This window comes from Azospirillum mesophilum (assembly GCF_053470405.2).
The window spans coordinates 1-44969 of the sequence record NZ_JBPXMQ020000046.1; the positions used below are offsets into that span (position 1 = coordinate 1).

Consider the following 44969-nt stretch of genomic DNA (forward strand, 5'->3'; position numbering starts at 1 on the left):
TCCGGGCCATTGCCACACGCTACGACAAGCTTGCCAGCACCTTTCTGGCCGCCGTTTACCTCGTCTCGGCTGTCATCTGGCTCAACTGACGACACGCTCTAACACTGGACGGGTCTGAGCCCCGAACAGGTCTGAGAAGGACACGGAGTCTTGCCGCAGCGCGGAAGGGCAACCACCTCCCTTGGCGTATCCGCGAAGGAGGGAGCATGCCGGACGGCAGCGACTCGATCACCGTCAAGGTCCTGACCGGCGTCGGGCAGGCGGACCCGCAGCAGTGGGACGCCTGCGCCGGGCTGGACAGCCCGTTCCTCAGCCACGCCTTTCTGCTGGCGCTGGAGGAGTCGGGCTCGGCCACCCGGCGCAGCGGCTGGCAGCCCACGCACCTTGCCGCGCTCGACGCGACGGGGCGGATGGTGGGCGCCGTGCCCATGTACCTGAAAAGCCATTCCTACGGCGAATACGTCTTCGACCACAGCTGGGCGCACGCCTATGAGCGGGCGGGCGGCCGCTATTACCCGAAGCTTCAGGTCGCGGTGCCCTTCACCCCGGTGCCGGGGCCGCGTCTGCTGGTCCGTCCAGATGTTTTAGGGCCGGACGGGGGAGATGTCGTCTACGCCGCCCTGATCCAGGCGATGGAGGAGGTGGCCCGGCGCTACGGCGTGTCCTCCGTCCATGTGACCTTCCCGACCGAGGCGGACTGGACACGGCTGGGCGAGGCCGGCTGGCTGTTGCGCGAAGGGGTGCAGTATCATTGGGAGAACCGCGGCTACGCCAGCTTCGACGACTTCCTGGGCACGCTCAATTCCCGCAAGCGCAAGGCCATCCGCAAGGAACGGCGCGAGGTGGCGGAAAGCGGTGTGCGCCTGCACGCGCTGACCGGCGCCGACCTGAAGACGGAGCATTGGGACGCCTTTCACCGCTTCTACATGGACACCGCCGACCGCAAGTGGGGCGGGGGCTACCTGAACCGGGCCTTCTTCCGGCTGCTGGGCGAGACCATGGCGGACCGGGTGATGCTGGTGATGTGCGAGGACGGCGGCGATTGGGTGGCGGGCGCCCTGAACCTGATCGGGACGGAGGCGCTGTACGGCCGCAATTGGGGCTCCGACGGGCGCTACCGCTTCCTGCACTTTGAAGCCTGCTATTACCGGGCGCTGGACTTCGCCATCGAACGGGGCCTGAAACGGGTTGAGGCCGGCGCGCAGGGGGAGCACAAGATCCAGCGCGGCTATCTGCCGGTGCCGACCTACAGCGCCCACTGGGTCGCCGACGCCGGCTTCCGCCGCGCGCTGGACGATTTCCTGACGCGCGAACGGGCCGCCATGGCGGCGGAACGGGAGGCGCTGATGGATCTGTCCCCGTACCGGCGCGAGGGGGAGGGGTAGACACTCCCCCTCAGTACGGAATGCGGTCCGGCTTGGCGGCCCATTCCTCGAACACCGCGCGGGCCTCCTCGGCCAGCAGACGCTGCATGGGAATGGAGCGTTGCTCCAGAGCCAGCGCGACCTCGGCGTAGAGGAAGGCATCGTCGAAGCCGATGGACGCCGCGTCGTCGCGGCCGTTGGCGTAGACGATGCGCTCCACCCGCGCCCAATAGGCCGCCGACAGACACATGGGGCAGGGCTCGCAGCTCGTGTAGAGCGTCGCCCCGGACAGGCTGAAGCTCCCCAGGTCCCGGCAGGCGTTGCGGATGGCGACGACCTCGGCGTGGGCGGTGGGGTCGTTGGTTGAGGTGACCTGATTCCACCCCTCGCCCAGAATGCGGCCGTCCCTGGCGACGACCGCGCCGAAGGGGCCGCCCGCCCCCGCCTGCATGTGGGCGCGGCTGAGCGCGATGGCGCGGCGCAGACAGTCGGTGTCGAAGTCGGTCACAGCGTCCCTCCCACAGTCTCTCCTATTGGGGCTCAGGTCCAGGCGGCCAGCACGTCCGCGACGGACGCTTCGCGGAACGGCGTGCGCTCGGGCGGGGTTCCACCGTCCACGCGCAGGCCGAGCAGAGTCTCCAGCAGAGGCTCAGGCCCCGGCACGCGCCGCACCTGCCCGCGCGCGGCAACCTGCGGGTGGTCGGCGACCTCGTCCAGCGTGGGCAGCGCTTCGAAGCAGCAGTCCACCGGGTCGAGCAGCGCCTTCCAGGCGGCGAGGTCGCGGCCGGCGAACAGGGCCTCCAACTCCGCGATCAGGGCGGCTTGGGGCAAGGGCTCGGATTGGCGGGGGATCCAGTCGGGGCGTCCGACCGCCTCGCAGAAGCCGTGCCAGAATTTGGGCTCCAGCGCCGACAGGGTGACGAAGCGTCCGTCTGCCGTGCGGTAGATGCGATAGCAGGCGGTCCCGCCGGACAGCAGCGCCGTGCCGCGCGCCGGCGTTTCCCCGCGCGCCGCGGCGGTCAGGTTGAAGCCCTGCCAGCCCAGCACCGACTCCATGATGGAAAGGTCGAGGAAGCATCCGGTTCCCGTGCGCTGCCGGCCGAGCAGCGCCGCGACCACGGCGAGCGCCGTCTGCTGGGCTGAGGCGAAGTCGGCGACCGGCGGGTGGCTGATCATCGGCCGCTCCGGCAGGCCGGAGGAATCGAGGCCGCCGCCGATGGCCATGTAGTTCAGGTCGTGCCCGGCGCGCTGGGCATAGGGACCGGTGCTGCCCCAGCCGGACAGGCTGGCGTGCACCAGCCGGGGGTTCAGCTCCCGCAGCCGGTCGCGGCCGATCCGCAGCTTGTCCAGCACGCCCGGCCGATAGCTTTCCACCAGCGCGTCGGCCCTGGCGACCAGCGCCTCGAAGGCGGCGCGGTCGTCGTCCTTCTTCAGGTTCAGCCGGACGACCGTCTTGCCCGCGTTCAGCAGCTTGTAGGCGGCGGTCGTGCCGTCGGTGTCGGGCGTGGTCAGCCGGCGCAGCGGGTCGCCTTCCGGCGGTTCCACCTTCACCACCTCGGCGCCGAGGTCGGCGAGCATCTGGGCGGCGTAGGGACCCGGCAGATACTGGCCGAGGTCGATGACGCGGAGTCCAGTCAGGAAGGGCAGGGGCATGCGGTGCGTCTCCCGGTCATGATTCTTGGTTCGTCATGGTCTTTTCTTCCGTTTTACCGCCGGTCCGGCCCCCCGCCCAGCCGCAATCTCCGGCCCCCGACCCGAAGCCCCGGCCGCCTGCGTTGCAAAGTGACGCAATGGCGGCGTTTGACGCCGCCGGATTATCCCCTTACGGTTTCCCATAGCCACTGTGGGTTGTTTCGCTGGTGGCGAATACATGCGTAGTCCGTGATAAGCGAGGGGGCGGCTATGGGGACCATTCGGATTCTGGCGGTCGATGGGGGCGGGGTGCGCGGGATTCTCCCGGCGAAGGTGCTGACGTGGCTGGAAGCGAAAACCGGCAAGCGCTGTTCGGAGATGTTCCATTTCATGGCCGGCACCTCGACCGGGTCGGTCCTGGCGACCGGGCTGTCGAAGCCGGACCCGTACTCCGCGAAGGAGATGCTGGACATCTATCTGAAGGATTCCGGCCCGATCTTTTCCCGCTCGCTGCTGCGCACGATTTTCACCCTGGACGGTCTGATCGCTCCGAAATACAGCCCGGCGGTCTACGAACGGGTCCTGAAGGACACGTTCGGCACCCACACGCTGCTGTCGGAAGTGCGCGATGTGGAACTGCTGCTGACCACCTACGACCTGTACGGATCGCGCCCCTACTTCTTCAAGAGCTGGCGAGCCCGCGGCGACATGAGCGCCCGCGCCCGCGCCGAAGCGCATCTGAGCGGTGACACGGTCGAGGACAACCGGCTCCGCGACTACCCGCTGTGGGAAGCCGTGCGGGCCAGCTCCGCGGCTCCCACCTACTGGGCGCCGTCCCTGCCGCGCAGCCGGGCGGGCACCACCTTCCCGGCGGCCGACGGCGGCGTCTACGCCAACGACCCGGCGATGTGCGCCTTTGCGTCGGTCCTGCGCATGTACCGGAAAGAGATCACGTCCGGCACGCTGGGCGTGCAGATCGTGTCGCTGGGCACCGGTGGCCTGAACTACAAGTACACGTACCGGGAGTCGCGGCGCTGGGGCAAGCTCGGCTGGATGCTCCCCAGCCTGAACGTGATGTTCGACGGCACCAACAAGACCGTCGATTACCAGCTGCGGGAAATCTTCGGCGGGTCCGCCTGTGGCGGTGACCAACTGCTGGCCGCCCTGCCGGGGCTGCAAAACAGCGAGACCAGCTATTACCGCATCCAGTCGGACATGGGGTTGGAGAAGGACAACCCGGCGAATGCCAGCTCGTCCCTGGATGATGCCTCGCCCGAGAACCTCGCCAAGCTGATGGTCGCGGCCGACGCGATGATCGAGAATAACCTTCCGTGTCTGGAACAGCTGGCGGCAAGCCTCAAGAGCGACCGCGTGGTCCTGCCGGCGGACACGACCACGCCCGAACCGGCGGAACCCGCGCTGGCCTGACGGAAGCCGGGGCAAAAAAGAAGGGGGCCGAAAGGCCCCCTTTTCGTTTCCGCGCGATCCGGCGTTACTCCGCCAGCTCGTGCATGATGTCCTCTTCGTCCTCGTCGCCGGGACGACGCTTGCGCGCGCCCTCGGCATATTCGAAGGACGGCTTGTCGTCCTTGATGGAGACCTTGACCACGCCGCCCTTGCTGAGCTTGCCGAACAGCAGCTCCTCGGCGAGCGGCTTCTTCAGGTGCTCCTGGATCACGCGGCCGAGCGGACGGGCGCCGTAGAGCGGGTCGTAGCCCTTCTTGCCCAGCCACTCGCGAGCCTGTTCGTCCAGCTCGATCGTGACCCCGCGGTCCTCCAGCTGCGCCTCCATCTGCATGATGAACTTGTCCACCACGCGGTTGATGACCTCCCGGGTCAGCGGCGAGAAGGGGATGATCGCGTCCAGGCGGTTGCGGAACTCCGGCGTGAACAGCTTTTCCACCGCCTCCATATCCTCGCCGACCCGACGCTCGCGCTCGAAGCCGATGGCCGGCTTGGCCATGTCGGCCGCGCCCGCGTTCGAGGTCATGATGAGGATCACGTTGCGGAAGTCGACCGTCTTGCCGTTGTGGTCCGTCAGCTTGCCGTGGTCCATGATCTGCAACAGGATGTTGAACAGATCCGGATGGGCCTTCTCGATCTCATCGAGCAGCAGCACGCAGTGCGGATGCTGGTCGATGGCGTCGGTGAGCAGGCCGCCCTGGTCGAAACCGACATAGCCCGGAGGCGCGCCGATCAGACGGGAGACGGTGTGCCGCTCCATATACTCCGACATGTCGAAGCGGGTCAGCTCGATGCCCAGCGTGTGGGCGAGCTGGCGGGCCACCTCGGTCTTGCCGACACCGGTCGGGCCGGTGAACAGGTAGTTGCCGATGGGCTTTTCCGGTTCGCGCAGGCCGGCGCGGGCCAGCTTGATGGCGGAGACCAGCGCGTCGATGGCCTTGTTCTGGCCGAAGACCATGGTCTTCAGGTCGCGCTCCAGGTTGAGGAGCGTCTCCTTGTCGTCGCGGCTGACCGACTTCGGCGGGATGCGGGCGATCTTGGCGACCACCGCCTCCACGTCCTTGACGGAGATCTTCTTCTTCCGCTTGTTCTCCGGCAGCAGCATCTGCGCGGCCCCGACCTCGTCGATGATGTCGATGGCCTTGTCCGGCAGCTTGCGGTCGCCGATGTACTTCGCGGACAGCTCCACCGCCGAACGGATCGCGTCGTTGGTGTAGCTCACCCGGTGGTGCTTCTCGTAGTAAGGCTTGATCCCCTGGAGGATCTTGATTGCGTCCTCGATCGACGGTTCGTTGACGTCGATCTTCTGGAAGCGCCGGACGAGCGCCCGGTCCTTCTCGAAATAGTTCCGGTATTCCTTGTAGGTCGTCGAACCGATGCAGCGCAGCGAGCCGGAGGCGAGGGCCGGCTTCAGCAGGTTCGACGCGTCCATCGCACCGCCCGAGGTCGCACCGGCACCGATCACCGTGTGGATCTCGTCGATGAAGAGGACCGCACCTTCCGTGGCCTCCAGTTCGGAGACGACGGCCTTGAGGCGCTCTTCGAAGTCGCCGCGGTACCGCGTACCGGCGAGCAGGGAGCCCATGTCGAGCGCGAAGATGGTGGCGCCCTTCAGCACCTCCGGAACCTCGCCATGGACGATGCGGCGGGCCAGGCCCTCGGCGATGGCGGTCTTGCCGACACCGGGGTCACCGACGTAGAGCGGGTTGTTCTTCGACCGCCGGCACAGGATCTGGATGGTCCGTTCGACCTCCTGCTCCCGGCCGATCAACGGGTCGATCTTCCCGCTCGCCGCTTTCTTGTTCAGGTTGACGCAATAAGCCTCAAGGGCTTCGCTGCCTTTCTTCACGACCTTCTCCGCCGCCGCGTCCTCGTCAGCACCCGTAACGCGCTTCGCTTCCGAGCGGCCCGGGGCCTTCGCGATTCCGTGAGAGATGTAGTTCACTGCGTCGAAACGGGTCATCTCCTGCTCCTGCAGGAAGTAGACCGCGTGGCTTTCGCGTTCAGAGAACAGGGCGACGAGCACGTTTGCTCCCGTCACCTCTTCACGGCCCGACGACTGGACGTGGATGGCTGCCCGCTGCAGCACCCGCTGGAAACCAGCCGTCGGCTTCGCATCATCGGGCCTGTTCGTGATTAGGTTCGCAAGCTCGTTGTCGAGGTAATCCGACAGTTCAGCACGCAGGCGGTCCAGGTCGACCCCGCACGCGCGCAAGACGGCCATAGCATCGGCGTCCTCGGTCAATGCGAGCAACAAGTGTTCGAGCGTCGCGTATTCGTGCCTGCGCTCGTTCGCATGGGCCAGGGCTCGGTGCAGCGTCTGTTCCAGGTTACGCGACAGCATATGTGGCTTTAATCCTTTTCTAGCGTACATTGCAGCGGATGCTGGTGCTGGCGCGCAAAATCCATCACCTGCGTGACTTTCGTCTCCGCCACTTCGTAGGTGAACACACCACACAAGCCCACACCCCGCCGGTGCACGTGCAGCATGATCCGTGTCGCCTCTTCGCGCGACTTGGAGAAGAAGCGCTCCAAGACATGAACGACGAATTCCATAGGTGTGTAGTCGTCGTTCAACATCAAGACCTTATACATCGAGGGCTTTTTAGTCTTAGGCTTGGCTTTTATGACCACGCCCGTAGTGGTCCCCTCGTCGCCGTGCTTGTCGTTCTCGGCCATGGTCTCAACAGGTCAGCATCGCGATGTACGTCGCATCAATGATATGAGAACTCCGGGCGCGGTGGGAAGAGGCCGTTTTGGGTTTCTCCCCATTTGGGAGAGGCCCTTTCGGAACGAAACAGGCCTGCATACCCCGAAATAGATCGAGAAGCCGGTTTTGGACCCCGCACCGCGCCTTTCGGACGGCCATTCGCCCAAAAAGACGAAGCCCGGCGGCAGGAGCCGCCGGGCTTTCCCGGAGCATCACATTGTCGTGACGCGGCGAAATTGGAAGGGCCGCCGCCTCACGGAGGCCGGCGTTCCGGACGATCGCGTCCCGGAACGTCCGGACTCGGGAGCCTTGCGTCCCCGGGGCGTCATGGCCGATCAGGCGGCCGCCGGCTTCGACAGCGTCTCGACCGTCAGGTTGACGCGCTCGTTGATCGGGCTCAGCGCCTCGTTGGCGATCTTCACCGACAGCTCCTGGAGCTTGGCGCTCTCGGCCACGAAAGCCTCGAAGCTGGCCTTGGCGAAGGAGGTCTGCAGCTCGATCAGCTCCTGGATGGTCTTGACGGCCAGCAGCGACTTGCCGTTGGCGACGCTCTTCTCCAGCGACGACTGGGTGTAGGCGGCGACCTGCTTGCCGGCTTCCTCGGCGCCCTTGGCGACGATCGTGCCCGACTTCACCACGGCGTCGACGTTGCCCTTGGTCAGCTTGGACAGCTCGTCAAAGGTCTTCATGATCTGGGCGGACGCCTTCTCGAACTGCTCCTGCTGGGCCTTGGTCAGGCCCTCGACGTTCTGCTTGGCGGCGGCGATGGCGTCTTCGATGGTCTTGGAGGCGGCGGCGAACTTGTCGGACATGGAAAGGCTCCTCGCGATTCGATAGGGTTGGACCGCGCTGGACCCAACCGATTGGCGACCGCGCGGGCGGATCAGTCTCGACCCCGGACAAGGGCGTCGGATCCTTTGCTGCAATGCAGCATGGCTAAAAGTAAGGCAGACTCCCCGCCCTGTCAAAGGGTTTTTGTGCGGTGCACAAAATTGCAATGGAACCTATGCGGGGCGGTGCTTCCGGTGAGAGGCCCAAACGCAACACGGCCCGGCCGTCCGGAGACGGTCGGGCCGCGGCTTGCCGTAAACCTGCCAGGGCGTTACGCGGCGAGCGGCTTCGACAGGGTCTTGACGGTGACGTCGACGCGCGCGTTCAGCGGCGCCAGCGTGGCGTCGGTCAGGCGGCTCGTCAGGTCCTGCAGGCGCGATGCTTCCGCGACGAAGGCGTCAAAGCTGCTCTTCACGAAGTCGGTCTGGAGATCGACGACCTCCTTCAGCGACTTGGCGGTCAGCAGCGCCTTGCCGGTGGTGATCGACTTGTCGAAGGACGCCTGGGCGTAGGCGGTGAGTTCGCGGCTCAGATCCTCGGCGCCCTGGGTGGCGATGGTCGTGCTCTGCAGCACCGCCTCGGCGTTGCCCTTGCTGAGCGCCTGGAGGTCCGCGTAGGCCTTCAGCAGCTGGGCCGACAGCTTGTCAACCTGCTCCTTGGTGGCGGCGGCGGTCTGCTCGAAGGTCTTGGCGACCTGTTCCTGGCCGGCCTTCACGAAACCTTCGTACTGCTCCTTCGCCTGGGCGGCGGCGTTTTCGAACGGCTGGGTGGTCATCGGCTTCACCTTGGTCGCGGTCGTCATCCTTTGCGTTCCTTCCTTATTGTGTCCCTGCGCGTTGCCTTTCGTCCCGTCCGGCATCGGCGCAGTTCGATCGGCGGTTCCGCATCTCCCGCCCGTCGCCCGGCCGGAAAATGCTGCAATGCAGCAATGATGAAAATATGGGCGATCATCCGTGGTGTCAACGGAAATTTTGTGCGATGCACAATGATTGCAAAGGTATGAGCGGCTTCGCCCGTGCCGGCGGCAGAGGCGGGCGGTCCAGCCGCAAGGCGCGAAGGGCCGAGCATTTCGCGCGGGCGGCTCAACTCCTTTACGAAAGCTTTACCGCCATCAGTGCCCTATCGTAGCGCAGCCGCCGAAGAGACGCCCTTCGGCCAAAAGTCAGCCAAACTGCGGCGGAATGTCGCACCTTAAGCCCGGGAACGCTTTTCATGACCTACTGCCTTGGCATCAAGACCCGCGACGGCCTGATCGGTCTTTCCGACGGGCGCATCACCAGCGGATCGCAGCTTTCCTCGGCGCGCAAGGTGACGATGGTCGGCAGCGGCGGCGACCGCTTCTTCATCATGAACTCCGGCCTGCGCAGCGTGCGCGACAAGACGCTGGCCTACCTGCGCCGCGACATGGGCAAGCGCCGGAACGAGAGCTACGCGACCATGCTGGACGCGGTGTCGGCCTTCACCGCCTGCCTGCGCCAGGTCGCGCAGGAGGACAAGGAGTCGCTGGAGACATCCAAGCTGCACTTCAACCTGCACGCCATCATCGGCGGTCAGCTCGCCGAGGACCGCGAGCCTTACATGTTCCTGGTCTATCCGGAGGGCAACTGGATCGAGGTGGACGAGCGCACGCCCTACCTCTCCATCGGCGCGACCGCCTACGGCAAGCCGATCCTGGACCGCGCGCTGACCTACAACACCGACATGCAGACGGCGCTGAAGCTGGCCTACCTGTCCTTCGACAGCACGCGCTTCTCCACCAACGACGTGGGCTTCCCGATCGATATGGTGTCCTTCCACGCCGCCGAGCGGACGTGGCGCCAGTCGAACTTCGACTATGACGATCTGGTCGAGCAGCGGCTGTGGTGGAACCGGAACATCACCGAACTGGCCCGCCGCATGCCCGACGGCCCCTGGGTCGACACGCTGGTTCCGGACGAGCTGCGCACGACGCCGCTGGTCGAGACCGCGTAAGGAACATTTTTCAGGAGCAAGCCCTTCTCCCGTCCTGGGGGAAGGGCGTTTTCAATGGTCCCGCCTTCAATGCTCCCGCCACGGTGGGCCGTCGAAGCGGACGTCGGCGAAGCGGTCGGTCGGGTAGGGGTAGGCGTTGAAGAACCAGTTGCCGCGCCGGCAGCCGTTGATCAGCCAGTAGACGCCGCTCGAAGGGATGCGCATGCCGCTGCTCGGCGCCGGGGAAAAGGCGCCGGTCTCGTAGAGCCGCAAAATGAACAGCGCGAACTGGCGCGGGGTCAGGTGCAGCTTTTCCACCGGGCCGCGCGACACCGCCGTGGGGTCGTTCAGGTCGATGCGGGCGAGGTCGGTGGCCTCCAGCACCCGCGCCTCCACCAAGGCGCCGCCGTTGGAGCCGTCGCTGACCACGTCGTAGGTCCGGACGTGCTTGTTGTAATCCGCGTTGAAGACCAGCCGGTATCGGTCGGTGCCGCCCTTGGAGCAGGCGGCGCGCAGGTCGTCGCCGTTGAGGTAGCTGATCCAGGTCAGGTTGCTGGCCACTCCGGCGTCGGTCGGCCCGAAGGTGGAGCAACCCGCCAGAACTCCCCCGATCGCTCCCAGCCCCCCGATCGCTCTCAGCCCCCCGATCGCTCTCAGCCCCCCGATCGCTCTCAGCATGGTCCCCAGCAAAGCCGTTCGTCGCGCGCGTCCGTTGCCTTGCGTCGGGATTCGCATGGGGTGCCTCGCGTCCGGTGGAGGGGCCGGGGAAAACAGGCGTGCGGGTGCTGTCGGTTGAACGCCGTCCGCCCGCCCCGGGTCCCATATTACCCCGTTTTCGCCATCGGCGCGGCAAAGGAATCCAAGTCGCGAAATTAACGAATTGTCCCTAGACACTGATTCGGCAGGAATTTACCATTGCGCCAAACAACAAGTATTAGCCTTTGGCGGAGGCATCATGAGCGTTAAGGGCAGCGCCGTTCGAAGCCGGCTTTTTTCGTTCGCCTGGGGCGGGCGGAAAGCGGACGGGGAGCGGAATGCCGCGCGTTCGGTGGGGGAGCATTCGGTCCCGGGACGACTGACGCGCGGCCTGTTCGTCGCGCTGGCGTTGTCGGGCGCGATGCTCGCCTCGGTCCCGGCGCTCGCCGCGAAATACGCGGCCATCGTCGTGGATGCGCGAACGGGTGAAGTTCTGCACGAAGAAAACGCCGACGTCATCACTCATCCGGCGTCGCTCACCAAGATGATGACGCTGTACCTCACCTTCGACGCGCTGGACGAAGGGCGGTTGACGCTGGACCAGGCGCTGCCCGTCTCCTCCTGGGCGGAGGCTCAGTCGCCGACCAAGCTGGGCCTGCGCGCCGGCCAGACGCTGCGGGTGGAGCAGGCGATCCTGGGGCTGGTGACCAAGTCGGCCAACGACGCCGCCGTCGTGCTGGCGGAGGCGCTGGGCGGCAGCGAGGCGCGCTTTGCCGAGATGATGACGCGCAAGGCCCGCGAGCTTGGCATGCGCAACACCGTGTTCCGCAACGCCAACGGCCTGCCGAACATGGAGCAGGTGACCACCGCGCGCGACTTCTCGGTCCTGTCGCGGGCGCTGCTGGCCGACCATTCGAAATATTACCCGTACTTCAGCCGCCGCAACTTCGTCTATGGCGGCCGGTCCTTGCACAACCACAACCGCCTGATGTCCCGCTACGAGGGGATGGACGGCATCAAGACCGGCTACACGGTGGCCAGCGGCTTCAACCTCGCGGCCTCGGCGGTGCGCGACGGGCGGCGGCTGGTGGCGGTCGTGATGGGCGGCAAGTCGGCGGCCTCGCGCGACGTCCGCATGGCGGCGCTGCTCGACAAGGCCTTCGGCAAGCCCAGCCCCGACGCGACGGTCATGGCCCGCGCCGACCGGGCCGCCCCGCAGGTCGCCAGCAACGACGACGATGACGACGAGGAAGAGGACGACGCCCCGCCGGCCAAGCCGGCCGCCGCCAAGACCGCGCCCAAGCCGGCCGCCGCGAAGGTGCAGCTCGCCTCCGCCACCTCCGCCGCGGCGGCGGCCCGGCCGCGCGCCAGCGCCTCCGCCAATGGGGCCGATGACGACGATGACGAGGATTGGGGCGTGCAGGTCGGTGCCTTCTCCAGCCGTGACGCCGGCAACAAGGCGCTGGTCCAGGCGAGCAAGCAGGCGCCCTTCCTGCTGCGCAACGCCAAGAAGAACGTGGTCGAGGTGAAGAACGGCCAGGCCAAGGTCTACCGCGCCCGCATGCTCGGCCTGGACGAGAAGACGGCCCGCAAGGTCTGCTCCGAACTGACGCGCCACGGCCAGCGCTGCGTGGCGGTGTCGCCCAGCGAAAAACTATAGGGCGAGACACGCTCCAAAGAAAAAGGCGCAGCCTCGGCTGCGCCTTTTTCTTTTGCGAAAGTGTCGGAGGTCAGGCGCCCGGCTCATTGGCGTTCGGGAAGAACAGCGACTGGCCTTCGATGGTGCAATTGGCGATGGCCTGCTGGCCTTCCGCCGAGACCAGCCAGTCCACGAAGGCCTGCCCGTCGGCCGCCTTGATGTGGGCGAACTTGGCCGGGTTCACCAGCATCACGCCATACTGGTTGAACAGGCGCTTGTCGCCCTGCACCAGGACGTCCAGGTCGCCGCGGTTCTTGAAGCTGAGCCACGTCCCGCGATCGGCCAGCGCGTAGCCGCCGACGGCCGAGGCGGTGTTCAGCGTCGCGCCCATGCCCTGGCCGATGGAGCGGTACCAGCCGCCGCCGGCCGCCGGGTCGATGCCGGCGGTCTTCCACAGGGCCTGCTCCGCCTTGTGGGTGCCGCTGTCGTCGCCGCGCGAGACGAAGGGGGCCTTGCTGTCGGCGATGCTCTTCAGCGCGGCGGCCACGTCCTTGCTGCCCTTGACGTGGGCCGGGTCGGCCTTCGGTCCGATGATGACGAAGTCGTTGTACATCACCGGCTTGCGTTCGGTGCTGAAGCCTTCGGCGACGAACTTCTCCTCCGACGGCTTGTGGTGGACGAACAGCACGTCGGCATCGCCGCGCTTGGCGAGGTCGATAGCCTGCCCGGTGCCCTTGGCGACCACGCGCACCTCGATGCCGGTCTTCTGCGTAAATTTCGGCAGGATGACCTTGAACAGGCCGGAATCCTCGGTCGAGGTGGTGGAGGCCACGGTGATGAACCGCTCGTCCGCCGCCCGCGACGGCTGACCAAAACCCAGCACCAGAGCCGCCGCGGCGGCGCATCCCAACACGAACGAACGACGCAACATCGGAACAGTCCCCTCCGGATTTTCCGCCCGCGTTGGCCGCAGGCTCGCGCCAACTATGCGGAATTTCCGGAAGTCCTGCAAATTTTACGGCATCGCACTTTCGGGGGAGATCACGCCGGCGCGGCCTCCCGCGCCAGGGCGGCGGCGAGGTTCACGGCCAGCGACAGCCCCATCAGAATGACGCCGAGCCCGAGCGCCAGCGGCAGGTCACCCTTGCTGGTTTCCAGCGCGATGGCGGTGGTCATGACGCGGGTAACATGCTCGATGTTGCCGCCGACGATCATGACCGCTCCGACCTCGGCCGACGCGCGGCCGAAGCCGGCCAGGATGATCGTCAGCAGGCTGCGCCGCCCCTCCGACAGCAGGGTCGTCAGCCGGCGCAGCCAGCCGGCGCCCATGACGCGCAGCAGGTCGTCGTACTCGACCAGCAGATCCTCGACCGTCTGGCGGGTGAGGGCGGCGACGATGGGGACGATCAGCACCGTCTGCGCCGCGACCATGGCGGTCGGGGTGAAGAGCAGCCCCAGCACCCCCAGCGGGCCGGAACGCGACAGGATCAGGTAGACGATCAGCCCGACCACCACCGGCGGCAGCCCCATCGCGGTGTTCAGCAGCAGCGCCACCGCGCGCCGGCCGGGAAAGCGGAAGGCCGCCACCGCCGCCCCCAGCGGCAGGCCGATCAGCGCCGACAGGACGACGGCGGTCAGGCTGACGCGCAGCGACAGCCCGACGATCTGCACCAGATCGGGGTCGAGCGCGGCGATCAGCCGGAAGGCGGTGGCGAAGGCCTCGCCGAACTCATGCATCGTTTCCACCTTGCGGAAGAGAGACATCCCGCGCTTGCGGCGCCGGCCGATCCTCCCCACTCTTTCGAACATGGATCTTTCGGAATTCACCATAAAGCCGGACCCGGCAAATCCCAAGCTGACCGAACGCGTCTCCGGCCTGGACCAGGACGGGCGCCCGGTCGAAGCCTCGGTCACCGTCGAGCGGCCGCTGACGCTGTACCTGAACGGGCAGGAGATCGTCACCATGATGACGATCGGCGACTATCCCGAGTATCTGGCTGTGGGATACCTGCTGAACCAGAACATGCTGAAGCGGGACGACCGCATCACGGGCATCGACCACGACGAGGAGATCGACACCGTCGTCGTCCGCACCGAGCGCGCCACGAATTACGAAGAAAAGCTCAAGAAGAAGACGCTGACCTCCGGCTGCGCCCAGGGCACCGCCTTCGGCGACGTGATGGAGACCTTCGAGTCGGTCCGGCTGAACCCCGACGCGCGGCTGAAGACCTCCTGGATCTACGCGCTGTCGAAGAAGATCAACCTGACCCCCAGCCTCTATCTGGAGGCCGGCGCGATCCACGGCTGCGTGCTGTGCCAGGAAGACCGGCCGCTGATCTACATGGAGGACGTCGGCCGCCACAACGCCGTGGACAAGGTCGCCGGCTACATGCACCTGCACGGCGTGTCGCCGGAGGACAAAATCTTCTACACGACCGGACGCCTGACCTCCGAAATGGTCATCAAGACCGTGCAGATGGGCATTCCGATCCTGCTCTCCCGCTCCGGCTTTACCGCTTGGGGGGTGGAACTGGGGCGGCAGGCGAACCTGACCATGGTGGGCCGGGCGAAGGGCAAGCGCTTCCTGGCGCTGGCGGGAACCGACCGTTTGGTGTTCGATGCGGATCCCGCCTCCGTCGGCGACGAGGGCGGACGCCACCAACGCAAGGGAAGCCGGGACGATGACTAGCGCGATCGCGGGGGTGCTGCTGGCCGGTGGGCTGTCGCGCCGCATGGGCGGTGGGGACAAGAGCCTGCGGGCGCTCGGCGGGCGCACGATCCTGGAGCGCATCGTCGCCACCGCCCGCCCGCAGGTCGGGCCGCTGGTGCTGAACGCCAACGGCGACCCGGCGCGCTTCGCCGCCTTTGGGCTGCCGGTCGCGGCGGACGTGGTGGAGGGCTACGCCGGGCCGCTGGCGGGCGTGCTGACCGGGCTGGAGTGGGCCAGGACCAACGCGCCGGACTGCCCGTGGGTGGCGAGCTTCGCGACCGACGCGCCCTTCATCCCCGGCGACCTCGTGGCCCGGCTGGTCGCGGCGGTGGAGCGCGAGGGCGCCGACCTCGCCTGCGCGCGGTCGGACGGGCAGGAGCATCCGGTGTTCGGCCTGTGGCCGGTCCGGCTCGCCGACGACCTCCGCCGCGCCATGGTGGAGGAGGACATCCGCAAGGTGGACGTCTGGACCGGGCGCTACCGCCTGGCGATCGCCGACTTCGCGACGGACCCGGTCGACCCCTTCTTCAACACCAACCGGCCCGAGGATCTGGAGGAGGCGGAGCGGCTGCTGGCTGCTGGTCTGGTTGCCTGACCGGCCCGGCTTGTGGTTCAACCTCGTTTCCAGGGAGGATGGGCCGATGAGCGACACGCTGAACCGAACCGAGACGATGCCGGTGGGCATCGTGCTGGAGCGCCGCAAGAGCGCCAGCCCATGGGTGGACTGGGTCTGGAATCCCGTCTCCGTCATTCCCGGCGCGCCGCCGGTCGAGGGCGACTGGCGCCTGCTGCGGGAAGGGGAGGGCTGGGCGCAGTTCCACGCCGCGACGCTGCCGCTGGAACTCTTCCGAACCGACACCGAAGGCTACAAGCTGAACCTGTCGCAGGAGCCGCCGCGCCTGTGGGTCGTGCTGCGCCCCGATGAAGGCGGGGAGGCGGGGGCCGTCGTACCCTTCCACGTCACCGCCTCCGCCCACGAAAGCGAGGCCTATCAGGTCAGCGGTGTCGAGGTCGTCGAAACCGTGCCGATGCCGCCGGAGGTGGTCGCGCTCGTCCGCGACTTCACGGAGCAGCACCATGTGGACGTCCCCTTCGTGAAGCGCGAGCGGAAAAGGCATTTTTGAACGGCTTTTGCCCCCTCCCTAACCCTCCCCCGCCTGCGGCGGGAGAGGGGACTGCCGCCGCTTCGCCGTAAACTCCCTCTCCTGCGAAGCGGGGGAGGGAAGGGGCCCGCGGCGCAGCCGTGGGAAGGGTGGGGGCAACCGCGACCGGACTTGAGCACACCATGACCGACGAAACCTTCCTCTCCCGCTGGTCGCGCCTGAAGCGGAAACTGGCGCAGCCTGCCCCGGAGTCTGTAGCGGAGGAACCACCCCCGCAGCCCCCAGGCCCGTTGCCGGAAGAAGCCCCATCCCCCGAGTCGGCCGAAGCGGACGATCCGCTGAAAGATCTGCCGCCGGTGGAGGAGTTGACGCGCGAGTCCGACTTCACCCCGTTTCTGCGCGCGGAGGTTCCGGAGGACCTGCACCGGCAGGCCCTGCGCAAGCTTTGGACCTCCGATCCCGTTTTCGCCAACGACGACGGGCTGAAAGACTACGCCGATGACTACACGGGGATGTTCAACCTGCCCGAGCCGGTCAAGACTCTTTACCGTGTTGGAAAGGGCTTCATAAACCTGACCGAAGAGCCGCTGGTGGCCAGCGAAGACAACAACTCCGACGTGCAAGATGAGCCGGGCGACTTGGCCGGTCGTCCGGGTGGCGATGTGACAAACAAAGCATAACGCCATACAATATAAGCCTTTTCTCACGGAAAAGTCCCGTCAACGTTTGTTGACAAATTCCGCAATTCCGCCCTTTAATAGCTCAAGCCTTGCAAGTAAGTCCCTGTTTCCATGGGGCTTTTCGCAGGTGCAATATAAGGTTGATGGTTGGGGGCGTCTTGGGCGCCAGCCCAGGACGTCGTGACGCATCAACGGGCGAGCCGGAAGGCTGCCTGAAGAAAGATCGTGCGCGACGTTCGGGGCTTGGCGTGTCCCCGCATGTCGTTTGGGAGGGATGAGCGCCGTGTCCATGGCCGGTGATCACGATCCGTCGGCACTGCCGGCGGAGGAATTGCAGCGGGCGCAGGTCTACGCTCTGCTGGCGCGCCTGCTGGCGCGGCCGCCGGGCGCGGAGTTCCTGGCCGCGCTGGCCGAACTGGACGGCGACGGCAGTCCCTTCGGGCAGGCCTGGGGCCGGCTGGGACAGGCCGCGCGCAGCACCGACGCCGCCGCGGTGGAAGAGGAGTTCAACACCCTCTTCATCGGCGTCGGCGGCGGCATCCTGTCCCCTTACGCCTCCTACTACCTGACCGGCTTCCTGCACGAAAAGCCGCTGGCCGAGCTGCGCGACGACATGGCGCGCCTGGGCATCGCGCGCGCCGACGACGTGAAGGAGCCCGAGGACCACATGGCCGCGCTGGCGGAGATGATGGCGGGGCTGATCACCGGAGCCTTCGGTGAACCGGCCGCCCTCGCCGAGCAGCGGCGCTTTTTCGACCGTCACATCGGGTCCTGGGCCGGGCGCTTCTTCGCCGACCTGGAGACCACGCCATCCGCTGCCTTCTACGGCGCGGTCGGCACGCTGGGCCGCCGCTTCCTGGAGGTCGAGGCGCAAGCCTTCGACATGGCGGCGTGAGGAACAATGAACATCGGGAAACGCGGGTGCGTCGGGCTGAAGGGGTGAGGAACATGTGGGACAAAAAGGATAAGGGCACTCTCGCGCGGCGCGACCTGTTCCGCGCGGCTGGCCTGGGCGTCGGCGCGCTGGGCGCGGTCGCCGCTGGGGTCACTGTCGGCACCGAACCGGCCGAGGCCGCCGATGCGGCGAACGCCGCCAGCCAGGGCTACCGCGAGACCGACCATGTGCGGACGGTCTACGAGCTGAGCCGCTTCTAAGAGGAACCGCCCCATGCTGACGAAGAAAAAGGCGGCCGCGGCCGGTGGCCGGCAGCTCGCGAAGATGGTCTCCGGCTTGACCGGTAACACCGTCGACCGTCGTTCGTTCCTCCGTGCCTCCGGCATCGCCGCCGGTGGCGCCGCCGTCGCCGCCACCCTGCCGCTGGGCATGGTGAAGAAGGCCGAGGCGACCACCCCCGCAGCCCCCGCCGGCGCGCCGGTGAAGCTGGTCAAAAACATCTGCACCCACTGCTCGGTCGGCTGCACCGTCACCGCCGAGGTGCAGAACGGCGTGTGGATCGGCCAGGAGCCGAGCCTCGACAGCCCGATCAACCTGGGCGCCCACTGCGCCAAGGGTGCCGCGGTGCGCGAGCACGCCCACGGCGACCGCCGCCTGCGCTATCCGATGAAGATGGTGGACGGCAAGTGGACCCGGATTTCCTGGGATCAGGCGATCCAGGAGGTCGGCGACAAGCTGCTGTCCATCCGCGAGAAGTCCGGCCCGGATTCCGTCTTCTGGCTCGGCTCCGCCAAGCACAGCAACGAGCAAGCTTATCTGTTCCGCAAGTTCGCCGCCTTCTGGGGCACGAACAACGTCGACCATCAGGCGCGCATCTGCCATTCCACCACCGTCGCCGGCGTGGCGAACGTGTGGGGCTACGGCGCCATGACGAACAGCTACAACGACATCCAGAAGTCGCGCGCGCTGTTCTTCATCGGCTCCAACGCGGCCGAGGCGCACCCCGTCGCCATGCTCCACATCCTGAAGGCGAAGGAGCAGAACAACGCCCCGCTGATCGTCGCCGATCCGCGCTTCACCCGCACCGCCGCCAAGGCGAACGAGTACATCCGCTTCCGCCCCGGCACCGACGTGGCCCTGATCTGGGGCATCCTCTGGCACGTTCTGGAGAACGGCTGGGAGGACAAGGACTACATCGCCAAGCGCGTCTACGGCTTCGACGACATCCGCGCCGAGGTCGCCAAGTGGACGCCGGAGGAGGTGGAGCGGGTCACCGGCGTTCCGGGCGCGCAGCTTAAGCGCGTCGCCCGCACGCTGGCGACCAACCGTCCGGGCACGCTGGTCTGGTGCATGGGCGGCACGCAGCACCACATCGGCAACAACAACACCCGCGCCTACTGCGTGCTCCAGCTGGCGCTGGGCAACGTCGGCGTGTCGGGCGGCGGCACCAACATCTTCCGCGGCCACGACAACGTGCAGGGTGCCACGGACTTCGGCGTCACGTCGGACTCGCTGCCGGGCTATTACGGGCTGGCGGAGGGCGCGTGGCGCCATTGGGCGCGCGTCTGGGACGTGTCCTATGACGAGGTTCTCGCCCGCTTCAAGGACAAGAAGCTGATGGAGGCCACCGGCATCCCGGTGTCCCGCTGGTTCGACGGCGTCCTGGAAGCCAAGGAGAACATGGACCAGCCCGAGGCGATCAAGGGCATGGTCTTCTGGGGTCACGCCCCAAACAGCCAGACCCGCCTTCCCGACCTGAAGAAGGCGATGGAGAAGCTGGAACTGCTGGTCGTCGTCGACCCGTTCCCGACCATGACCGCCGTCCTGTCGGACCGGAAGGACAATTTCTACCTGCTGCCCGCCGCCACGCAGTTCGAAACCACCGGGTCGCGCACCGCGTCCAACCGGTCGGTGCAGTGGTGCGACAAGATCATGGAGCCGCTCTTCGAAGCGAAGACGGACCATGAGATCATGTACCTGTTCGCGAAGAAGTTCGGCTTCGCCGAGCCGATGTTCAAGCACATCAAGGTCAACGGCACCGAGCCGGTGATCGAGGACATCACGCGGGAATGGAACCGTGGCATGTGGTCGGTCGGCTACACCGGCCAGTCGCCGGAGCGTCTGAAGCTGCACATGCAGCATCAGGGGACCTTCGACAAGACCACGCTGCGCGCCGTGGGCGGCCCGTGCGACGGCGACTATTACGGCCTGCCGTGGCCCTGCTGGGGCACGCCGGAGATGAAGCATCCGGGCACGGCCAACCTGTACGACACCTCCCTGCCGGTGGCCGAGGGCGGCGGCGCCTTCCGCGCCCGCTTCGGCGTCGAGTACAAGGGCGCCAACCTGCTGGCCGAGAACTCCTACCCCGTGGGGTCGGAGGTGAAGGACGGCTATCCGGAAGTCACCTTCGCCATGCTGGAGAAGCTGGGCTGGGCCGGCGACTTCACCGAGGCGGAGATGGCCGTCATCAGGAAGATCGGCGGCGAAAAGATCGGTGCCGTCTCCTGGACGACCGATCTGTCCGGCGGCATCCAGCGCGTGGCGATCAAGCATGGCCTGAACCCGGCCGGCAACGCCAAGGCGCGCTGCGTCGCCTGGAACTTCCCGGACCCGGTGCCCGTGCACCGCGAACCGCTCTACACTCCGCGCCGCGACCTCGTGGCGAGCTACCCGACCTACAAGGACACCAAGTCCTGGCGCCTGCCGACGCTCTACAAGTCGATCCAGGACCGCGACGTGTCGAAGGAATACCCGATCATCCTGACCTCCGGCCGTCTGGTCGAATACGAGGGCGGCGGCGACGAGACCCGGTCGAACCCGTGGCTGGCCGAGCTGCAGCAGGACATGTTCGTGGAGATCAACCCCTTCGACGCCAACAACGCCGGCATCAAGGACGGCGCCATGGTCTGGGTCGAGGGCGCGGAGAAGGGCCGGGTGCGGGTCAAGGCGATGGTGACGGAGCGCGTCGGGCGCGGCGTGGCCTTCATGCCCTTCCACTTCGGCGGCCATTTCCAGGGCCAGGACCTGCGGTCCAAGTACCCGCAGGGCGCCGACCCGGTCGTGCTGGGCGAGGCGGCGAACACCGCCACGACCTACGGCTATGACTCGGTCACGCAGATGCAGGAAACCAAGACCACCCTCTGCCGGATCACGGCGGCCTGATACGGACGGAGACGATCACCATGGCCCGCATGAAATTCCTCTGCGACACGGACCGCTGCATCGAATGCAACGCCTGCGTCACCGCCTGCAAGAACGAGCACGAGGTGCCCTGGGGCATCAACCGCCGGCGCGTCGTCACCATCAACGACGGCAAGCCGGGTGAGCGGTCGATCTCCGTCGCCTGCATGCATTGCTCCGACGCGCCGTGCAAGGCCGTCTGCCCGGTCGACTGCTTCTATCAGACCGAGCAGGGCGTGGTCCTGCACAACAAGGACCTGTGCATCGGCTGTGGCTATTGCTTCTACGCCTGCCCGTTCGGCGCGCCCCAGTACCCGCAGGCCGGCAACTTCGGCACGCGCGGCAAGATGGACAAGTGCACCTTCTGCTCCGGCGGTCCCGAGGCCGCCAATTCGGAGGCGGAGTACAAGAAGTACGGCCGCAACCGTCTGGCCGAGGGCAAGCTGCCGCTCTGTGCGGAGATGTGCTCGACCAAGGCGCTGCTGGCCGGCGACGCGGACAAGGTGTCCGACATCTACCGCGAGCGCGTCGTCGCCCGCGGCTACGGCTCGGGCGCCTGGGGCTGGGGCACCGCCTATCAGGCCAAAGCGGGGTCATGACCATGACCCCCGCGCTGATCCGCCGCTTTGCCGGCCTGATGCTGTTGACGCTGACCCTGCTGCTGGGGAACGTCGCGCCCGGCTCGGCGCAGGAAGCCGCGCCGGCCCAGGCCCAGGCGCAAGTCCCGTCGAAGGCCGACTACTGGCGCGGCATCCGGCAGGGGGAGCAGGGGCTCGTCTCCATCCCCAACAAGCGGGCCGGCGTGCTGGTCCAGGCGGAAGGGGAGGTGTGGCGCACCCTGCGCAACGGCCCGCTGTCCAGCTACGGCGGGTACGTGCTGGGCGGCATCCTGGGCCTGCTGGTGCTGTTCTTCCTGGTGCGCGGCCGCATCCGCATCGACGGCGCCAGGACCGGCCGCACCATCCAGCGCTTCAACGCCTTCGAGCGCGGGGTGCACTGGCTGACCGCCGGCAGCTTCGTCGTTCTGGCGGTCACCGGGCTGAACGTCCTCTACGGGCGCCACACGATCCTGCCGCTGTTGGGACCGGACGTCTTCGCCGCGATGACCAGCTACGGCAAGTTCGCCCACAACTACCTGGGCTTCGCCTTCATCGTCGGGGTGGTGCTGGTCTTCCTGATGTGGGTGCGGCACAACATCCCGGAGCGCAACGACATCACCTGGGCGCTGAAGGCCGGCGGCCTGTTCAGCAAGGGCGTGCACCCGTCGGCGAAGAAGTTCAACGCCGGCCAGAAGGTGATCTTCTGGGCGACAGTGCTGGGCGGTGCTGCGCTGGGCTTCACCGGGGTGCAGCTGGTCTTCCCCTTCACCTTCGGGACGACGGCGGACTTGCAGCTGTACCAGCTCATCCACTCCGCCGTGGCGGTGCTGCTGATCGCGATCGTCATCGCGCACATCTACATCGGCTCCGTCGGCATGGAGGGTGCCTTCGACGCCATGGGCAGCGGCGAGGTCGAACTGCAATGGGCGCGCGAGCACCATTCGCTGTGGGTCGAGGAGGTGACGGGCGAGCGCCCCGGCCATCACCCCGGTCACAATGGCGGCCATCACGGCGGCCGCCACCACGCCCCCGCCGAGTGAGGTCACCGTGAGCATGCGTTCGCTGATCGCCGGGTTGCTGCTGGCCGGAGCCGTGACCGGCCCGGCCGCCGCCCAGAGCCCCGGCAAAAGCGCCGACCAGATCAAGCAGATGGTCGAGCAGACCTACAACGTGCAGGTTCTGCGCGTGACGGAGGTCGCGCTGGAGGACGGCACGCCCGCCTATCGGGTCGCCGCCATGATGCCGGCCACGGCCGGCAACTCGGCCTTTCTGGTCAACCAGATGACGGTGGACGCGATGACCGGTACGCCGGTCGCGCCGTTCCGCCATCAGGTGTCCGGCTACACGCTGCCCGAGGGCGGCTCCTACGAGCCTAACCGGACGACGCTCAACCCCGCCGTCGCGCGCGGGAACACCTGGAGATAACGGCACTCCGGGCGCCGACGCCTGTTACCCATCGGCCGGTGGCGTTCAAGCCGCCGGCTTGTTGGGAGGGGCGTAGGCGATGGGAACGGGAAGCCGCGCGTTGACGTCGCCGATGCGGTTGCTCATTTCGTCAAGCCGCCCCCGCACCTCACCCCGGAATTCGGCGATTTCTCTTTCAAGCACCCGGACGCGGCTATCGAGCTGGCGGGTGCTTTCGTCCTGCCGCCGAGCCAGTTCGATCAGCAGGTCGATTTTCGACAACAGTTCCGAATCGCGTTCCGGGGGCATCGCTCGCTCCTTGAGCACACGCTTGGATGATAGTGCAAAATCCATCAGCCCGTACAGCGCCAAGTTGTCGGCGGTGGTTGTGGCCGTCCTCGTCTCCTTCCCGCTCCAAGCGGCCGACCTGATCGGGCATGGCGCCATGGTGAACGCCGTGGCCGTGTCCCCCGACGGCGCGCGCGCCCTGACGGGCAGTTGGGACTACTCCGCCATCCTATGGGACTTGGCCTCGGGCAAGCAACTGGCGTCTCTGCGCGAGCACACGGCCGGCGTGAACGCCGTCGCCTTTCTGCCCGACGGCAAACGGGGGCTGACGGCCAGCCGCGACACGACCATCAAGCTGTGGGATTTGGAGAGCGGGACGCTCCTGCACAGCTACGAGGGACACACGGCGAACGTGGTAGGGCTGGCGGTCGCGCCGGGCGGACGGCTGTTCGCCTCGGCCGGCTGGGACCCCGCCGTGAAGGTGTGGGAGGTCGACAGCGGCGCCCTGGTTCGCACGCTGGAGGGACACACGGGCAACGTCAACGCCGTCGCCTTCGCGCCGGACGGGCGCCGCTTGGTCTCGGCCGGCTACGATTTCCGGGTACGCGTCTGGGACACGACCACATGGCGGGAGTTGTCCGTGCTGGAAGGACACGAGGGCAGCGTGAACGCGCTGGCGATCGCGCCGGACGGGCGGCTCGCGGCAACGGCCTCCAGCGACGAGACGGTGCGGCTGTGGGACCTGGAGACGGGAAAGCCGGTCCGAACGCTCTACGGGCACACGGGCTTCGTGACCTCCGTCGCTTTCGCACCGGATGGGCAGACGCTGCTGTCCGGCGGGGGAGGGGACCAGCGCGTGCGGCTGTGGGACGTGGCCAGCGGCCGGCAGCTTGCGGCCCTCCATGGGCACGATAAGCCGGTGTGGGCGGTGACCTTCACGCCCGACGGGCGCGGCGCGCTGTCGGCGGGCTATGACGGGGTGGTCCGCCATTGGGATGTGGCCGCGCAGCTCGCCCACGCGCCCGGCGGCCCCTCCGGCGACCCTTGACAGTTGGGGCGCGCCCGTGGCCCGCTCCGCTTCCCCGCCGAACCGGAGACGCGCCGCGATGATCCTCCTTCCGCACGAGACCCAGCGCCAAGCCATCGTCGAGACCTGCCGGGCCATGAACCGGTCGGGCGTCAACCAGGGGGCGTCGGGCAACCTGTCGGTGCGGGTGGAGGGCGGTTTCCTCATCACCCCCAGCAGCCTTCCCTACGATGAGATGACGGCGGCCGACGTGGTTGAGATGGGCTTCGACGGCACCTATCTGGGCAGCCGCCGCCCCTCGTCCGAATGGCGCTTCCACCGCGACATCCTGAAGGCGCGGCCGGACGTGGAGGTGGTGCTGCACGCGCACCCGACCTTCGCCACCGCCCTGGCCGTGCACGGGCGTGGTATCCCGAGCTTCCACTACATGGTCGCGATGGCCGGCGGCGATTCGATCCGCTGCGCGCCCTACGCCACCTTCGGGACGCAGGAGCTGTCCGACCACGCCGTGACCGCGCTGGAGGGGCGGATGGCCTGCCTGCTCGCCCACCATGGCATGATCGTGCTGGGCACATCGGTAAAGGCGGCGCTGGCGCTGGCGGTCGAGGTGGAGTCGTTGGCCCGCCAGTACCTTTACGCCCACCTGCTCGGCACCCCGCCGATCCTGCCGCCCGACGAGATCGAGCGTGTGGCCGAGAAGATGCGCCGCATGAAGTACGGCCAGTCGCCGGACGAGAACGCGGTGCCGGAGGACACCGTCCGGCCTCGGGACGTGTGAGGGGTCAGCGCTCCGCCACGGTCAACAGCGGCCGTTTGGCGGACGGATCGACGATTTCCACCTGAAGGGGGCGATCCTCTTCCGGCGGGTGATAGTAGGCGGGCAGCGACAGCGTGATGCGTGTGCCCTTGCCGGGCTCGCTCGCCACCTCGATGTCGCCGCCGAGCATGGCGGCGTAATGGCCGACCAGCGTCAGGCCGAGCCCGGCGCCCCGGCGCTTGCCGTTGGCGCCGGTCGCGGCGCCGCCGCCCTGGACGAAGGGCTGGAACAGGCGGCCGGTCTGCGCGGGCGGGAAGCCGGCGCCGGTGTCCGCCACGGTGTAGCGCAGCCACTGGGTGCCGTCGCGCTCGAACCGTTCGGCGGAAAGGGTCACGGTGCCGCCGTGGGTGAACTTGCAGGCGTTGTCGAGCAGGTTGAGCAGCGCCTGACGGACCTTGGTGAAATCCGAATACATCTGGCCCAGCGCCGCGTCGGCCTTGACCGTCACGCCGTTGCCGTTGAGGTCGGCCACCGGCAGCACGCGCTCCCGCACCTCCACCAGCAGGCGGTTCACGTCGAAGTCCTGAAGGACCACGTCCATGGTGCCGGCCTCGATCTTGGCGTAGTCGAGGATGGCGTCCACCAGGGTGACGAGCTGCTCGCCACTCCACTGGATCTGCTCGACCTCGGTCGCCAGTTCGCCGACGCCCAGCCGGTGCAGCTCGCTCATCAGGGACTGGCTGGTGGTCACGATGTCGCTGAGCGGACCGTGCAACTCGTGTCCCATGTTCACGAGGAAATTGGTCTTGGAGAGGTTGGCGGCGTCGGCCCGCTCCTTCTCGCGCAGGAGCTTGCCGTGCGTCTCCGCCGACTCCTGCTTCAGCCGCTCCATCTCCGCGGTGTTGTCACGCAGGATCCCCACCGCGCGGGCCATGGTGGCGATCTCGTCGCGACCGGTGGCGGCGGGCAGGGCGATGTCCGTCTTGCCGACGGCGAGCGCGGTGACGGCGTCGGCCATGGCGTTGACCGGCCGGCTGACGCTGCGGTTGACGATCCACATGACCACCAGGCCGATGCCGATCACCACCAGCCCGACCCAGAAAGCGATCTTCACGTAGCGCCAAGCCTGGGCGGCGATGCCGCCGCGCAGGTCAGCCGCGACGGCGTCGTTGCGCTGGCGCACCTCCGTGGCGTGCGCCGCGACGGCGGCGGCGTTCGGTGTCAGGGTGTTGGCGCGCAGTTCGTCTTCTTCGACCAGCGCCTTTTCGATCTGGTCGAGCACGTTGCCGACTTGGCCCAGCGTCGCCGTTACCTCATCGATGGTCTGGCGCGTGCCGGGCACCCACAGGTAGCGGTTCATCTCCGCCAGCCGGTTGCGCGCCTCGCCCAGTTCGGCGCGCATGCGCAGGGCGTCACGGTCGTCCCGCCGCTCGATGAAGCGCGACAGGTTGTCCTGCATCATCAGGATGGAGACGGTCGCGTCGCTGGCCAAAGCGGCGGAATCGACGCCGCCGGCGTCCTTCAGCTTGCCGAGGCCCTGCCGGATCAGCGTGGTCTGCGGCTCCAGAACGTCGTCGGTGAGCCGGGCGCGTTCGGCGCGCAGGGCGACCAGCTTCTCGAAGCCACCCCAATAGGCGTCCAGCGCGCGGCGCGCCTCCTCCACCGACCGGCGGTCCGCCGGGGTGCCGACCGCCGACGACAGCATGGTCAGCTTGTCGAGCACGCCGTCGCGGCGCAGGCCGGCGTCGAACAGGCTTTGCTGGTCGCCCGTGGCGAGGTGGTCGCGTACGGCGACCTCCAGGTCGCGAAGCCCGATGTCGAGGTCGGCCGCCGCCTGGGACGCGTCGGCGTAGCTGGAGAATGTGCCGACCTCGCGCGTCACGCCGTAGAGCGAGACGACGCCGATCAGCGCCACCAGCAGGACCAGCGCAAAGGCGATTCCGAAGCCGAGGCCGATCCGGGTGGCGATCGTCAGATCACGCAGTCGGGACAGGTCGCCGAGGCGAGTCACACCGCTGAGTCGCGGGAGTTCGCCGAACCGGGGCAGGGTGCCGTTCCGCTTCACGCCAACTCCCGTACGCGCTGTCGTTCGTAGGACAAGAGATCCGGCCGAGATGCTGCGGGCCGGTCAAGGCCCGCCGTTGTCACAACCCTACCGTGGGCACGGTCGGGCGGCGCGGATTGTAGCTTGGCGCGCCCGGGGCGCAAACAGACAAGTGCGAATAATCGGCTGCGAATAATCGGCCGGCGCCAATCAGGAATCCGCAGCGCCGTGGAAGGCGTAGGCGTGCATGCCGATGCTGCCGTGTTCGAACCCGGCGTGCAGCCGTTCGGTCCGCACCGCCTCCCCGGCCGCCCCGAACGCGACCGGTAGGGGCAGGAAATGCTCGTCGGTGGGGTGGGCGAGGCGCGCCTCCGGGCAGCGGACCTTCCACAAGGCCACCGAGTCGGCATCGCCGACGGTGAGCACGCCGTCCAGCCAATCGGCGAAGCCCTTGGCCCAGGGCGCCTCCGTCCGTTCACCGAAACGGAAATCGCCGAGGTTGTGCACGGCCCCGCCGCTGCCGAGGATCAGCACCCCCTCGCGCCGCAGCGGCGCCAGCGCGCGCCCGAGCGCGATGTGGTCGGCCGCGCTGCGACCCGGCATCACGGAGAGCTGGGCGACGGGAATATCCGCGTCCGGGTACATCAGCATCAGCGGCACCCAGGCGCCATGGTCGAGCCCCTGGCTGGGATCGATGGCGGCTCCGGTCAGCGCCCGCACCCGGTCGGCCAACGCGGCCGGGATGCCGGGGGCGGAATAGTGCAAGGTGTAGAGCTTGCGCGGGAAGCCGTAGAAGTCGTGGATGGTTTCCGGATGCTCGGCACCGCTGATGGCGGGCGCGTGGGTTGTCCAGTGCGCGGACACCGCGATCACCGCGCTCGGCTTGCCGAGCCGCTTGCCCAACCCCGCCAGGAAGTCACGGCCGGGCGAGTCCTCAATGATGAGGGTCGGGGCCCCGTGGGAGACGAAGACACTGGGAAACGGGGCGCTGGGGAAGGGGAGGGTGGTCATGGCGATGCTCCGGGTTGCGTCCGGTCAAATGGGCGCATAGTTCAAATGGGCATTCGACCAAAGAAAAACCCCGGCGCCAAGGCCGGGGTTTTTCGAAACTCCGTTGCTGGGACAGCAACGATGCCGGAACAGCAATGCTCAGTGCAGGTGCTTCGGCAGTTCGGCGATCGCCTGATCGATCAGCTTGTCCGCCTGGGCCGGCTGGATGCCGGATTCCAGGATGCGGCGGCTGGCCGTCACGGCGACGTCGACCGTCAGGTTGCGGACCTCCGCCAGCGCCGCAGCTTCCGCCTGGGCGATGCGGTCCATGGCCTGGGTCTCGCGGCGCTTGAGCGACGCTTCGAGGTCAGTACCGGCCTGCGTGCGGAGGCGCGCGGCCTCCTCGCGGGCGTGGGAGAGGACAGCCTCGGCTTCCTTCAGCGCGTCGGCCTGACGGCGCTGATAGTTGGCGAGCAGGGCCTGCGCGTCCTCACGCAGGCGCTGGGCCTCGTCCAGTTCCGCCCGGATCTTCTCGGCGCGGGCGTCGAGAAGACCGTTGATGGCGGCGGCAGCCTTCTTCCACACCAGGACGACGAAGATGAGGAAGGCAATGGCAACCCAGAATTCAGGGGCTTTCAGCATCACCGACGCTCCTCGATCACGGCGGCGACAGCCGCATCGGCGGAAGCCGCGTCGACGTCCACACCGGCCAGGCGGCCGGCAACGTCACGGGCGATGTCGGCGGCGACCGAACGGACGTTGGCGAGAGCCTGGTCCTTGGCCGCGGCGATGTTCGCCTCGGCGGTGCGCAGACGCTCGGCGATGTCGGCGTTCAGCTTGGCCTGACGGGCCTGGTTGTTCGAGTCGATCTCGGCCGCGACCTGACCGATGAGGGTCTGGGCCTGGGTGCGGGCCTCGGCGAGGGACTTCTCGACCTGGGCCAGAACGGCTTCGGCCTCCTCCTTGAGCGAGGCGGCCTTGCTGAGGTCGCGCGAAATGCGCTCCTGGCGCTCCTCCAGCACCTCCGCCACGCGCGGCAGAGCCTTCTTGGACAGAAGGTAGTAGAGGGCGATGAAAGTCAGCGCCAGCCAGAAGATCTGGGTGGGGAAGGTGGCGGGATTGAGCTGCGGCAGGCCGCCGGCATGCTCGCCGCCATGCGCGGCGGCGTCCGGTGCGTGCTCCGCCGTCGCCGCCAGGACGTTGCCGGCGAGCACGGTCAGAGTGGCGAGCGAGGCGCCCGCAACACCCGACCAGCGGACCAGCCGTCGCTTGGCCAACAGGTTCGGCATGGATCGGTCCCCCTAGGCAAGAATGCGGCGCCGAAACTTCGAGAGCCCGGCGCCGCGTCAGAGCGAATGTTTGAGGTCCGCTCGGGCCTTAGGCGAACAGGATCAGGAAGGCGATCAGCAGCGCGAAGAGCGCGACGGCTTCGGTCAGCGCGAAGCCCAGAATGCCGATCGGGAAGACCTTCGGCTGAACGGCCGGGTTGCGGGCGATCGAGCCGATCAGGGTCGAGAAGATGTTGCCGATACCCATGCCGACGCCGGCGAGGGCGATAACGGCCAGACCGGCACCGACGAACTTGGCGGCTTCAGCTTCCATGGTACTCATTCCTCTAGGTAAGGGTGAACTGAGAGAAAAAGGTGAACTATGCAGTCCGTTTCAGTGCCGGTGCTTAGTGCAGTTCCAGCGCGTCGCGGATGTACAGGCAGGTCAGGATCGAGAAGACGTAGGCTTGCAGGAACGCGACCAGGAACTCGAAGCCGGTCAGCGCGATGTTGATCGCGATCGGCACGAGACCGGCCAGGAAGCCGATGGCGCCGAGGCCGCTGATCATCAGAACCGTGAAGCCCGCGAACACCTTCAGCATCGTGTGACCGGCCATCATGTTGGCGAACAGTCGGATCGACAGGCTGACGGGGCGCATCAGGTAGGAGATCACCTCGATCGGGATCAGGATCGGGGCGAGCGCGACCGGCGCACCGTGCGGCATGAAGAAGCTGAAGAAGTGCAGGCCGTGCTTCAGCAGAGCCAGGATGGTCACGAACACGAACACCGTCGCCGCCAGCGTGAAGGTCACGATGATGTGGCTGGTGAAGGTGAAGGTGTAGGGGATCATGCCGATCAGGTTGCCGAACAGCACGAACATGAAGATCGCGAAGACGAACGGGAAGTACGGACGGGCGTCGTGCCCGGCGTTGTCCCGAACCATGTTCGCGACGAATTCGTAAAACATCTCGGCAACCGACTGGAGGCGGCCCGGAACCAGGGCGCGGCCAGCCATGCCGAAGACGAGCAGCGCGTAGATCAGCGCCACCGCCACGACCATGAACAACGCCGAGTTCGTGAAGGACACGTCATACCCGGCGATCACGATCTGGAGGATCGGGTTGATCTGGAACTGGTGCAGCGGATCCAAGGTCGTCCTCGCTCAGTGTGCGTCGCCGTTAGGGCGCTCGTTGTCATCCTCACGGGTCCGGCTATAGCCGGGGGCGATTCCGAGCCCGGTGATGGCCCGGTAGACATTCAGAATTCCGGCCGCAGCGCCCAGGAAGAACATGACGATCAGTCCCCAGGGCGCCGTTCCGAGCCAGCGGTCGAGCAGAAGCCCGCCACCGACGCCGACGATCATGGCCGCGACCAGCTCGGTCCCGATGCGAAAGGCGATGGCGAGCGGCCCCTGCGGAATCCGGTGGTATCTGCCGGGTCCCGTGTCGGATGCCTGCCCTTCACGCGCCTTCCTCAGTCGGGCTTCAAGCTCTTCCAGAGAAGGTGGGGGCTTCTCGTCGCTCATGTCGCTTCGTGGTCCCCCGTTGGCTCGCAGCCACGCGAAAGCGGCGAGACCATACGGACAGGGCTCAACCCTGTCAAGTCGCAAAACCCATAATCCAAGTGCTTGAAAAGAAAACGAAACCGCGCCCAAGCTCTGGTATTACCGCACTGCGGTGTCCGAAGGGGCGCGCGTGAGGGCTCAGCCGGCGATGCGGGTGCCCAGGTCCTGGGCCAGCCGGTCGGCGGTCGTGCCGGCCGGATAGACCCCGAGGAAACGGCCGTCCGGACCCATCAGGTAAAGAAAACTGGAGTGATCCATCAAGTATTCGTCGGGCTTTCCGCCTTGCTGCGGCGCCTTGGCGTAGTAAACCCGATAGGCCTTGGCCGCGGCCTTCACCTGCTCCGGCGTCCCCGTCAGGCCGACGAGGCGCGGGTGGAAGAGGGCGACATACTCCTTCAGATGCGCCACCGTGTCGCGCTCCGGATCGACGGAGATGAACAGCGGCTGCACATGCTCCGCCTGCTGGCCCAGAAGATCGAGCGCGCGGGCCATGGTGCCCAGTTCGGTCGGGCAGACGTCCGGGCAATAGGTGTAGCCGAAATAGATCAGCAGGAACTTGCCGCGGTAGTCGGCGTCGGTGACCGTCTTGCCGTCCTGGTCGGTCAGCGTGAACGGCCCGCCGATGGGGACGCTGCTCTGCACTGTGTTCCCGGCGTGGTCGACCTGCCACCAAGCGATGCCGGCGGCGATCAGGAGCCCCACGACGGAGGCGGCGGCGATGCGGAGGATTCGGGCCTTCATGATGGCCTGGAATGGGATGCCGGGCGGCCGAGGTCAAGAGGGAAAACAGGTCAAGAGGGAAAGTCGGCCGGGGGCGCTCAGGGACTCCAACTGGCTGGCGGCGGACGGGTGGCACGCCGCCAGACCGTCCAGCGCCAAAACGCCGTCGCCGCCATGCTGAACAGCACGATGGCGAGGGCGGCGGAGTCGGGGAGATCCTCGAAAGCGATCCCGGCGACGACAGCGGCGAGGAGGCCCGCTAGCCCGCCGCTCAGCGCCCAGCGCAGGCCGGGAATCTCCAGGATCAGGTCGAACAGGACCTCGACGATGATGCGCCCGATGGCTTCGAGGATGACCTGGATCACGAACCGGTCCTCCGCGCCGTCATGCCGCCCGCTTCGTGGTCCCTGGGGCAGTCCCTTGCAGGTGGTGGCCGATGCGCTTGTCGAATCGCTGGATGTGTTCGAACAGCCAGTCGCGGCAGAGCTTCAGCAGATCGTCCCCGACCGAGGATTCGCCGGCCTCGAAGCGCTGCTTCAGCTCGCCCACGCGCTTGCGCAGGGCGTCGTGCTGGGCCTTGTGCTGGGCGAACTCCGGATAGCCGGAGCGCTGCATGACACTTTCCTCCTGCTCGAAATGCAGGACGGTGTAGGCGATCAGCTGGTCGATGGCCGTGCCGATGGCGTGCGGCACCTCGCCGTCGCGGATTCGCGTCGCCGCCTTGTTGATCAGCGCGACCAGGATCATGTGGTCGTTGTCGATGTCCTCCTGCCCGACCGGCAGCTGGTCGTTCCAGGGCATGAAGACGTCTTCGCCGGCCGGGGCGAACAGCTTGTCCAGCTCCGCCGTGTTGATCGCCTCCACATTCACGAGGAAGGCGTCGACCAGCCCGCGCAACGACGAAGCCTGCTGGGCCAGGCTTTCAGCCGCGTCGAGCAGGCTGTTGGCGGCCTTTTCCGTCTCCAGGGCGGAAGCCGAGACCTCGGTGATGCTGGTGGAGACCTGCTGGGTGCCCTGGGCGGCCTCGCCGGCGCTGCGGGCGATCTCGCCGGTGGCGGCCCCCTGTTCTTGCACCGCGGCTGCGATGGAGGTGCCGATCTCGTCGCTGCGGGCGATGATGCCGGCGATCTCCCGGATCGCGGTGACGGCCGCCTGCGAGGCGTGCTGGACCTCCGTGATCTGCGCGGTGATCTCCTCCGTGGCCTTGGCGGTCTGGCTGGCGAGCGTCTTGACCTCGCCGGCCACGACGGCGAAGCCCTTGCCCATCTCGCCGGCCCTGGCGGCCTCGATGGTAGCGTTGAGCGCCAGCAGGTTGGTCTGGCTGGCGATGCTGGTGATGAGGTCGGCAACCTCATTGATCTTCTGCGCCGCCGTCCCCAGCCCGTCGATGCGCTCGCTCGCCGTGCGCGAGGCGCTGACCGCCTGGTGGGAGATCTGGGAGGAGGCGGCGACCTGCTCCCCGATCTCGGCGATGGCGCTGCTCAGCTCCTCCGCCGCGGTCGCCACGGTCTGCACGTTGACGGATGCCTGTTGCGACGCGCCGGCGACCGATGCGGCCTCGCGCATGTTGCGGTCGGCGGTGTCGGACAGCGAGCGGGCCGTGTCCTCCAGCGCCTGCACGGCGGTGCCGACGGTGCCGACCATGGCGGCGACGGTCGTGTCGAACCGCTCCGTCAGCCGCTCCAGCGCGCGGGCGCGCTGCTCGGTCACGCGGTGCTCCACCTGCTGCCGTGTCCAATGGCGCTGCAAGTCGATCTGGTTCTTGCGGAAGACCTCCACCGTGCGCGCCATGACGCCGATCTCGTCGCGGCGGCCCGCGGCCGGCACGGCCATGGAGGTGTCGCCGTCGGCGAGGCGCTGCATCACGCCGGTCATCACGCCCAGCGGCCGGACGATGGCCCGGCTGACCAGAAGCCCGATGGCGCCGGCCACCAGGGCGATGAGCAGCCCAAGCCCGGCGAGCGCGACGGCGGCCTCACGGAAGGCGGCGGCGACGTCGTCCACATAGATGCCGGAACCGATCAGCCAACCCCAGGGCTCGAACCCGCGCACGTAGGAAATCTTCGGTATCGGCTGCGCCGATCCCGGCTTGGGCCACAGGTAATCGACGAAGCCGGCCCCCTGTGCCTTCACGACCTGAGCGAACTCCACGAACAGACGCTTGCCGTTGGGGTCGGCGGTTTGCGACTGGTCCTGCCCCTCCATCTCCGGCTTGATGGGGTGCATGATCATGCGGGGGCTCAGGTCGGTGACGAAGAAATACTCGTCGCCGGAATGGCGCAACCGGCGCAGCGCATCCTTGGCCGCCGCCTGCGCGGCGTCGCGGGTGAGGGAGCCCTTGCGTTCCAGCGCCTCGAAATGGGCGACGACGCCGTGGGCCACCTCGACGACGCTGCGGGTCTTGTCCTGGCGGTCCTTCATCATTTCCGCGCGCAGGCCGTACAGGCTGACCACGGCGAGCAGGCCGAGTCCCGCGGCCGCGGTGCCCAGGATGACGGAAATCTTCGCCCTGATGCTGATACGCTCGAACAAGTGCGCTCCTCCGGTCACATTCTTTCGGCGCAGGCGCCGTGTTCGGGCCGTTTCGTGTCGGCTCCGAAATTGTCTTAAAATTTTTTAACAATTTTGCGAAGTCGGTGGCGTCCGTCAAGATGGATCAACGCTTGGGCGAATTCGCCGCAGGTGGCGGTCCAAGAGGTTGCGGCCACAAAGAAAAAGCCCCGGCGATCGCTCGCCGGGGCTTGTGCTTGTGCCACCCGACCGTCAGGCGGCGCGGATCTCCGCCAGGAAGGCGTCGACCTCGGCCTTGAGCGACGCGGACTGGCGGGCCAGTTCATCGGAAGCGAACTTGACGTTGTTGGTGGCGTTGCTGGTCTCCGACTCCGCCTGCTGGATGCCCACCACGTTGTGGGACACCTCGGAGGTGCCGGTCGCCGCCTGCTGGGCGTTGCGGCTGATCTCGCCGGTGGCGACGCTCTGCTGCTCGACCGAGGAAGCCATTTCCGACGTCGAATGGTCGATGTCCGCCACCTGCCCGATGATCGTCCGCATGGCCTCCACGGTCCGGGAGGAGGCGCTTTTCACCGCCGCGAGGTTGGAGCCGATCTGGTCGGTCATGGTGTGGGTCTGGTTGGCGAGGTTCTTCACCTCGCTCGCCACCACGGCGAAGCCCTTGCCGGCCTCCCCGGCGCGGGCGGCCTCGATGGTGGCGTTCAGCGCCAGCAGGTTGGTCTGGCTGGCGACGGCGTTGATCGAGGCCACGATCTGGTCCACCTGCTCGATGGCGGCGGAGAGGGCGTCCAGTTCCTTCTGCGCCTGGACGGCGCCGCCGGCGGCCGCCTTGGACCGGCTGGCGGCCATCGAGACGCGCTCGGACAGGCCGTGGATGGAGGAGGACATCTCCTCCGACGCGGCGGCGACCGTCTGGACATTCGCGCTGGCCTGCTCGGAGGCGGCGGCGACCGCCACGCATTGGGCGCTGACCTCCTCCACCGCGGCGGACAGCTGGGTGGCGGTCGCCTGCAACTCGGTGGCGGCGCTGCCGACGCTGTTGACGATGCCGCCGACCCGGCTTTCGAAGCGGTTGGCGAGGTCGAGCATGGTCTGCCGCTTTTCGGCCCTGGCGCGCTCGTCGGCGGCCTTGGCCTCCCGTTCCATCTCGCGGGTGCGGATCAGGTTCTGCTTGAAGATCTGCACGGCCTGCGCCATCGCGCCGATCTCGTCCTTGTGGTCGAGCGCGGGGACCGTGACGGTGGCGTCGCCCTCGGCCAGTCTGGTCATGGCGTCCGTCATGCGCTGCACCGGCTTCGACACGCTGAACAGCATCAGCAGCCACGCACCGGCGGCGAGGGCGCCAACCAGGGCCACGATGACGCCGGTCAGGACCTTGGCGCGCTCGTAGGTCTCCTCGCCGGTCTTCACGGCGGAGTCGCCGCCGTCGGTGTTGATCTGGATGATGCGGTCCAGGGCGTTGACCATCTTTTCATAAGCGTCGCGCGACTTGCCCATGAAAAGGGCAGCGGCCTTTTCGCTCTCGCTCTTGCGCGACAGGGCGAGCACGTCCTTGTGGATCGTCAGGTATTCGGCCAGGGCGGCCTTTACCTCTCCGTAGATGGCGGCCTCGGCGCCCGGGGTGATCGTCGGCTCGTACTTCGCCTGCGCGTTTCGGATCCAGGTCAGGCGTTCGTCCAGTTCCCCTTCGATCCTGGTCATCGCGGCCGGATCAGTGGAGATGATGTGCCGGGCCTCGGCGATGCGGAACTTGCCGACGTTGATGCTGATGGCCGACGCGTAGCGCATGCCGACCAGCCAGTTGGTGCCGAGGTCCCGCGCGACGTCGTTCACGACGGCGAGGCGGGTCCCGGCGAAGACGCCCAAGCCGACAACCAGGAAAAAGACGACCGTGAACACGGTCGCGAGTTTCGTTTTTATGGTGATGCTGTTCATGGGACACCGCGAGCTTCTGACGGACCGGCCTCCCTTGCGTGCGCGGTCCCGAGTGGTCCCAGCCTCGCAGGTCCGCGCTGTCGGGCAATTGATGTCCATCAACCAGCTTCGCAAGAATTTTATGCGAATGCGGCATGTCGCCGACGCGCGTTTTTCTGAGGCGGTGACGGCCCTTTCGGGCGTCATCATGCAGTATTACGCAACCACGATTTCATGATTCGGAGGGTTTCTTGATGTTGGTCAATAACCGCCGGTGTGATATGTGCAATAGGCCCATTTTACGATAGACCTGTTGGGTGGAAATCGTCAAAAATGCGTTCGGTATTTGTTGGTCGGTCTCCGATACAGCGGCGCTTTTGCCGGATTGACTTCCGGTGACGTGGCCTGTGCGTCAGCCGGTGCGCGCCGTTGCGCGGTTCAGTGCCAATCTGCCTGGGTGAGCCATGGTCCACAGCCGAAATTCCGTCCTCGAAAGGCTCAACGTCACCGTCGTCGGAACCGGGGCCGACGTGCTGGTGCTGGTTCCCGGCTTCGGGACGGACCAGGGCGCGTGGCGGCATGTGGTGGACGCGTTCCGGGGCGCGTTCCGCATCGTCCTGCTCGATCTGGTCGGGCTCGGCCCCGACGACCAGAGGCACTACGACACGATCCGCTATTCCAAGCTGGACGCCTATGCGGAGGACGTGCTCGCCGCCCTGCGGGAGCTTGGTATCCGCGACTGCGCCTATGTCGGGCACTCGGTCGCCGGGATGGTGGGGGTGCTGGCGGCCATCGCCGAGCCCTGGATGTTCCGCAAGCTGGTCCTGCTCGGCTCCTCCGCGCGCTACCTCAACGACAGCGGCTACCGCGGCGGGTTCGAGGCGGCGGACGTGAACGCGATGATCGACGCCGCTACCGCCGACTACATCGCCTGGACCGAGAATTTCGGGCAGCTCGTCGTGTCGGCGCCGCCGGGCGACCCGACGGTTCGGGAATTCGTCGCGAATCTCCGGGCGATGCGGCCGGATGTGGCGCTGTCGATCCTGCTGACGATCTTCTACGGCGATCTGCGGGACCGGCTGTCGAAGGTCGCGGTTCCCGCGGTCGTCCTGCAGACCGCCAACGATGCAGCGGTGCCGCTGGAGGCGGCGGAGCATCTGCGCGACCACCTGCCGGGCGGCGTGATGGAGGTGTTGGAGGCCGCCGGCCACTTCCCGCACATGACCGCGCCGGACATGGTGATCGAGGCGCTTAGCCGGCACCTGTAGCCCCGCCCCGGGCGGCTGGCCGCCGCCGGGGCAGGGCCAAGGCGTGTCAGGCCAGCAGGGGCATCATCGCGGCGACGAGCGGGTGCCGCACGATGTCCTGAGCGGTCAGGCGGACGACGGCGACGCCGTCCAGCGCCTCCAGCCGGTGGGTCGCTTCGGCCAAGCCGGACATGCCGGGCAGCAGGTCGGTCTGGTCGGGGTCGCCGGTGACGACCATGGTCGAATGCCACCCCAGGCGCGTCAGCAGCATCTTGATCTGAGTGAAGGTCATGTTCTGCGCCTCGTCCACCACGAGGAAGCTGCGCGAGATGGTGCGGCCGCGCATGTAGGCGAGCGGCGCCACCTCCACCGTGCCGTCCTTGACCATCTGGCGCACCTGCTTGGCGCCCAGCCGGTCGGCCAGAGCGTCGTAGATGGGGCGCATCCACGGGTCCATCTTCTCGTTGATGTCGCCGGGCAGGAAGCCCAGGCTCTCGCCGGCCTCCACGACGGGGCGGGTGATGACGATGCGGGCGACGCGGCCGGCGTTCAGCGCCTCCACCGCCTTCGATACGGCGAGGTAGGTCTTGCCGGTGCCCGCCGGGCCGATGGCGATGGTCAGGGCGTGCCCGTCGATCGCCTTCATCAAAGCGTCCTGGTTGTCCGTGCGTGGCTTGACCGTCTTCAGGTAGCTCTGGTCGCGCTGGTCGTCACCGCCCAGCGGGTCCCAGCCGCCCGAGCCGCGGAAGAGGCTGGTCACTTTCGAATCGTCGCTGATCACCGGCATCGCCCTGGTCTGTCGCTTGGCCATGAGGAAAGTCCTTCGTCTGGAGTTCGCCCCAAAAAGCGGAAGTGGTGTCGGCGGCGGGCCTCACCGGAGGGCGTCGAAAACCCCCGGAGTCATCATCCGGCCGGAGACCGGGCGGTGTGATCGGGCCTTCGACTCGGTCGCCGTGACAGCGCTGCCTGTGCTCTGGCGCTTGGACATGTCGCTCTCCTCACGTCACGTTGGTGGGCGGCGCTCCGGGCACAAAAAAAGCCTCCCGCAGGGGGGAGGCTTCGGACGTCGTCGGACGGCGGATGTGCCGGGAGCGTGCTTGCCGGTGCGAGGCGTGCGTCCCATCCGGCGGACCCGCAAGGGAACGCGGAGCGGTGGGGGACGCGTGTGAACGAAGGACGGTGCAAGCAGACCTCTTCGTCAAGGTATGAACCTCACAGAGACAAACATAACCCTTATAACGCTTGACGCCAGGCGAAATTGCGGGCGAAGCAAAAGATTCATACAACATGTTGTGGACGAGTCGCAGGAGGCAGCGATGGGTCAGAAGTTCACCCCCGTCTGGGGCGGCACGGGGAAAGGCGGTGCCCCGAAGGAACCGGCGCCGAACACACGGGCTGAGCCGCGACCTGCGGTCGGCCAGGGTGGGCCGCGACCTGCGGTCGCCCAGGGTAAGCCGCGACCTGCGGTCGCAGGTGCCGACACCGACGCGGAAAGCGCCGCCCAGGACGACGACGTGCGCCAGTCGCTGCGCGCGCTCAAAGTGATGCTGGACCGCGGCCTGATGCCGCCGGAGGTCTATGAGGAGGAGCGCCGCGCCATCCTGGCGCGTGCCGGCGGGATGAAAAACCCGTGACGTACGACGGGGCGTAGGACCATGAAACCCTTTGCCCGCCGATTCCACTTCCGTTACCATACTTTGTGGTGGGGTATATCGGCGACGCAACACATGGACGAGCCAAGCGGATTGGTCATAGGCCGATCCGGCAAGATTCGTGTGTGGCCTGCGGATGTCACTCCATCAAGGCCGGGAATTGCTTGAACGGACCGGGTGTGCGCCGCTAGAACGCGGGCGGGGACGACCCATCCGCCCTGGTGCTGTGCCGATGGGCCAGACGGCGGACGAAACGGATTCGGCGGGAACACAATCAGGATGGCAGCGGTGAGCAGCGCCAGGCAGGTTGCCGAACGGGACGTTCCGTTCCAGTTACGGGGCAATTCCTTCACCATGATGGTGCTGAAGGTGAGCGACCCGGCCTCGCCGGATTTCTTCCCGCAGCTCGCCGTCAAGGTGCGCCAGGCGCCCAATTTTTTCCGGAACGCGCCCATCGTCCTCGACTTCGAGGAGTTGGGTGAGGAGTCGCCGCGCTTCGACGTGGCCGCGCTGGTCACCAACCTGCGCACGCTGTATCTGCTGCCGGTCGGCTTCCAGGGCGGACCGCGCGCGGTGCAGGAAGGGGCGCTGGCCGCCGGGCTGACGCCGATGCCCGCCGGCCGCGCCGCCAAGCTGGACCAGGTCACGCGCGGCGCCGAGCCGCAGGGCGCCGCCAGTGCCGCGGCACCGCCGGCCCCGCCGCCGGAGATCATCCACCGGCCGACGCTGGTGATCACGGAGCCGGTGCGCTCCGGCCAGCAGATCTACGCGGAGAAGACCGATCTGGTCATCACCGCCCCGGTCTCGCCGGGGGCGGAGGTCGTGGCCGACGGTCACATCCACGTCTACGGCGCGCTGCGCGGGCGGGCGCTGGCCGGCGTGTCCGGCGACGCGACCGCGCGCATCTTCTGCCAGAGCCTGGAGGCGGAGGTGGTCTCGGTCGCCGGGCTCTATCGGGTCAGCGAGGACTTCGGGGACGATGTGCTGAAGAAGCCCGTGCAGATCTTCCTGCGCGACGGCTATCTGCATATGGAACCGTTGTAATTTAGGCGAACACTTCAACTGGAATTGTTGGCGGCAACTTTTAGGAATGTAGGAGAAGCTCCGTTGGGCAAGATCATCGTCATGACTTCCGGCAAGGGCGGCGTCGGCAAGACGACCTCCTCCGCCGCTTTCGCGACCGGACTCGCCTTGCGCGGCTTCAAGACGGTCGTGATCGACTTCGACGTCGGGCTGCGCAACCTCGACCTGATCATGGGCTGCGAGCGGCGCGTGGTGTTCGACTTCATCAACGTCATCAACGGCGAAGCGAAGCTGAACCAGGCGCTGATCAAGGACAAGCGGATCGACAACCTGTCGATCCTGCCGACCTCGCAGACCCGCGACAAGGACGCGCTGACCAAGGAAGGCGTGGAAAAGGTCCTGGACGAGCTGGCCAAGGACTTCGACTACATCATCTGCGACAGCCCGGCGGGCATCGAGCGCGGCGCGCTGATGGCGCTGTATTTCGCGGACCACGCGATCATCGTGACCAACCCCGAGGTTTCCTCGGTGCGCGACAGCGACCGCATCCTGGGCGTGCTCAACTCCCGCTCGCGCCGCGCCGAGAAGGGGATGGAGCCGGTCACCCAGCAGCTCCTGCTGACCCGCTACGATCCGGAGCGCGTCGAGAAGGGCGAGATGCTGAAGGTCGACGACGTGCTGGAAATCCTGGCGATCCCGCTGCTGGGCGTCATTCCGGAAAGCCAGGCGGTGCTGCGCGCCTCCAACGTCGGCATGCCGGTCATCCTGGACGACCAGTCGAACGCCGGCATGGCCTACGGCGACGCGGTTTCCCGCTTCCTCGGCGAAGAGGTGGAGCACCGCTTCGTCACGGCCCCGAAGAAGGGCCTGTTCAGCCGCCTCCTGCGGAGGACCGCATGAGCATCTTCAGCTTCTTCCGGTCCGCCCCGCGCCCGTCGGCCGTGCAGGCCAAGGAACGCCTGCAGATCGTCATGGCCCATGAGCGCGCCGGGCGCACGGGGCCGGATTACCTGCCGATGCTCCAGCAGGAACTGCTGGCGGTCATCGCCAAGTACATCGACATCGACCAGAACAAGGTCGAGGTGAAGCTGGACCGCGGCGGCGATTGCTCGACGCTCGAACTGAACATCGAGCTGCCCGCCCGCGAAGCCGCCAAGGCGCTGAAGGAGGCCGCCAAGCTGGCGGTGTCCAAGGCGACCGGCGGCACGGCCACCATCAAGGACGAGGATGACGAGGACGACTCGTCGGACTCCGTCAAGATGGCGGCCGGCGGCGCCCTGACCAACGGTGGCGTGAAGAAGCGGCGGTAACGGCGCTTCCCACCCCCGTCGTCTCATCGCTCGCCTGTTTCATGGCTCGCGTGTTGGGCTGCGCTGACGCTTGGCCCAACCCTCCTGGTGCATATCCTCTCCTTCCGCTTCGGGTCATACCCCTCCGCTCGCGCACGGCCTGCACTTCGGTGTGGGTTTACCTCCGTCGTTTGAAGGGGTATCAACGAAGAAAAGCCCGAACGATGGGCGGCCTTGGAAGCTTTGCGGCTTTGCCGCTTTGCTGCGTTTGGGGGGAGAGGCGGCCGATGTTCCTCGAATGCTCGCGGCTGATCGCTGGGAATCAACCGCGCCTGTCCAACGGCATCGCGGTCACCGACGTGGATGGTGACGGCGCGTTCGAGCTGGTGGTCACGGGCTACGGCACCAACAATCTCGTGTTGAAGTGGGACGGGGAGCGGCTGGTCGACACGGCCGGCCCGCTGCTGGCCGATTCCGGCGGCCACGCCGTCGCCATCGCCGCCGCCGACGTGGACGGCGACGGGCGCGAGGAGCTTTACGTCCTCAACTCCGACTGTTCGAGCGGGCCGAAGGAGATGGGCGACCGCCTGTTCGCTTGCTTCGGCAAGCATTGGCTCGACCTGCTGGCCCAGCCGGAAAACGCTGGCATGGCCAACCGCGTCGCCGGCCGCTCGGTGGTCGCCATGGACCGGCACGGGCGGGGGCGCTACGGCTTCGTGGTCGCCGCCGACGGCGGGCCGTTCCGCCTGTTCGAGCTGAGCCGGCGCGGCCGGCTTGAGGATGCGGCGGAGGAAGCCGGCCTCGACCTGATCGCCGCCGGGCGCGGGCTGGTCGGCCTGCCGTTCCTGTCCGACCGCATGGACCTCTTCGCCTGCAATGAGGGCGGGCCGAATTTCCTGTTCCGCAACCTGGGCGACGGCACCTTCGAGGAGATCGCCGAGGAGCGCGGCGTTGCCGATTCGCGCTTCGCCGGGCGGGCCGTGGTGGCGCTGGCCGACGGGGGCGGGGCCTTCGACCTGCTGGTGGGAGCCTGGGAGGGGCCGCAGCGCCTGTTCCGGCAACGCTCCGGCGGGGGCTTCGTGGACGAGGCCGGGGGCGACTTCTCCATGCCCGGCCGGGTCTCCACCGTCATCGCCGCCGACTTCGACAACGACGGCTACCAAGAGCTGTTCTTCAACCTGCACGGAGAGCCGAACCGCCTGTTCGGCTGGCGCCACGACGAGTGGCAGCCGATCGAACTGGGCGACGCGCTGGAGCCGAAGGGACTCGGCACCGGGGCGGTGGTGGCGGACATCGACGGCGACGGCCGGCTGGAGCTGCTGATCGCGCACGGGCAATGCGCGCAGGGGCAGGGGGCGCCGCAGCCCTTGTCGCTCTATCGGACGGCGGCGACGAACAACGGCTGGATTCGCGTTCTGCCGCTCACCCCCTACGGCGCGCCGGCCCGCGGAGCGGTGGTCACCTGCACGGCCGCCGGCCGCCGCCAGCGCCGCGTCATCTGCGGCGGGTCCGGTTTCCTGTGTGAGATGGAGCCGGTCGCCCATTTCGGGCTCGGCGCCAACCGTGCCGTGGAGCGGATCGAGGTGAACTGGCCCGACGGCATGTCGGCCATCATCGACAACCCGCCGGCCGGCCGCGTGCTGACCGTCCCCTATCCGCCGGAGTGAGGGGCGGAGTGATTGGCCGGAATGATCGGGCGGAGCGACGGTTCCGAGGCTGAGATATTTCGACACGGCAATAAATTTAAACTTTTTTGTAACCTCGGAGGACCTTAATTTGCGGCTGCCGCAAGGTTCCCGCCGGGTTTCTTGCGGTTGGGGAGATGTAAGCCCTGTAATACAACCGCAACAATAGGGGCGCCGGTTTCTCCGGCCGGCGACCGCAGGCACCATGGCACATCGCGACGTCACCCTGACCGGGGTGGAGCGGTTCTTCGACGCGGACGAGGTGATCGTCTCGAAAACCGACCTGAAGGGCCGCATCACCTACGCCAACCGCGTCTTCCAGCGCGTGGCCGGCTACACGGAGGCGGAGCTTATGGGGGCGCCGCACTCCATCGTGCGCCATCCCGACATGCCGCGCTGCGTGTTCAAGCTTCTGTGGGACACGCTGGGCGCGGGGCAGGAGATCTTCGCCTATGTCGTGAACCGGGCGCGCAACGGCGACCATTACTGGGTCTTCGCGCACGTCACCCCCAGCTACGACGTCAGCGGGCAGCTCATCGGCTATCACTCCTCGCGGCGGGTGCCCGACCGGGCGGCCATCGACAAGGTGGTGCCGCTGTACCGCACGCTGCTGGACATCGAGAACAAGAACGCCGACCGCAAGCAGGGCATGAACGAGGCCTTCGCCGCCGTCGTCGCGCTGCTGACGGAGAAGGGGATCGGGTATGACGAATTCGTCTTCTCTCTCTAGGGCCTTCGCCCTGGGGGTGGCGGCGGCGGCCCTTGTCGCGGCTTTGGTCCTGGCCGATCTGGCCGGGGTCGGCGGCGTGGCGCTCCGGCTCGGGCTCGGTGGTGCGGCGCTGGCGGCGCTGGTCGGGGTGATGCTGTGCATGGCGCGCGCCCGCGCGGCCGTGGCGCAGGCGGTGAACGTTTGTCAGGCGGTGTCGCGCGGCGATTTCGAGGCGCGCGTCGTCAACGTGCGCGAGCGCGGCGACCTGGGCGAGCTGATGCACGCGCTGAACGACGCCATCGACCGCACCGACGCCTTCATCCGCGAGGCCGCGGCCTCGATGAGCTACGTCTCGGCCAACAAGTATTTCCGGCGCATCGTGCTGAAGGGCATGCAGGGCAACTTCCTGCACGCCAGCCGCACCATCAACACCGCCACCGACGCCATCGCCGCCAAGGTGAAGGGCTTCGCCGGCGTGACCGAGCGGTTCGAGGACCAGATCCGCGCGGTGTGCGAGGAGGTGTCGGGCACCGCCCACCAGTTGGAGATGTCGGCGCGCACCATGGAAACGGACGCGCAGACCGCCACCGGCAAGGCGTCCTCCGTGGCCGCCGCCGCCGCGCAGACCGGCTCCAACGTCGGCAGCGTCGCCGCCGCGACGGAGGAACTGTCCGCCTCCATCCGCGAGATCGCCCGTCAGGTGGAGCAGGTGGCCCAGGTCGCCGCCACCGCCGCCGGCGAGGCGGAGCGCTCCAACGCCCTGGTCGCCCAGCTCTCGGGCGCCGCCAAGACGGTGGGGGAGGTGGTGACCCTCATCAACGACATCGCCAGCCAGACCAATCTGCTGGCGCTCAACGCCACGATCGAGGCCGCCCGCGCCGGGGAGGCCGGCAAGGGCTTCGCCGTCGTGGCGAACGAGGTCAAGCGGCTGGCCGACCAGACCGGCAAGGCCACCGGCGACATCGCCAGCCAGATCGCCGGCATCCAGTCCTCGACGGAAGAGGCGGTCAGCTCCATCGTCGGCATCGGCGGCACGATCCAGGAGATCAACCAGATCGCCGGGGGCATCGCCGCCGGCATCGAGCAGCAGGGCTCCGCCATCCGCGAGATCGTCGCCAACATGGACCAGGCGGCGGTCGGGACACGGGCCGTCACCCACGACATCCAGGACGTCACCAGCGCCGCCGAGCGCACCAGCGGAGCCGCCCACGAGGTCTTCGCCGCGTCGGAACAGATGTCCGCTCAGGCCGATCGCCTGACCCGCGAGGTGCAGCTGTTCCTGGACGAGATGCACAAGGTCGCCTGACCGGACCGGGTGCCGGGGGGGGGGGGGGGGGGGGGGGGGGGGGGGGGGGGGGGGGGGGGGGGGGGGGGGGGGGGGGGGGGGGGGGGGGGGGGGGGGGGGGGGGGGGGGGGGGGGGGG

47 protein-coding genes and 1 pseudogene are annotated in these 44969 nt (G+C 67.5%); 26 read left to right on the forward strand and 22 right to left on the reverse strand.

The features are described from left to right. Positions 1-89 (forward strand): annotated as a pseudogene (locus tag ACSVC7_RS27715) (IS5/IS1182 family transposase); the annotation flags it as partial. Positions 90-206: 117 nt separating this feature from the next. Further along, entirely contained in the window at positions 207-1385 is a 1179-nt protein-coding gene (locus ACSVC7_RS27720; RefSeq protein WP_448207729.1) for a GNAT family N-acetyltransferase, read from the forward strand. Between the two features lie 10 nt (positions 1386-1395). Here the strand turns inward: ACSVC7_RS27720 and ACSVC7_RS27725 are convergent, their stop codons facing one another. Both ACSVC7_RS27725 and ACSVC7_RS27730 read right to left on the reverse strand, forming a co-directional pair. After that, positions 1396-1872: a nucleoside deaminase gene (locus tag ACSVC7_RS27725; RefSeq protein WP_448207675.1), complete on the reverse strand. Its 477-nt coding sequence runs from the start codon at positions 1870-1872 to the stop codon at positions 1396-1398. 32 nt (positions 1873-1904) lie between these two features. Beyond that, the gene (locus ACSVC7_RS27730; RefSeq protein WP_448207676.1) at positions 1905-3017 is read right to left on the reverse strand and encodes a CaiB/BaiF CoA transferase family protein; all 1113 of its coding nucleotides are present in this window, start codon (positions 3015-3017) and stop codon (positions 1905-1907) included. Positions 3018-3266: 249 nt separating this feature from the next. Between ACSVC7_RS27730 and ACSVC7_RS27735 the strand changes: the two genes are divergently transcribed. After that, entirely contained in the window at positions 3267-4424 is a 1158-nt protein-coding gene (locus ACSVC7_RS27735; RefSeq protein ID WP_448207677.1) for a patatin-like phospholipase family protein, read from the forward strand. Positions 4425-4488: 64 nt separating this feature from the next. On the opposite strand, the gene clpA is transcribed toward ACSVC7_RS27735, so the two are convergent. The 4 genes from clpA to ACSVC7_RS27755 all read right to left on the reverse strand — a co-directional run bounded on the left by clpA (position 4489) and on the right by ACSVC7_RS27755 (position 8803). Continuing rightward, on the reverse strand, positions 4489-6804 hold the full coding sequence (gene clpA / locus ACSVC7_RS27740) for an ATP-dependent Clp protease ATP-binding subunit ClpA (protein ID WP_448207678.1): 2316 nt from the start codon (positions 6802-6804) through the stop codon (positions 4489-4491). Between the two features lie 8 nt (positions 6805-6812). Beyond that, on the reverse strand, positions 6813-7139 hold the full coding sequence (gene clpS / locus ACSVC7_RS27745; protein WP_448207679.1) for an ATP-dependent Clp protease adapter ClpS: 327 nt from the start codon (positions 7137-7139) through the stop codon (positions 6813-6815). Positions 7140-7505: 366 nt separating this feature from the next. Further along, a complete protein-coding gene (locus ACSVC7_RS27750; protein WP_448207680.1) occupies positions 7506-7982 on the reverse strand; it encodes a phasin family protein in 477 nt (158 codons plus the stop codon). Between the two features lie 290 nt (positions 7983-8272). After that, positions 8273-8803 (reverse strand): phasin family protein, encoded by a 531-nt coding sequence (locus ACSVC7_RS27755; protein ID WP_448207681.1) that lies wholly within the window; start codon positions 8801-8803, stop codon positions 8273-8275. Between the two features lie 410 nt (positions 8804-9213). Here ACSVC7_RS27755 and ACSVC7_RS27760 point away from each other — a divergent pair, with 410 nt between their 5' ends. Then, entirely contained in the window at positions 9214-9972 is a 759-nt protein-coding gene (locus ACSVC7_RS27760) for a proteasome-type protease (RefSeq protein WP_448207682.1), read from the forward strand. Positions 9973-10038: 66 nt separating this feature from the next. On the opposite strand, the gene ACSVC7_RS27765 is transcribed toward ACSVC7_RS27760, so the two are convergent. Further along, positions 10039-10512 carry a hypothetical protein gene (locus tag ACSVC7_RS27765; protein ID WP_448207683.1) on the reverse strand — a complete coding sequence of 158 codons (474 nt, stop codon included), beginning with the start codon at positions 10510-10512 and terminating at the stop codon, positions 10039-10041. Positions 10513-10906: 394 nt separating this feature from the next. Between ACSVC7_RS27765 and ACSVC7_RS27770 the strand changes: the two genes are divergently transcribed. Further along, positions 10907-12307 carry a D-alanyl-D-alanine carboxypeptidase family protein gene (locus tag ACSVC7_RS27770; RefSeq protein ID WP_448207684.1) on the forward strand — a complete coding sequence of 467 codons (1401 nt, stop codon included), beginning with the start codon at positions 10907-10909 and terminating at the stop codon, positions 12305-12307. A gap of 70 nt (positions 12308-12377) precedes the next feature. On the opposite strand, the gene ACSVC7_RS27775 is transcribed toward ACSVC7_RS27770, so the two are convergent. Next, entirely contained in the window at positions 12378-13217 is an 840-nt protein-coding gene (locus tag ACSVC7_RS27775) for an ABC transporter substrate-binding protein (RefSeq protein WP_448207685.1), read from the reverse strand. A 110-nt stretch (positions 13218-13327) separates the two neighbouring features. Further along, complete coding sequence (locus ACSVC7_RS27780; RefSeq protein ID WP_483508909.1) at positions 13328-14023, reverse strand: ABC transporter permease; 696 nt, start codon at positions 14021-14023, stop codon at positions 13328-13330. Positions 14024-14093: 70 nt separating this feature from the next. Between ACSVC7_RS27780 and fdhD the strand changes: the two genes are divergently transcribed. From fdhD to ACSVC7_RS27830, 10 genes are all read left to right on the forward strand, one after another. Then, the gene (gene fdhD, locus ACSVC7_RS27785) at positions 14094-14975 is read left to right on the forward strand and encodes a formate dehydrogenase accessory sulfurtransferase FdhD (protein ID WP_448207687.1); all 882 of its coding nucleotides are present in this window, start codon (positions 14094-14096) and stop codon (positions 14973-14975) included. Continuing rightward, the gene (gene mobA, locus ACSVC7_RS27790) at positions 14968-15591 is read left to right on the forward strand and encodes a molybdenum cofactor guanylyltransferase MobA (RefSeq protein ID WP_448207688.1); all 624 of its coding nucleotides are present in this window, start codon (positions 14968-14970) and stop codon (positions 15589-15591) included. The genes fdhD and mobA overlap by 8 nt, the downstream gene beginning before the upstream one ends. 46 nt (positions 15592-15637) lie before the next feature. Further along, positions 15638-16120: a DUF3305 domain-containing protein gene (locus ACSVC7_RS27795; RefSeq protein ID WP_448207689.1), complete on the forward strand. Its 483-nt coding sequence runs from the start codon at positions 15638-15640 to the stop codon at positions 16118-16120. Positions 16121-16281: 161 nt separating this feature from the next. Beyond that, on the forward strand, positions 16282-16779 hold the full coding sequence (locus ACSVC7_RS27800) for a DUF3306 domain-containing protein (protein WP_448207690.1): 498 nt from the start codon (positions 16282-16284) through the stop codon (positions 16777-16779). A 283-nt stretch (positions 16780-17062) separates the two neighbouring features. Further along, the gene (locus ACSVC7_RS27805) at positions 17063-17674 is read left to right on the forward strand and encodes a TorD/DmsD family molecular chaperone (protein WP_448207691.1); all 612 of its coding nucleotides are present in this window, start codon (positions 17063-17065) and stop codon (positions 17672-17674) included. Between the two features lie 53 nt (positions 17675-17727). Next, positions 17728-17934: a formate dehydrogenase gene (locus ACSVC7_RS27810; protein WP_448207692.1), complete on the forward strand. Its 207-nt coding sequence runs from the start codon at positions 17728-17730 to the stop codon at positions 17932-17934. A 13-nt stretch (positions 17935-17947) separates the two neighbouring features. After that, positions 17948-20836 (forward strand): formate dehydrogenase subunit alpha, encoded by a 2889-nt coding sequence (locus ACSVC7_RS27815; RefSeq protein WP_448207693.1) that lies wholly within the window; start codon positions 17948-17950, stop codon positions 20834-20836. A gap of 20 nt (positions 20837-20856) precedes the next feature. After that, positions 20857-21453 carry a formate dehydrogenase FDH3 subunit beta gene (fdh3B, locus tag ACSVC7_RS27820; protein ID WP_448207694.1) on the forward strand — a complete coding sequence of 199 codons (597 nt, stop codon included), beginning with the start codon at positions 20857-20859 and terminating at the stop codon, positions 21451-21453. Next, a complete protein-coding gene (locus ACSVC7_RS27825) occupies positions 21450-22493 on the forward strand; it encodes a formate dehydrogenase subunit gamma (RefSeq protein WP_448207695.1) in 1044 nt (347 codons plus the stop codon). The genes fdh3B and ACSVC7_RS27825 overlap by 4 nt, the downstream gene beginning before the upstream one ends. A gap of 7 nt (positions 22494-22500) precedes the next feature. Beyond that, positions 22501-22878, forward strand: a complete 378-nt coding sequence (locus ACSVC7_RS27830; protein ID WP_448207696.1) for a hypothetical protein — start codon at positions 22501-22503, stop codon at positions 22876-22878. A 45-nt stretch (positions 22879-22923) separates the two neighbouring features. Here the strand turns inward: ACSVC7_RS27830 and ACSVC7_RS27835 are convergent, their stop codons facing one another. Next, the gene (locus ACSVC7_RS27835; RefSeq protein ID WP_448207697.1) at positions 22924-23166 is read right to left on the reverse strand and encodes a hypothetical protein; all 243 of its coding nucleotides are present in this window, start codon (positions 23164-23166) and stop codon (positions 22924-22926) included. Positions 23167-23188: 22 nt separating this feature from the next. Here ACSVC7_RS27835 and ACSVC7_RS27840 point away from each other — a divergent pair, with 22 nt between their 5' ends. Both ACSVC7_RS27840 and ACSVC7_RS27845 read left to right on the forward strand, forming a co-directional pair. After that, positions 23189-24193 carry a WD40 repeat domain-containing protein gene (locus ACSVC7_RS27840; protein WP_448207698.1) on the forward strand — a complete coding sequence of 335 codons (1005 nt, stop codon included), beginning with the start codon at positions 23189-23191 and terminating at the stop codon, positions 24191-24193. Between the two features lie 58 nt (positions 24194-24251). Next, positions 24252-24950: a class II aldolase/adducin family protein gene (locus ACSVC7_RS27845; RefSeq protein WP_448207699.1), complete on the forward strand. Its 699-nt coding sequence runs from the start codon at positions 24252-24254 to the stop codon at positions 24948-24950. Positions 24951-24954: 4 nt separating this feature from the next. Here the strand turns inward: ACSVC7_RS27845 and ACSVC7_RS27850 are convergent, their stop codons facing one another. The 11 genes from ACSVC7_RS27850 to ACSVC7_RS27900 all read right to left on the reverse strand — a co-directional run bounded on the left by ACSVC7_RS27850 (position 24955) and on the right by ACSVC7_RS27900 (position 35926). Then, a complete protein-coding gene (locus ACSVC7_RS27850) occupies positions 24955-26994 on the reverse strand; it encodes a sensor histidine kinase (protein ID WP_448207700.1) in 2040 nt (679 codons plus the stop codon). A gap of 189 nt (positions 26995-27183) precedes the next feature. Next, entirely contained in the window at positions 27184-27984 is an 801-nt protein-coding gene (locus ACSVC7_RS27855; RefSeq protein ID WP_448207701.1) for a DODA-type extradiol aromatic ring-opening family dioxygenase, read from the reverse strand. Between the two features lie 138 nt (positions 27985-28122). Further along, complete coding sequence (locus ACSVC7_RS27860; RefSeq protein WP_448207702.1) at positions 28123-28605, reverse strand: F0F1 ATP synthase subunit B family protein; 483 nt, start codon at positions 28603-28605, stop codon at positions 28123-28125. Continuing rightward, positions 28605-29252 carry a F0F1 ATP synthase subunit B family protein gene (locus ACSVC7_RS27865; RefSeq protein ID WP_448207703.1) on the reverse strand — a complete coding sequence of 216 codons (648 nt, stop codon included), beginning with the start codon at positions 29250-29252 and terminating at the stop codon, positions 28605-28607. Before ACSVC7_RS27865 ends, ACSVC7_RS27860 begins: the two co-directional genes overlap by 1 nt. Positions 29253-29340: 88 nt before the next feature. Then, positions 29341-29565, reverse strand: a complete 225-nt coding sequence (locus ACSVC7_RS27870) for an ATP synthase subunit C family protein (RefSeq protein WP_109120341.1) — start codon at positions 29563-29565, stop codon at positions 29341-29343. Positions 29566-29638: 73 nt separating this feature from the next. Beyond that, entirely contained in the window at positions 29639-30382 is a 744-nt protein-coding gene (locus ACSVC7_RS27875) for a F0F1 ATP synthase subunit A (RefSeq protein ID WP_448207704.1), read from the reverse strand. 12 nt (positions 30383-30394) lie between these two features. Further along, on the reverse strand, positions 30395-30757 hold the full coding sequence (locus ACSVC7_RS27880) for an AtpZ/AtpI family protein (protein ID WP_448207705.1): 363 nt from the start codon (positions 30755-30757) through the stop codon (positions 30395-30397). A gap of 177 nt (positions 30758-30934) precedes the next feature. Next, positions 30935-31537, reverse strand: a complete 603-nt coding sequence (locus tag ACSVC7_RS27885; protein ID WP_448207706.1) for an SCO family protein — start codon at positions 31535-31537, stop codon at positions 30935-30937. A 77-nt stretch (positions 31538-31614) separates the two neighbouring features. Then, positions 31615-31881, reverse strand: coding sequence for a hypothetical protein (locus ACSVC7_RS27890; RefSeq protein WP_448207707.1), 267 nt, complete (start codon positions 31879-31881; stop codon positions 31615-31617). 19 nt (positions 31882-31900) lie between these two features. Beyond that, positions 31901-34048 (reverse strand): bacteriohemerythrin, encoded by a 2148-nt coding sequence (locus ACSVC7_RS27895; RefSeq protein WP_448207708.1) that lies wholly within the window; start codon positions 34046-34048, stop codon positions 31901-31903. A gap of 231 nt (positions 34049-34279) precedes the next feature. Next, complete coding sequence (locus tag ACSVC7_RS27900; RefSeq protein WP_448207709.1) at positions 34280-35926, reverse strand: methyl-accepting chemotaxis protein; 1647 nt, start codon at positions 35924-35926, stop codon at positions 34280-34282. Here ACSVC7_RS27900 and ACSVC7_RS27905 point away from each other — a divergent pair. Further along, positions 35919-36179, forward strand: coding sequence for a hypothetical protein (locus tag ACSVC7_RS27905; protein WP_448207710.1), 261 nt, complete (start codon positions 35919-35921; stop codon positions 36177-36179). The genes ACSVC7_RS27900 and ACSVC7_RS27905 overlap by 8 nt on opposite strands. Positions 36180-36405: 226 nt before the next feature. Next, positions 36406-37209, forward strand: a complete 804-nt coding sequence (locus ACSVC7_RS27910; RefSeq protein ID WP_448207711.1) for an alpha/beta fold hydrolase — start codon at positions 36406-36408, stop codon at positions 37207-37209. Between the two features lie 46 nt (positions 37210-37255). Here ACSVC7_RS27910 and ACSVC7_RS27915 read toward each other — a convergent pair whose 3' ends face one another. Further along, on the reverse strand, positions 37256-37999 hold the full coding sequence (locus tag ACSVC7_RS27915) for a PhoH family protein (protein ID WP_448207712.1): 744 nt from the start codon (positions 37997-37999) through the stop codon (positions 37256-37258). A 505-nt stretch (positions 38000-38504) separates the two neighbouring features. Here ACSVC7_RS27915 and ACSVC7_RS27920 point away from each other — a divergent pair. The 7 genes from ACSVC7_RS27920 to ACSVC7_RS27950 all read left to right on the forward strand — a co-directional run bounded on the left by ACSVC7_RS27920 (position 38505) and on the right by ACSVC7_RS27950 (position 44852). Further along, positions 38505-38822, forward strand: a complete 318-nt coding sequence (locus ACSVC7_RS27920) for a hypothetical protein (RefSeq protein ID WP_448207713.1) — start codon at positions 38505-38507, stop codon at positions 38820-38822. Between the two features lie 297 nt (positions 38823-39119). Next, positions 39120-39884, forward strand: a complete 765-nt coding sequence (gene minC, locus ACSVC7_RS27925; RefSeq protein WP_448207714.1) for a septum site-determining protein MinC — start codon at positions 39120-39122, stop codon at positions 39882-39884. A 63-nt stretch (positions 39885-39947) separates the two neighbouring features. Further along, entirely contained in the window at positions 39948-40763 is an 816-nt protein-coding gene (minD, locus tag ACSVC7_RS27930) for a septum site-determining protein MinD (protein ID WP_448207715.1), read from the forward strand. Further along, positions 40760-41173 carry a cell division topological specificity factor MinE gene (gene minE, locus ACSVC7_RS27935; protein ID WP_448207716.1) on the forward strand — a complete coding sequence of 138 codons (414 nt, stop codon included), beginning with the start codon at positions 40760-40762 and terminating at the stop codon, positions 41171-41173. Before minD ends, minE begins: the two co-directional genes overlap by 4 nt. A gap of 266 nt (positions 41174-41439) precedes the next feature. Further along, entirely contained in the window at positions 41440-42819 is a 1380-nt protein-coding gene (locus ACSVC7_RS27940) for a CRTAC1 family protein (RefSeq protein WP_448207717.1), read from the forward strand. Positions 42820-43042: 223 nt separating this feature from the next. After that, a complete protein-coding gene (locus tag ACSVC7_RS27945) occupies positions 43043-43567 on the forward strand; it encodes a PAS domain-containing protein (protein WP_448207718.1) in 525 nt (174 codons plus the stop codon). After that, positions 43542-44852 carry a methyl-accepting chemotaxis protein gene (locus ACSVC7_RS27950; protein ID WP_448207719.1) on the forward strand — a complete coding sequence of 437 codons (1311 nt, stop codon included), beginning with the start codon at positions 43542-43544 and terminating at the stop codon, positions 44850-44852. Before ACSVC7_RS27945 ends, ACSVC7_RS27950 begins: the two co-directional genes overlap by 26 nt. The last annotated feature ends 117 nt before the right edge of the window (positions 44853-44969 follow it).

What these genes read in the sequence shown, in the direction of transcription:
- ACSVC7_RS27760 (WP_448207682.1), top strand. Translation starts at nt 9,214, where the DNA reads ATGACCTACTGCCTTGGCATCAAGACCCGCGACGGCCTGATCGGTCTT.
- ACSVC7_RS27885 (WP_448207706.1), bottom strand. Translation starts at nt 31,537, where the DNA reads ATGAAGGCCCGAATCCTCCGCATCGCCGCCGCCTCCGTCGTGGGGCTC.
- ACSVC7_RS27950 (WP_448207719.1), top strand. Translation starts at nt 43,542, where the DNA reads ATGACGAATTCGTCTTCTCTCTCTAGGGCCTTCGCCCTGGGGGTGGCG.
- minE (WP_448207716.1), top strand. Translation starts at nt 40,760, where the DNA reads ATGAGCATCTTCAGCTTCTTCCGGTCCGCCCCGCGCCCGTCGGCCGTG.
- fdh3B (WP_448207694.1), top strand. Translation starts at nt 20,857, where the DNA reads ATGGCCCGCATGAAATTCCTCTGCGACACGGACCGCTGCATCGAATGC.
- ACSVC7_RS27735 (WP_448207677.1), top strand. Translation starts at nt 3,267, where the DNA reads ATGGGGACCATTCGGATTCTGGCGGTCGATGGGGGCGGGGTGCGCGGG.
- ACSVC7_RS27775 (WP_448207685.1), bottom strand. Translation starts at nt 13,217, where the DNA reads ATGTTGCGTCGTTCGTTCGTGTTGGGATGCGCCGCCGCGGCGGCTCTG.
- ACSVC7_RS27755 (WP_448207681.1), bottom strand. Translation starts at nt 8,803, where the DNA reads ATGACGACCGCGACCAAGGTGAAGCCGATGACCACCCAGCCGTTCGAA.
- ACSVC7_RS27860 (WP_448207702.1), bottom strand. Translation starts at nt 28,605, where the DNA reads ATGCTGAAAGCCCCTGAATTCTGGGTTGCCATTGCCTTCCTCATCTTC.
- ACSVC7_RS27870 (WP_109120341.1), bottom strand. Translation starts at nt 29,565, where the DNA reads ATGGAAGCTGAAGCCGCCAAGTTCGTCGGTGCCGGTCTGGCCGTTATC.
- ACSVC7_RS27815 (WP_448207693.1), top strand. Translation starts at nt 17,948, where the DNA reads ATGCTGACGAAGAAAAAGGCGGCCGCGGCCGGTGGCCGGCAGCTCGCG.
- ACSVC7_RS27920 (WP_448207713.1), top strand. Translation starts at nt 38,505, where the DNA reads ATGGGTCAGAAGTTCACCCCCGTCTGGGGCGGCACGGGGAAAGGCGGT.
- ACSVC7_RS27855 (WP_448207701.1), bottom strand. Translation starts at nt 27,984, where the DNA reads ATGACCACCCTCCCCTTCCCCAGCGCCCCGTTTCCCAGTGTCTTCGTC.
- ACSVC7_RS27810 (WP_448207692.1), top strand. Translation starts at nt 17,728, where the DNA reads ATGTGGGACAAAAAGGATAAGGGCACTCTCGCGCGGCGCGACCTGTTC.
- clpA (WP_448207678.1), bottom strand. Translation starts at nt 6,804, where the DNA reads ATGCTGTCGCGTAACCTGGAACAGACGCTGCACCGAGCCCTGGCCCAT.
- fdhD (WP_448207687.1), top strand. Translation starts at nt 14,094, where the DNA reads ATGGATCTTTCGGAATTCACCATAAAGCCGGACCCGGCAAATCCCAAG.
- ACSVC7_RS27720 (WP_448207729.1), top strand. Translation starts at nt 207, where the DNA reads ATGCCGGACGGCAGCGACTCGATCACCGTCAAGGTCCTGACCGGCGTC.
- ACSVC7_RS27750 (WP_448207680.1), bottom strand. Translation starts at nt 7,982, where the DNA reads ATGTCCGACAAGTTCGCCGCCGCCTCCAAGACCATCGAAGACGCCATC.
- ACSVC7_RS27940 (WP_448207717.1), top strand. Translation starts at nt 41,440, where the DNA reads ATGTTCCTCGAATGCTCGCGGCTGATCGCTGGGAATCAACCGCGCCTG.
- ACSVC7_RS27915 (WP_448207712.1), bottom strand. Translation starts at nt 37,999, where the DNA reads ATGGCCAAGCGACAGACCAGGGCGATGCCGGTGATCAGCGACGATTCG.
- ACSVC7_RS27945 (WP_448207718.1), top strand. Translation starts at nt 43,043, where the DNA reads ATGGCACATCGCGACGTCACCCTGACCGGGGTGGAGCGGTTCTTCGAC.
- ACSVC7_RS27835 (WP_448207697.1), bottom strand. Translation starts at nt 23,166, where the DNA reads ATGCCCCCGGAACGCGATTCGGAACTGTTGTCGAAAATCGACCTGCTG.
- ACSVC7_RS27730 (WP_448207676.1), bottom strand. Translation starts at nt 3,017, where the DNA reads ATGCCCCTGCCCTTCCTGACTGGACTCCGCGTCATCGACCTCGGCCAG.
- ACSVC7_RS27825 (WP_448207695.1), top strand. Translation starts at nt 21,450, where the DNA reads ATGACCATGACCCCCGCGCTGATCCGCCGCTTTGCCGGCCTGATGCTG.
- mobA (WP_448207688.1), top strand. Translation starts at nt 14,968, where the DNA reads ATGACTAGCGCGATCGCGGGGGTGCTGCTGGCCGGTGGGCTGTCGCGC.
- ACSVC7_RS27795 (WP_448207689.1), top strand. Translation starts at nt 15,638, where the DNA reads ATGAGCGACACGCTGAACCGAACCGAGACGATGCCGGTGGGCATCGTG.
- ACSVC7_RS27880 (WP_448207705.1), bottom strand. Translation starts at nt 30,757, where the DNA reads ATGAGCGACGAGAAGCCCCCACCTTCTCTGGAAGAGCTTGAAGCCCGA.
- minC (WP_448207714.1), top strand. Translation starts at nt 39,120, where the DNA reads ATGGCAGCGGTGAGCAGCGCCAGGCAGGTTGCCGAACGGGACGTTCCG.
- ACSVC7_RS27770 (WP_448207684.1), top strand. Translation starts at nt 10,907, where the DNA reads ATGAGCGTTAAGGGCAGCGCCGTTCGAAGCCGGCTTTTTTCGTTCGCC.
- ACSVC7_RS27800 (WP_448207690.1), top strand. Translation starts at nt 16,282, where the DNA reads ATGACCGACGAAACCTTCCTCTCCCGCTGGTCGCGCCTGAAGCGGAAA.
- clpS (WP_448207679.1), bottom strand. Translation starts at nt 7,139, where the DNA reads ATGGCCGAGAACGACAAGCACGGCGACGAGGGGACCACTACGGGCGTG.
- ACSVC7_RS27780 (WP_483508909.1), bottom strand. Translation starts at nt 14,023, where the DNA reads ATGCATGAGTTCGGCGAGGCCTTCGCCACCGCCTTCCGGCTGATCGCC.
- ACSVC7_RS27865 (WP_448207703.1), bottom strand. Translation starts at nt 29,252, where the DNA reads ATGCCGAACCTGTTGGCCAAGCGACGGCTGGTCCGCTGGTCGGGTGTT.
- ACSVC7_RS27845 (WP_448207699.1), top strand. Translation starts at nt 24,252, where the DNA reads ATGATCCTCCTTCCGCACGAGACCCAGCGCCAAGCCATCGTCGAGACC.
- ACSVC7_RS27910 (WP_448207711.1), top strand. Translation starts at nt 36,406, where the DNA reads ATGGTCCACAGCCGAAATTCCGTCCTCGAAAGGCTCAACGTCACCGTC.